The organism is Amycolatopsis sp. NPDC051758 (assembly GCF_044453095.1).
Lineage (GTDB): Bacteria > Actinomycetota > Actinomycetes > Mycobacteriales > Pseudonocardiaceae > Amycolatopsis.
The window spans coordinates 1-55445 of record NZ_JBITCJ010000013.1; the positions used below are offsets into that span (position 1 = coordinate 1).

At 72.2% G+C, this 55445-nt stretch carries 54 protein-coding genes (1 of these 54 running past the window's edge); 21 read left to right on the plus strand and 33 right to left on the minus strand.

All coding sequences use genetic code 11. From position 1 onward, the window contains the following. Positions 1 to 457: 457 nt before the first annotated feature. The 10 genes from ACIA5G_RS43545 to ACIA5G_RS43590 are packed head-to-tail and all read right to left on the minus strand — an operon-like array spanning position 458 to position 11796. Positions 458 to 1273 (minus strand): HpcH/HpaI aldolase/citrate lyase family protein, encoded by an 816-nt coding sequence (locus tag ACIA5G_RS43545; RefSeq protein WP_395934454.1) that lies wholly within the window; start codon positions 1271 to 1273, stop codon positions 458 to 460. Beyond that, the gene (locus ACIA5G_RS43550; RefSeq protein ID WP_395934456.1) at positions 1270 to 2478 is read right to left on the minus strand and encodes a CaiB/BaiF CoA transferase family protein; all 1209 of its coding nucleotides are present in this window, start codon (positions 2476 to 2478) and stop codon (positions 1270 to 1272) included. The genes ACIA5G_RS43545 and ACIA5G_RS43550 overlap by 4 nt, the downstream gene beginning before the upstream one ends. Then, complete coding sequence (locus ACIA5G_RS43555) at positions 2475 to 4349, minus strand: formylglycine-generating enzyme family protein (RefSeq protein WP_395934458.1); 1875 nt, start codon at positions 4347 to 4349, stop codon at positions 2475 to 2477. The genes ACIA5G_RS43550 and ACIA5G_RS43555 overlap by 4 nt, the downstream gene beginning before the upstream one ends. Next, entirely contained in the window at positions 4346 to 5233 is an 888-nt protein-coding gene (locus tag ACIA5G_RS43560) for a ribokinase (RefSeq protein WP_395934460.1), read from the minus strand. Before ACIA5G_RS43560 ends, ACIA5G_RS43555 begins: the two co-directional genes overlap by 4 nt. Continuing rightward, positions 5230 to 6543, minus strand: a complete 1314-nt coding sequence (locus ACIA5G_RS43565) for an ADP-ribosylglycohydrolase family protein (RefSeq protein ID WP_395934462.1) — start codon at positions 6541 to 6543, stop codon at positions 5230 to 5232. Before ACIA5G_RS43565 ends, ACIA5G_RS43560 begins: the two co-directional genes overlap by 4 nt. Then, entirely contained in the window at positions 6540 to 7694 is a 1155-nt protein-coding gene (locus ACIA5G_RS43570) for an ADP-ribosylglycohydrolase family protein (protein ID WP_395934464.1), read from the minus strand. The genes ACIA5G_RS43565 and ACIA5G_RS43570 overlap by 4 nt, the downstream gene beginning before the upstream one ends. 13 nt (positions 7695 to 7707) lie before the next feature. After that, positions 7708 to 8985, minus strand: a complete 1278-nt coding sequence (locus ACIA5G_RS43575; RefSeq protein WP_395934466.1) for an ABC transporter substrate-binding protein — start codon at positions 8983 to 8985, stop codon at positions 7708 to 7710. A 41-nt stretch (positions 8986 to 9026) separates the two neighbouring features. Next, a complete protein-coding gene (locus ACIA5G_RS43580) occupies positions 9027 to 9854 on the minus strand; it encodes a carbohydrate ABC transporter permease (protein ID WP_360668284.1) in 828 nt (275 codons plus the stop codon). Continuing rightward, positions 9854 to 10795: a carbohydrate ABC transporter permease gene (locus ACIA5G_RS43585; RefSeq protein WP_395934469.1), complete on the minus strand. Its 942-nt coding sequence runs from the start codon at positions 10793 to 10795 to the stop codon at positions 9854 to 9856. Before ACIA5G_RS43585 ends, ACIA5G_RS43580 begins: the two co-directional genes overlap by 1 nt. Further along, on the minus strand, positions 10792 to 11796 hold the full coding sequence (locus tag ACIA5G_RS43590; RefSeq protein ID WP_395934471.1) for a LacI family DNA-binding transcriptional regulator: 1005 nt from the start codon (positions 11794 to 11796) through the stop codon (positions 10792 to 10794). The genes ACIA5G_RS43585 and ACIA5G_RS43590 overlap by 4 nt, the downstream gene beginning before the upstream one ends. Before the next feature lie 138 nt (positions 11797 to 11934). Between ACIA5G_RS43590 and ACIA5G_RS43595 the strand changes: the two genes are divergently transcribed. Together ACIA5G_RS43595 and ACIA5G_RS43600 are read left to right on the plus strand one after the other, a co-directional pair. Further along, positions 11935 to 12885, plus strand: a complete 951-nt coding sequence (locus tag ACIA5G_RS43595; protein WP_395934473.1) for an alpha/beta hydrolase fold domain-containing protein — start codon at positions 11935 to 11937, stop codon at positions 12883 to 12885. 100 nt (positions 12886 to 12985) lie between these two features. Then, positions 12986 to 13366, plus strand: a complete 381-nt coding sequence (locus tag ACIA5G_RS43600; RefSeq protein WP_395934475.1) for a hypothetical protein — start codon at positions 12986 to 12988, stop codon at positions 13364 to 13366. Between the two features lie 4 nt (positions 13367 to 13370). Here the strand turns inward: ACIA5G_RS43600 and ACIA5G_RS43605 are convergent, their stop codons facing one another. The 6 genes from ACIA5G_RS43605 to ACIA5G_RS43630 are packed head-to-tail and all read right to left on the minus strand — an operon-like array spanning position 13371 to position 18730. Then, positions 13371 to 14198 carry a TIGR03621 family F420-dependent LLM class oxidoreductase gene (locus ACIA5G_RS43605; protein ID WP_395934477.1) on the minus strand — a complete coding sequence of 276 codons (828 nt, stop codon included), beginning with the start codon at positions 14196 to 14198 and terminating at the stop codon, positions 13371 to 13373. A 22-nt stretch (positions 14199 to 14220) separates the two neighbouring features. Further along, positions 14221 to 16479 (minus strand): FtsX-like permease family protein, encoded by a 2259-nt coding sequence (locus ACIA5G_RS43610; RefSeq protein WP_395934479.1) that lies wholly within the window; start codon positions 16477 to 16479, stop codon positions 14221 to 14223. Next, positions 16476 to 16628, minus strand: a complete 153-nt coding sequence (locus ACIA5G_RS43615) for a hypothetical protein (protein ID WP_395934481.1) — start codon at positions 16626 to 16628, stop codon at positions 16476 to 16478. Before ACIA5G_RS43615 ends, ACIA5G_RS43610 begins: the two co-directional genes overlap by 4 nt. After that, positions 16625 to 17311, minus strand: coding sequence for an ABC transporter ATP-binding protein (locus tag ACIA5G_RS43620; RefSeq protein WP_395934483.1), 687 nt, complete (start codon positions 17309 to 17311; stop codon positions 16625 to 16627). Before ACIA5G_RS43620 ends, ACIA5G_RS43615 begins: the two co-directional genes overlap by 4 nt. Beyond that, positions 17308 to 17829 carry a PadR family transcriptional regulator gene (locus ACIA5G_RS43625; protein ID WP_395934485.1) on the minus strand — a complete coding sequence of 174 codons (522 nt, stop codon included), beginning with the start codon at positions 17827 to 17829 and terminating at the stop codon, positions 17308 to 17310. Before ACIA5G_RS43625 ends, ACIA5G_RS43620 begins: the two co-directional genes overlap by 4 nt. Positions 17830 to 17872: 43 nt before the next feature. Continuing rightward, a complete protein-coding gene (locus ACIA5G_RS43630; protein WP_395934487.1) occupies positions 17873 to 18730 on the minus strand; it encodes an NAD(P)H-binding protein in 858 nt (285 codons plus the stop codon). 80 nt (positions 18731 to 18810) lie between these two features. On the opposite strand from ACIA5G_RS43630, the gene ACIA5G_RS43635 reads away from it, so the two are divergent. Both ACIA5G_RS43635 and ACIA5G_RS43640 read left to right on the plus strand, forming a co-directional pair. Next, complete coding sequence (locus tag ACIA5G_RS43635; protein WP_395934489.1) at positions 18811 to 19443, plus strand: TetR/AcrR family transcriptional regulator; 633 nt, start codon at positions 18811 to 18813, stop codon at positions 19441 to 19443. Positions 19444 to 19574: 131 nt separating this feature from the next. After that, positions 19575 to 21863 (plus strand): PQQ-dependent sugar dehydrogenase, encoded by a 2289-nt coding sequence (locus ACIA5G_RS43640; protein WP_395934491.1) that lies wholly within the window; start codon positions 19575 to 19577, stop codon positions 21861 to 21863. Positions 21864 to 21891: 28 nt separating this feature from the next. Here the strand turns inward: ACIA5G_RS43640 and ACIA5G_RS43645 are convergent, their stop codons facing one another. Next, a complete protein-coding gene (locus ACIA5G_RS43645; protein ID WP_395934493.1) occupies positions 21892 to 23151 on the minus strand; it encodes a sigma-70 family RNA polymerase sigma factor in 1260 nt (419 codons plus the stop codon). A 209-nt stretch (positions 23152 to 23360) separates the two neighbouring features. On the opposite strand from ACIA5G_RS43645, the gene ACIA5G_RS43650 reads away from it, so the two are divergent. Continuing rightward, positions 23361 to 24728, plus strand: a complete 1368-nt coding sequence (locus tag ACIA5G_RS43650) for an alpha/beta hydrolase domain-containing protein (RefSeq protein ID WP_395934495.1) — start codon at positions 23361 to 23363, stop codon at positions 24726 to 24728. Between the two features lie 381 nt (positions 24729 to 25109). Here ACIA5G_RS43650 and ACIA5G_RS43655 read toward each other — a convergent pair whose 3' ends face one another. After that, positions 25110 to 25988 (minus strand): DUF4394 domain-containing protein, encoded by an 879-nt coding sequence (locus ACIA5G_RS43655; RefSeq protein ID WP_395934497.1) that lies wholly within the window; start codon positions 25986 to 25988, stop codon positions 25110 to 25112. A gap of 152 nt (positions 25989 to 26140) precedes the next feature. Here ACIA5G_RS43655 and ACIA5G_RS43660 point away from each other — a divergent pair, with 152 nt between their 5' ends. Continuing rightward, on the plus strand, positions 26141 to 26557 hold the full coding sequence (locus ACIA5G_RS43660) for a hypothetical protein (protein WP_395934499.1): 417 nt from the start codon (positions 26141 to 26143) through the stop codon (positions 26555 to 26557). Between the two features lie 13 nt (positions 26558 to 26570). Here ACIA5G_RS43660 and ACIA5G_RS43665 read toward each other — a convergent pair whose 3' ends face one another. Then, positions 26571 to 29690, minus strand: coding sequence for a BTAD domain-containing putative transcriptional regulator (locus tag ACIA5G_RS43665; RefSeq protein WP_395934501.1), 3120 nt, complete (start codon positions 29688 to 29690; stop codon positions 26571 to 26573). A gap of 226 nt (positions 29691 to 29916) precedes the next feature. Here ACIA5G_RS43665 and fadD8 point away from each other — a divergent pair, with 226 nt between their 5' ends. Next, positions 29917 to 31512, plus strand: coding sequence for a fatty-acid--CoA ligase FadD8 (gene fadD8, locus ACIA5G_RS43670; protein WP_395934503.1), 1596 nt, complete (start codon positions 29917 to 29919; stop codon positions 31510 to 31512). Between the two features lie 4 nt (positions 31513 to 31516). On the opposite strand, the gene ACIA5G_RS43675 is transcribed toward fadD8, so the two are convergent. Both ACIA5G_RS43675 and ACIA5G_RS43680 read right to left on the minus strand, forming a co-directional pair. Beyond that, positions 31517 to 32383 (minus strand): RNA polymerase sigma-70 factor, encoded by an 867-nt coding sequence (locus ACIA5G_RS43675; RefSeq protein ID WP_395934505.1) that lies wholly within the window; start codon positions 32381 to 32383, stop codon positions 31517 to 31519. Between the two features lie 86 nt (positions 32384 to 32469). After that, the gene (locus ACIA5G_RS43680) at positions 32470 to 32910 is read right to left on the minus strand and encodes a cupin domain-containing protein (protein ID WP_395934507.1); all 441 of its coding nucleotides are present in this window, start codon (positions 32908 to 32910) and stop codon (positions 32470 to 32472) included. Positions 32911 to 33033: 123 nt separating this feature from the next. On the opposite strand from ACIA5G_RS43680, the gene ACIA5G_RS43685 reads away from it, so the two are divergent. Genes ACIA5G_RS43685 through ACIA5G_RS43695 form a run of 3 tightly spaced genes read left to right on the plus strand, consistent with a single transcriptional unit; the run spans position 33034 to position 34871 of the window. Then, positions 33034 to 33678 carry a hypothetical protein gene (locus ACIA5G_RS43685; protein WP_395934509.1) on the plus strand — a complete coding sequence of 215 codons (645 nt, stop codon included), beginning with the start codon at positions 33034 to 33036 and terminating at the stop codon, positions 33676 to 33678. 55 nt (positions 33679 to 33733) lie between these two features. After that, positions 33734 to 34486: an SDR family oxidoreductase gene (locus ACIA5G_RS43690; protein WP_395934511.1), complete on the plus strand. Its 753-nt coding sequence runs from the start codon at positions 33734 to 33736 to the stop codon at positions 34484 to 34486. Between the two features lie 22 nt (positions 34487 to 34508). Beyond that, positions 34509 to 34871, plus strand: coding sequence for an OsmC family protein (locus tag ACIA5G_RS43695; RefSeq protein WP_395934513.1), 363 nt, complete (start codon positions 34509 to 34511; stop codon positions 34869 to 34871). On the opposite strand, the gene ACIA5G_RS43700 is transcribed toward ACIA5G_RS43695, so the two are convergent. Next, the gene (locus ACIA5G_RS43700) at positions 34868 to 35710 is read right to left on the minus strand and encodes a protocatechuate dioxygenase (protein WP_395934515.1); all 843 of its coding nucleotides are present in this window, start codon (positions 35708 to 35710) and stop codon (positions 34868 to 34870) included. The two genes, ACIA5G_RS43695 and ACIA5G_RS43700, sit on opposite strands and share 4 nt — an antisense overlap. A 172-nt stretch (positions 35711 to 35882) precedes the next feature. Here ACIA5G_RS43700 and ACIA5G_RS43705 point away from each other — a divergent pair, with 172 nt between their 5' ends. Both ACIA5G_RS43705 and ACIA5G_RS43710 read left to right on the plus strand, forming a co-directional pair. Further along, complete coding sequence (locus ACIA5G_RS43705; RefSeq protein WP_395934517.1) at positions 35883 to 36272, plus strand: nuclear transport factor 2 family protein; 390 nt, start codon at positions 35883 to 35885, stop codon at positions 36270 to 36272. 6 nt (positions 36273 to 36278) lie between these two features. Continuing rightward, positions 36279 to 36836: a PadR family transcriptional regulator gene (locus ACIA5G_RS43710; protein WP_395934519.1), complete on the plus strand. Its 558-nt coding sequence runs from the start codon at positions 36279 to 36281 to the stop codon at positions 36834 to 36836. Between the two features lie 21 nt (positions 36837 to 36857). Here the strand turns inward: ACIA5G_RS43710 and ACIA5G_RS43715 are convergent, their stop codons facing one another. The 5 genes from ACIA5G_RS43715 to ACIA5G_RS43735 are packed head-to-tail and all read right to left on the minus strand — an operon-like array spanning position 36858 to position 40482. Continuing rightward, on the minus strand, positions 36858 to 37502 hold the full coding sequence (locus ACIA5G_RS43715) for a response regulator (protein WP_395934521.1): 645 nt from the start codon (positions 37500 to 37502) through the stop codon (positions 36858 to 36860). Then, a complete protein-coding gene (locus ACIA5G_RS43720) occupies positions 37499 to 38626 on the minus strand; it encodes a sensor histidine kinase (protein ID WP_395934523.1) in 1128 nt (375 codons plus the stop codon). Before ACIA5G_RS43720 ends, ACIA5G_RS43715 begins: the two co-directional genes overlap by 4 nt. Before the next feature lie 25 nt (positions 38627 to 38651). Then, positions 38652 to 39335 carry a hypothetical protein gene (locus tag ACIA5G_RS43725; RefSeq protein WP_395934525.1) on the minus strand — a complete coding sequence of 228 codons (684 nt, stop codon included), beginning with the start codon at positions 39333 to 39335 and terminating at the stop codon, positions 38652 to 38654. Then, complete coding sequence (locus ACIA5G_RS43730) at positions 39332 to 40237, minus strand: ABC transporter ATP-binding protein (RefSeq protein ID WP_395934527.1); 906 nt, start codon at positions 40235 to 40237, stop codon at positions 39332 to 39334. The genes ACIA5G_RS43725 and ACIA5G_RS43730 overlap by 4 nt, the downstream gene beginning before the upstream one ends. Further along, complete coding sequence (locus tag ACIA5G_RS43735) at positions 40234 to 40482, minus strand: PLD nuclease N-terminal domain-containing protein (protein WP_395934529.1); 249 nt, start codon at positions 40480 to 40482, stop codon at positions 40234 to 40236. Before ACIA5G_RS43735 ends, ACIA5G_RS43730 begins: the two co-directional genes overlap by 4 nt. Positions 40483 to 40671: 189 nt before the next feature. On the opposite strand from ACIA5G_RS43735, the gene ACIA5G_RS43740 reads away from it, so the two are divergent. Continuing rightward, entirely contained in the window at positions 40672 to 41622 is a 951-nt protein-coding gene (locus ACIA5G_RS43740; RefSeq protein WP_395934531.1) for a hypothetical protein, read from the plus strand. On the opposite strand, the gene ACIA5G_RS43745 is transcribed toward ACIA5G_RS43740, so the two are convergent. Next, positions 41601 to 41783 (minus strand): hypothetical protein, encoded by a 183-nt coding sequence (locus ACIA5G_RS43745; RefSeq protein ID WP_395934533.1) that lies wholly within the window; start codon positions 41781 to 41783, stop codon positions 41601 to 41603. The two genes, ACIA5G_RS43740 and ACIA5G_RS43745, sit on opposite strands and share 22 nt — an antisense overlap. Positions 41784 to 41979: 196 nt before the next feature. Here ACIA5G_RS43745 and ACIA5G_RS43750 point away from each other — a divergent pair, with 196 nt between their 5' ends. The 3 genes from ACIA5G_RS43750 to ACIA5G_RS43760 all read left to right on the plus strand — a co-directional run bounded on the left by ACIA5G_RS43750 (position 41980) and on the right by ACIA5G_RS43760 (position 43770). After that, positions 41980 to 43161: a hypothetical protein gene (locus ACIA5G_RS43750; RefSeq protein ID WP_395934535.1), complete on the plus strand. Its 1182-nt coding sequence runs from the start codon at positions 41980 to 41982 to the stop codon at positions 43159 to 43161. Positions 43162 to 43239: 78 nt separating this feature from the next. Beyond that, the gene (locus tag ACIA5G_RS43755) at positions 43240 to 43542 is read left to right on the plus strand and encodes a hypothetical protein (RefSeq protein WP_395934537.1); all 303 of its coding nucleotides are present in this window, start codon (positions 43240 to 43242) and stop codon (positions 43540 to 43542) included. Between the two features lie 60 nt (positions 43543 to 43602). Next, entirely contained in the window at positions 43603 to 43770 is a 168-nt protein-coding gene (locus ACIA5G_RS43760) for a hypothetical protein (RefSeq protein ID WP_395934539.1), read from the plus strand. Position 43771: 1 nt separating this feature from the next. Here the strand turns inward: ACIA5G_RS43760 and ACIA5G_RS43765 are convergent, their stop codons facing one another. From ACIA5G_RS43765 to ACIA5G_RS43775, 3 genes are read right to left on the minus strand one after another with little or no spacing between them, the layout of a single operon-like run. Continuing rightward, entirely contained in the window at positions 43772 to 45601 is a 1830-nt protein-coding gene (locus ACIA5G_RS43765) for a beta-galactosidase family protein (RefSeq protein WP_395934953.1), read from the minus strand. Further along, positions 45601 to 47466, minus strand: coding sequence for a beta-N-acetylglucosaminidase domain-containing protein (locus ACIA5G_RS43770; RefSeq protein ID WP_395934541.1), 1866 nt, complete (start codon positions 47464 to 47466; stop codon positions 45601 to 45603). The genes ACIA5G_RS43765 and ACIA5G_RS43770 overlap by 1 nt, the downstream gene beginning before the upstream one ends. A gap of 9 nt (positions 47467 to 47475) precedes the next feature. Next, positions 47476 to 49287, minus strand: coding sequence for an alpha-L-fucosidase (locus ACIA5G_RS43775; protein WP_395934543.1), 1812 nt, complete (start codon positions 49285 to 49287; stop codon positions 47476 to 47478). Positions 49288 to 49537: 250 nt separating this feature from the next. On the opposite strand from ACIA5G_RS43775, the gene ACIA5G_RS43780 reads away from it, so the two are divergent. Beyond that, entirely contained in the window at positions 49538 to 50329 is a 792-nt protein-coding gene (locus tag ACIA5G_RS43780) for an IclR family transcriptional regulator (protein WP_395934545.1), read from the plus strand. Here the strand turns inward: ACIA5G_RS43780 and ACIA5G_RS43785 are convergent. Both ACIA5G_RS43785 and ACIA5G_RS43790 read right to left on the minus strand, forming a co-directional pair. Then, positions 50296 to 51303 (minus strand): dihydroorotate dehydrogenase, encoded by a 1008-nt coding sequence (locus tag ACIA5G_RS43785; protein ID WP_395934547.1) that lies wholly within the window; start codon positions 51301 to 51303, stop codon positions 50296 to 50298. The two genes, ACIA5G_RS43780 and ACIA5G_RS43785, sit on opposite strands and share 34 nt — an antisense overlap. Next, positions 51304 to 52665, minus strand: a complete 1362-nt coding sequence (locus ACIA5G_RS43790; protein ID WP_395934549.1) for an MFS transporter — start codon at positions 52663 to 52665, stop codon at positions 51304 to 51306. It abuts the gene before it with no gap. A 149-nt stretch (positions 52666 to 52814) separates the two neighbouring features. Between ACIA5G_RS43790 and ACIA5G_RS43795 the strand changes: the two genes are divergently transcribed. The 4 genes in view from ACIA5G_RS43795 to ACIA5G_RS43810 are tightly spaced (at most 11 nt apart) and all read left to right on the plus strand, a layout consistent with a single transcriptional unit that may run on beyond the window. Continuing rightward, positions 52815 to 53705 (plus strand): DUF6282 family protein, encoded by an 891-nt coding sequence (locus tag ACIA5G_RS43795; protein WP_395934551.1) that lies wholly within the window; start codon positions 52815 to 52817, stop codon positions 53703 to 53705. A gap of 11 nt (positions 53706 to 53716) precedes the next feature. Further along, positions 53717 to 54580: a hypothetical protein gene (locus tag ACIA5G_RS43800; RefSeq protein ID WP_395934553.1), complete on the plus strand. Its 864-nt coding sequence runs from the start codon at positions 53717 to 53719 to the stop codon at positions 54578 to 54580. Continuing rightward, the gene (locus ACIA5G_RS43805; protein WP_395934555.1) at positions 54577 to 55347 is read left to right on the plus strand and encodes an HpcH/HpaI aldolase/citrate lyase family protein; all 771 of its coding nucleotides are present in this window, start codon (positions 54577 to 54579) and stop codon (positions 55345 to 55347) included. Before ACIA5G_RS43800 ends, ACIA5G_RS43805 begins: the two co-directional genes overlap by 4 nt. Then, positions 55344 to 55445 carry the 5' end (the start) of an LLM class flavin-dependent oxidoreductase gene (locus tag ACIA5G_RS43810; RefSeq protein WP_395934557.1) on the plus strand. It continues 741 nt past the right edge of the window, so the window shows 102 of its 843 coding nt (coding positions 1-102); it begins with the start codon at positions 55344 to 55346; the stop codon falls past the right edge of the window. Before ACIA5G_RS43805 ends, ACIA5G_RS43810 begins: the two co-directional genes overlap by 4 nt.

Here is a 55445-nt window from a genome sequence, read left to right on the forward strand (position 1 = left end):
TCTTACCGCCGGTGTTCTTGGACAAGCGCCGAAAACCTCGGCGCAACAACCTTCATCAACCGTTGCCGTTCGCGGCGTGAACAACCGAACACGGGTGTAGGCCCGCAGCCACCGGCTCCGGGCCTACACCTGCGCGCCGAGCCCGTCGCGCTGCCACTTTTCGTCACCTACGCCTCGCCTGAGCAGGTATGGATACGTCCTGGCACAGACCGGTTCGGCGCTGCGATGCAAACCCGGCCTGACCACCGCCCCCTGGACGGCAGGCCTCGGCTCCAAGCCCGCCAGGGCGACGCTGCCGCGCTTCATCACCTCCGGCCCGGCCCGGCAGGTTCGTTGCGGCGCGTCCGGACACACATCGGTTCGGCAGCTGCGGTGCCGAACGCGACAGCACCAGGCGACCGGCTCCGCGCAAACCCGGCCTCGTCGGCGGCAGCGAGCCGAGCCGGTTGAAGCGGCTCTACTCGGCGAGCGAGAGCACCGTCCTCGCCTGCTCAACCATCGCGACATCGAGAAACGTCCCATCAGCCAGGGCGATCGCGCCGACCCCGGCGGCCGTCGCGCCGGCCACTCGCGCGATGACCTCGCGGGCCCGCGAAACCTCCTGCGGCGTCGGCAGGAACGCCGCGCGGATGGTCTCCAGCTGCACCGGGTGGATCGCGGTCCGGCCGCGGAACCCGAGGGCGCGGCCCGCCCGGCACGACACCGCCAGCCCCTCGAGATCGCGGACGTTCACATAGGCCGACATCGCGGGTGGCGAAAGCCGGGCCGCCCGTGCTGCGACGATCACGCGGCTGCGCGCCCACGTCAGCCCCGCGTCGTCCGATACGCCGAGGTCCGAGCGCAGGTCGGCTTCGCCGAGGCCGATCGACGCGATTCGCGGTGACGCTGTTGCGATCTCCAGCGCGCGTTCGATCCCCAGCGCCGACTCGATCAGCGGGTGCAGCGCCCGGCCCGGCACCGCGGCCGCGACGGCACGGACCTCTTCGGGCGACTCGACCTTCGGCAGCCGCACGCCCACCTCGAGGGGCAGGCTCGCGACCGTCGCGAGGTCGGCCTCGTGCCACGGTGTGCTCGGGTGGTTGACCCGCACCTGCACCGGCCTGGACACCGATCCGAGCAGCTCGAGCACGTTCGCCCGGGCTTCGTCCTTGCGCGCCGGGGCCACCGCGTCCTCGAGGTCGGCGAGTACCACGTCGGCCGCGGACTCCAGGGCCTTGCGCACCCGGTCCGGCCGGTCGGCGGGCGCGTAGAGGAACGTCAGCGGCGGGCTCACACCGCACCCCGTTCGCGCAGCTCGGCCACGCGCTCCGGCGAGAAGCCCAGCTCGCCCAGCACGGTGTCGGTGTCCGCGCCGTGCGGGCGCCCGGTGAACCCGATGACACCGTCGTGGCCGGACAGGCGGAACGGCGGGCCCTGCATGAGCATCGGCCCCAGCTCGGCGTCCTCGATCTCGTGGATCGTGCCGAGCGCGCGGAACTGCGGGTCCGCGACGATGTCCTCGGCGTCGTAGATCGGCGCGACCGCCGCCTGCGCTTGTTCGAACGCCGTGACGACCTCGTCGCGGGTGCGCTGCGCGATCCACTTGCCGACGGCTTCGTCGAGTTCGTCGGCGTGCCGGGCCCGGTCGGCGCCGCTCGCGAACCACGGCTCGTCGACGAGGTCCGGCCGGCCGACCATGCGGACGACCCGTTCGGCGATCGACTGGGCCGAAGTGGACACCGCGACCCACTGCCCGTCGGCGGTGCGGTAGGTGTTGCGCGGCGCGTTGTTGGTCGACCGGTTGCCGGTGCGCGGCTGGACCGTGTGCAGCTGGTCCCAGCGCGTGATCTGCGGGCCGAGCATGGCGAGCATCGGCTCGATGATCGCGGTGTCGACCACCTGCCCGCGACCGCTGCGCTCACGCGAAGCGAGCGCGACCATGATCGCGTACGCCGTGGCCAGCGACGCGACACCGTCGGCGAGGCCGAACGGCGGGAGCGTCGGCGGGCCGTCCGGTTCCCCGGTGGTCGCGGCGAACCCGCTCATCGCTTCGGCGAGGGTGCCGAAGCCGGGCCGGGTCCGGTACGGGCCGAGCTGCCCGAACCCGGTGACGCGGGCGAGGACGAGCTTCGGGTTCCAGCTCGCCAGCTCGTCGTAACCGAGGTTCCAGCGTTCGAGGGTGCCGGGCCGGAAGTTCTCGATCACGACGTCGGCCGTGGTGGCCAGCGCGAGGAACACCTCGCGGCCGCCTTCGCTGCCGAGGTCGGCGGTGATCGTGCGCTTGTTGCGCCCGAGCGTCTTCCACCACAGGTTGACGCCGTCCTTCGCGGCGCCGTGGGTGCGCGACGGGTCGGGTTTGCGCGGGTGCTCGACCTTGATCACCTCGGCGCCCATGTCACCCAGGTGCATCGCGGCCATCGGGCCGGCGAACAGCGTGGACGCGTCGACCACGCGCAGCCCGGCGAGGGCGCCGTCCGCGGGGTCACGGGAGACCGTCACGCCGTCACCTCCCAGGCACACCGGAACCCGACCGTCGCGCCACGCGCGAGGCCGAGTCCGGGCAACAGGAGCTTCACGGTGTAATCCGGTTCGTGGCGGCCGCCTTCGACGTACCACTCGGAGCCTTCGGCCCGGTAGTCACTGCCGCCCTTGAGCATCACAAAGCGCGTCCGTCCGTCGGAGTGTTCACTCTCGGTCCAGTTCCAGACGGCGGGCGTGCCGCGACGCAGCCCGCCGGTCTCCCCGGCCAGCTGCCACTCGTCCTCGGTGGGCAGCCGGCCGCCGCGCCACGCGCAGTACGCGCGGGCGTCGTCGAGGTCGACGTAGGTCACCGGTTCGTCCGGAAGTCCTTGGTGCGCCAGGAAACGATGCGGGTACGCGGGATGGTAGCCGGTGGCCGCCACGAACTCGGCGAACTGCGCATTCGTGACCTCGGTGGCCGCGACCGCGACCGCCGTGGCCAGCGAGCCTTCGCGCTGGAGCGTGCGGGCGTCGTGCAGCCGCGGCGCGAGCGGCTTCCATTCGTCCACATAGGGCGCACCCTGGTACATCCCGGTCTCGCGGGCGCGGTACCGGACGGTCAGCACGTATGGCCCGGCCGGGACGACCACGGCGTCCGGTTCGGGCGCGCCAATTGTCCTTTGTGGACTCACCCGCGTCGCGATCCGGTGCGGGAAGCGGGAGTCCGGGTCGTGGGGCAGCTCGGGGAGCTCGGGCAGCCAGCCCTGCACCGCGGCGCCGAGGCCCCGGGCCGGCACCCCGCCGAACAGGTCGGTGCCGGGCAACGGGCCGTGGTAGTCGGTCTCGCCGCGGTTGACGAGCGTCCACAGTGTCCTGCCGGCCAGCTCCCAGCGGGACGCGTAGACCCCGGCCGCCTCCGCCTCGGGCGCCAGCTCGGCCAGGGGTGTCCACTCGCCGTTCAGCAGCAGGTCGGCCGCCGCGCGCTGGACGGTGACCATCCGGCGCACGGTCGCGGCGTCCCGGCGGGACCAGCCGACCCACACACCGAAGACGACTTCCCACACCATGACGCCGACGCCGTTGAGCCAGGCGGACTGCAGTTCTTCGGTGTGGTCACGGTGCCAGCGGCGGACGTGGTGCTGCATGTGGCGCCGCTCGTACCAGTGGGCGCGCAGGACGCCGGGCACCGGAGAGTCGGCGAAGAACTGGGCCCAGGATGCCGCGTGGTCCTCGATCCGCTCGACCGCCAGCTTGGACTCGCCCTCCAGGACGAGACCCGGCCGGGCCGCTTCCAGGCGCTCGACGAAGTCCGGCTCGGCCTTCTTGAGCGTGTCGAGGAAGACGCCGTCGGCTCGGAGATCCGCGACCAGCGCCGCGAGCTCGGTCAGGTCGTCGTCACCCCGGCGGGTGCCGACGTCCCAGGGGTTGTAGTCGACGAAGACGTGCAATCCGTTGGTGTGCAAGGTCTCGACGAGCTCGGTGAGGCCAGGGACGTCGCGGTAGAAGTCCCACTGGTTGCGGTTGTCGAGGCCGATCACCGGGTAGGCGTGCCAGAGCACCACGGCGTCGAGCCCGCCGAAGCGCTCGTGTGCGTCGGCGAGGAAGCGCTCGGGGGTGAAGCGGTGTTCGGCGAAGGAGTACAGCAGCTCGTCCCACAGCCACACCTGGGCGACCGTGCGGCAGGTCGCGGCCCAGGCCCCGCCCGGGCGCTCGTAGGCGGACCCCGTGTAGCCGTGCCGGCGGCGGGCGTCTTCGCGCCACGCGTGCAGCTTCTCCCGCCACGCGGGCCGGTCGGCCGGATCCGCGGGCGCGGCGAAGATCTTCGCTTCGTCCAATTCGGACAGCGGGCCGCGCACTTCGGTCGGCCGGTCGATCGGCCGCGGGACGAGCGGGTCGAACGTGTAGGTCATCGTGCCTTTCCTCCGACCGCCAGCGCGGCGACCTCGACGGCGGTGGGGACGGCCTCCTGGGCGCCGGGCCGGGTGACGGCCAGCGCACCGGCCGCGGAGGCGAGCCGCGCGGCGTTGGGGAGGTCGAGGCCCTGGGCCAGCCCGGCCGCGAGGACACCGCAGAACGTGTCGCCCGCGCCGGTCGTGTCCACGGCGTCGACACGGATCCCGGGGACCCGCAAGGGTTCCTGGTCCCGGCGGAGCACGGCACAGCCCTCACCGCCGAGGGTGACCACCACCGCGGGCACCCGCTTCAGCAGCAGTTCGGGCTCACCGGCGAGGTCGGCCGCTTCGTGTTCGTTGACCACGAGCAGGTCGACGACCTCCCAGAGCGAATCGGGCAGCTCCCGCGACGGCGCCGCGTTGAGGATCAGGACGGCATCCGGGCGTGCAGCCGCGGCGGCGGCCGCCACCACGTCGAGGGGGATCTCCAGCTGGGCCAGCACAACGTCGGCCTCGGCGATCCGCTCGGCCTGCGCGGCGCCGATCCGGACGTGGTCGTTCGCGCCCGGCGCGACCACGATCGCGTTCTCGCCGTCCGGGGACACCGTGACGAACGCGGTGCCCGTGGGCGCGTCGGCCCGCTCGACCAGGTCGGTCCGGACCCCGGCGCCGCCGAGCGACACGAGGATCAGGTCCGCGGCCTCGTCCTCACCGAGGGCGCCGACGAAGGTGGTGTCCGCTCCCCCGGCCCAGGCGGCCGCGACGGCCTGGTTCGCACCCTTGCCGCCCGGGCTGCGCCGCAGCCGGCCGCCGAGGATCGTCTCCCCGGCCTTCGGCGGCCGGGGCACGTCGACGACCAGGTCGACGTTCGCCGACCCGACAACCACCACCCGCCCGGTCATCGCGCGGCCTCCGCCAGCGCCGCCGTCCGGGCCGCCAGGTCCGCGATCCGCCGTTCCCCACCGGGCAGCGACGTCGCGATCCGGCCGTCCAGCGGCTTCGCCCAGTACTCGTCGACTCCGCTCAGCGCACCCGCCACCCCGCCGACCGTCGCGGCCGCGGAGTCGGTGTCCCAGCCCGCCGTGACCGCGATCGAGACGCTCGGCCCGAACTCGCCCCCGCCCTTGGCCAGGGCGTACGCGATCACCGCCGCGTTGTTGAGCACGTGCACCCAGTGCAGGTCACCGTAGGCCGCGTGCAGCCGGTCGAGTCCACTTCGGACGTCGCCCGAAGCCGCCGCCTCGCGGCCCAGGCGGACCACCGCGGCGAGGTCGCTCGAAGGCGGGACCACCGCCGATGCGGCGTCGAGGACCTCGTCCACGGTGGTGCAGACCATCGCCGCCGAGGCGAGCGCTGCCGCCCACATCGCGCCGTAGACGCCGTTGCGGGTGTGGCTGAGCCGGGCGTCGGTCCACGCCAGCCGGGCGGCCGCACGCACGTCGCCCGGGGACACCCAGCCGAACACGTCCGTGCGGATCAGCGCGCCGATCCACTCCCGGAAGGGGTTCCGGTAGGTCGCCGTCTCGGGCACCGGACGGGCGTCCAGCAGGTTGCGGTAGGCCGCGCGCTCCGCGGTGAACACCCGGCCCGCCGGGAGGTTGTCCAGCCACAGCTGCGCGACGTCCTCGGTGGTGAAGTCCCGGCCGCGCTCCTCCAGCAACGACAGAGCGAGCATCGGGTAGTTGAGGTCGTCGTCCTCGGGCATCCCGTTGATGTTCTCTTCGAGCGACGTCGGCGCCGAGCGCCGGTTCCACGGCCACCGCGCGGCCACCTCGGCCGGCAGGCCCACCGCGGTGAACCAGCCGGTCAGGGGCCAGCGGCCGGTCGCGCGGAGGATCTCCTCGATGCCTTCCCGCGGGATCTTCTCGACCGGCTTGCCGAGCAGGCAGCCGGCGGCCCGGCCGGTCCACGCGCCCAGCTCACGGCCCCTTCCCACCCGCGACAGGTCGGGCGCCGGTGGCAAGGACGCGAGAATCGCTTCCCAGTCGTCCAACGCCGGAGCGGCCGGGAGCGCGTCGAGTTCGTCGAGCAGTTCCCGCGCCAATGGCCTCAGCGAAGGCTCCTCGGGTCCCGCACCGCCCACAGCCGGTGTCGGGTCACCCCCGGCGGCGACCCAGCGCGCCCGCACCGCGGCGACGTCCTTGCCCTCCACCGCGGACTGGACCAGCTCGTGCGGGAGCAGGTCCTCGGGCCGGGCCCAGGTCAGCCTCACGCCGGCTCCCCGAGGAAGGCGACCCGCGCGGCGGCCCGCTCCCGGTCGGCCCGGAGGATGTCGGCGGCCGCGGACCCGAGCAGCTGCCCCGTCTCCCGCAGGTCCATCCGGCTGGCCTCGCCGATCTCGTCGACCCACTCCTTCGGCACGACGGCGGTGCCGCCGAGCCCGGCGCAGATCGCCGCGGCCATCACGGCGATCGAGTCGGCGTCGCGGCCGTAGTTGACGGCGGCGAGCACCGCGCCGCGGAAGTCACCCTGGTGCGCGAGGACGAACGCCAGCGCGGCCGGCAGCTCCTCGATGGCCTTCGTCCGCGACGGCCGCCGCGCGTCCATCGACATCTGCCGGTAGTGCGGCCCCACCGAGTCGTACGGCGCGACCGTTTCCCGGACGAGCGCGGCGAGTGCGCGCTCCTCGTCGTCGGTGGCCGGGGGGACGGTCCGGCCACCGAACTCGGCGACGACGGCTCGCAGCGCCGCCGCGGTCCCGTCGTGGGCGACGTCCAAGGCCGCCGCGACGACGTCGTCGAGCGAGGCGCCCGGGGCGACGGCGGCCGCCACCATCGCGGCCAGTACACCCGCCGCCTCGCGGCCGTAGCTCGACTGGTGCGCCCCGGTGAGGTCGATCGCCTCGGCGTAGGCGGCGCGCGGGTCACCCGCGTTCACCACCCCGACCGGGGCGACGTACATCGCCGCGCCGCAGTTGACCACGTTGCCCACCCCCGCTTCGCGCGGGTCGACGTGTCCGTAGTGGAGTCTCGCGACGATCCACTTCTCCGCGAGGAACACCCGCTGCAGCAGCAGCGCGGTCGACTCCAGCTCCGGCACCCAGCGCGGCTCGCCGATCATCAGCGGCACCAGGTCCTCGGCCATCGCGTACGCGTCGAGGTGCTCGCGGCGCTTCGCGTACACCTCGACGAGCGCCCGCGTCATGAGGGTGTCGTCGGTGACGTGCCCGTCACCCTTGTGGTAAGGCGCGATCGGGCGGGCGTCCCGCCAGTCCGGGTACCAGGGGCCGACGATGCCGGTCACCCGCCCGCCGTGCCGCTCTTCGATCTGCTCGGGCGTCCACCCTTCGGTGGCGCCGCCGAGGGCGTCCCCGACGGCCGCACCGGTGATCACCGCGACGGCCCGGTCTTCCAGCCAGGTCAAGAATCCGCTCCTGTCACTTGCTGACGCTCTTCCAGCCGTCTTCCAGCTGCTTGGCCAAGCCGGCCGCGTCGATCTTCTGTCCGAGGAACTGCTGGTACGCCGGGGTCGCGACGGTGTCCTTCCACTGCGCGTACTTGCCGGCGAACAGGTACGGCGCCGAGGTCAGGTGCTCCCCCGACGCGAGGATCGCGTCCCAGCCGTTCTTCCCGGCGAGCTTGGTGGCCAGTGCCTTCCGCGCCGACGTCGTCGGCGGGATCAGTGCGTCGGCTTCGTTGATCGCGGCCAGGTTTTCCGTGCTGGTGAAGAAGTCCACGAACTCCGCGGCCTCCTTGACGTGCGCCGAGTCCTTGTTCACCGACAACGTCTGCGGGTTGGCGGCCTGCGCCGGCCCGGCCGAGCCGGCCAGCGGGGGCAGCACGACCCAGTCGAAGTCCTTCGGGGCGTCCTTGGCGATGTTGGCCGCCTGGTAGGAGCCCTGGACGGTCATCGCGACCTGGCCCGCGTAGAACGGCGCGAGCGCCTTGGTGCCCGACTGCGTCAGCGTGACCGGGAGGATCGAGTGGTCCTGGTGCGCCATGGCGTCGACGAGCTGCGGCAGCGCCTGCTCACCCTGGCCGACGGTCAGGTTCGCCCTGTCACCGGTGCCTTCGAAGTACTTGCCGCCGAAGCCGGGGGCCAGCGCGACGAACGCCGCCGTCGGGCTCGACAGGCCCCAGCCGAGGCCGAACTTGCCGTCCTTCGTCGTCGCCTTGGCGATGTCGCGCAGCTGGTCCCAGGTCATCGTGGCGCCGGCCGGGATCGTGACGCCCGCCTGCTGCAGCTGGGTCTTGTTCGCGAAGACCACATAGGACTGCAGCTCGGTCGGGGCGGCGATCACCTTGCCGTCGACCGTCACCGAGTCGAGCACCCCCTTCGGGATGTCCGAACGCTTCTGCTCCGGCAGGTACTGCGTGAGGTCGGCGAGGTAACCGTCGGCGGCGAACGGCGCGATGCCGGCCGCCTCGTAGTGCACGATGTCCGGCGCGGTGCCCGCGTTGAACTGGGTGATCAGCTTGTCGTAAACGCCGTCCCAGCCGGCCTGCACGATCTTCACCTGCACGTCCGGGTGGGCCTTGTTCCAGTCACCGACGATCTTCTGCGTCGCCGCGATCGCGGCGGGCTGGTCGGACAAGGACTGGAAGGTGAGGGAAACCGGGCCGTCCCCGCTGTCCCCGCTGCCGCTGCCGCACGCGGCGAGCAGCAACCCGGCGACCGTCAGGGAGGCGGCGGCGAGCAAACGTCGTGTCTTCATCGACCGACCTTTCGAACTGTCTCTTTGAGGGGTAGGGAAAGTCATCCCTTCACCGCCCCGGCCATCAGGCCGCTGGTGAGCTTCCTCCGCAGGATGCTGAAGAAGACGATGCTGGGGATGGCCGCGAGCACGGCGCCCGCGGCGAGCGGGCCGAGGGCGACCTTGCCCTCGCCGCCGACGAACATGTTGAGCGTGATGGGCAGGGTGTAGTTCTCCGGCGACTGCAGCAGCACCAGCGCGAAGAAGAACTCGTTCCACGACGAGACGAAGCTGAACATCGCGGTCGCGACGACCCCGGGCGCCAGCAGCGGGAAGACGATCGTGCGCAGCACGGTGAGCCGGCTCGCGCCGTCCATCGCGCCCGCTTCCTCCAGCTCCACCGGGATCGCGGCGACGTACCCCTGCAGCATCCAGAGCGCGAACGGCAGCATGTACGTCGTGTGCACGAGCGTCAGGCCGGCCAGGTTGTCGGCCAGGCCGAGCGTCCGCAGGATGAGGTACAGCGGCAGGATGATCAGCACCACCGGGAACACCTGGCTGACCAGGATCCAGCCGACGCCGGCCGCGCGCACCTTGCCCTTGAGCCGGGCGAGCACGTACGACGCGGGCACAGCGATGACCACCGACAGCGCGGTCGAGGCCAGCGCCACGATCAGGCTGTTCGCGGCGGACCGGACCAGGCCCTGCTTTTCCAGCGCCTGGGTGTAGTTGTCCCAGTGCCACTCGCTCGGCAGCAGGCTGACCGTCAGCGAGTTGAGCTCACCCGACGACTTCACCGACGCGGAGATGAGCCACAGCAACGGGAAACCGAGGAACAGGATGTACAGCGCGAGGGCGACGTATTGCGCCGGGCGTACCAGAGTCCTCATCAGCGCCCCTTCACGGCACGGTCGTCGCGGAACTGCGACCGCAGGTAGACGGCGAGGATGAGCACGACCACAACGACGAGCACCAGGCCCATCGCGGCGGCGTAGCCGATCTCGCGGTTCTTGAAGGCTTCGAGGTAGATGAACAGCACCGGGACCATCGTCTTGCCGCCCGGCCCACCCGCGGTGAGCACGTAGACCAGCGAGAACGAGTTGAAGTTCCAGATGAAGTTCAGCGAGGTGATCGAAGTGACGATCGGGCGCAGGCTCGGCCAGGTCACCGCGGTGAACCGGCGCCACGCGCCCGCGCCGTCCATCGCGGCGGCTTCCTGCAGCTCGGCGGGGATCTGCTGCAGGCCGGCCAGCAGCGTCACCGTCGTCTGCGGCATGCCGACCCACACGCCGACGACGATCACCGCGGGCAGCGCGACCGAGAAGTCGCCGAGCCAGTTGATGTCGCTGGGCAGGCCGACACTGCCGAGGAAGGCGTTGAGCGGGCCGCCGTTGGCCGAGTAGATCATCTGCCACATGATCGCGACGACGACCGGCGGCATCGCCCACGGCACGAGCGCGAGCACCCGCGTCAGCCCCTGCAGCCGCAGGCCCGAGTTGAGCAGCAGCGCCAGTCCCATCGCGGCGGCCAGCTGGAGGACCGTGACGCCGACGGTCCAGATCATGCCGATCCGCAGCGAGTCCCAGAAGAGCGTGTTGTCGGCCAGCTTCGCGAAGTTGTCGACCCCGGCGAAGCCGTAGTCCGGGTGGCGCACCAGGCGCGCGTCGGTGAACGCCAGGAAGATCCCGACCACGAGCGGCGCGACGCTGAGCACGAGGATCGGGATCAGCGACGGCAGCACCAGCGCGATCGCCTCGCGCCGGCGGGTGCGGGCCAGGGCCGGCTTCCGCCGCGGCGTCACCGGCGACGGGCGGGTCAGGGTCGCGGTCATCGCGCACCTCCGGTCGACTCGCGCACCATCAGCTCCGGGCCGACGGTGATCTGCTGGGCTTCGTGGTCCGGGTCGTCGGCGAGCTGGAGCATGATCCGCGCCGCCGCGCGCCCGCGTTCGGTCGAGCCGAGGGACACGCTGGTCAGGCTCGGCTGGAAGACCCGGCCGAGCTCGGTGTCGTCCATCCCGGTGATCGCGACGTCCTCCGGCACCGACAGCCCGAGCTCGCGCACGGCGCGGATGGCCCCGATGGCGAGCAGGTCGTTCGCCGCCACGAGCGCGTCCAGCCGGCCGCGGGCGAGCAGCCGCCGGGCCGCTTCGAGGCCCGCGGTGACGGTGAAGTCGGCGGCGGTCTCCTTGTCGACGCGGTCGGCGGTGATCTCACCCGCCACGGCGTCGAAGCCGCGTTGCCGGGACGCACCCGGCGTCGTGTCGACCGGGCCGTTGAGGAAGCCGATCCGGCGGCGGCCGATCGCATGCAGGTGGCGGACGGCCGCGCCGATGCCGCCGGCCGAGTCGGTCGACACCGAGCTGATGCCCCGGTCGTCCATCGCCCGCCCGATCACCACGACCGGCACCGGCGCCTGCTGGATCTCGCGGATCAGCCGGTCGTCGGTGCGCAGCGGGCTGACGATCATGCCGTCGACGAACCCGCTGTTGAGGCTGCGCACCAGCTCGGTCGTCGACGTCGCGGTGTCGCCGGTGGTCATCACGACAACCCGGTAGCCGTGCGGCTCCAGCACCGCGTGGATGGCCCGCATCATCTCGACGTAGACCGGGTTGCCGATGTCCGCGACCGCGAAGGCGACCTGGAAGGTCCGCTTCAGCCGCAGCGACCGGCCGATCGCGTCCGCGCTGTACCCCAGCTCGGCGGCCGCGGCGCGGACCCGCTCGACCATCGCCTTGCTCGCGCCGGTCCCGTGCAGCGCGCGGGAGGTCGAGGCCAGGGAGACCCCGGCACGCTCGGCCACCTGCAGCAGCGTGGCGCGTGTTGACGTCATCGTCGCCTCTACCTCGGGAGTGGACTTTGGAAACGTTTCCAACTTCGAAAGCCGGACTTGGAAACGTTTCCAATCGGATTAATCCCGATACTGACACTCGTCGCGCGGCCGTGTCAACACAGCACGGAGAGCACCGGGGTGGTCACCTCCGGGAGCCGCGGACGAACTGCCCAACGGCGGCATATCTCCCGCATCCTGATACGGCTGGCCGCGCCCGTCACCGGTGCCGATAGTGGTCCCGTGCTTACTTCCCGTGCACCGCTCACCCTCCCACCGGCCGAACGAACCGCGGCACGAGTGTCCTATCGCGACGCGCTGGTGGCGCCCCTCGCCGGCTACCGGCCGCTGCTGCTCGACCTCGTCGTCCCGGCCGGACCGGCGCCCGACGGCGGCCACCCCGTCGTCGTGTTCCTCTACGGCGGCGCGCCGGCGGCCGGCTCCCACAAGCACAGCCGGCTGGGTGACCAGGTGACGGATCGGTTGGTGGCGGCCGGGTTCGCCGTCGCGCGGGCGCAGTACCGGCACGGGCGCGAAGCCCCCTTCCCCGCGCAGATCCACGACGTGAAGGCCGCCGTCCGGTGGGTGCGGCACCACGCGGGCGACCTGGAGCTCGACGCCGGGCGCGTCGCCGCCTGGGGTCATTCGGCGGGCGGGTACCTGGCCGCGATGCTGGCGGTGACGGCGGACGACCCCGGCTTCGACGGGGACCTCGGCATCACCGGCCCGTCCAGCCGGGTCGCCGCGGCGATCGCCTGGAGCCCGCCGACCGACTTCACGCACATCCCGCCGCCCCCGGCGGGGTTCGCGTTGCACAGCACCGGGCACGACCCGCACGACTGGCGCCCCGACGCGACGGCGAGCCCGCTCTTCCACGTGTCGGCGGGCGCGGCCCCGCTGCTGCTGGTGCACGGCACCGACGACATCGGGATCCCCATCGCGCACAGCGAAGCCCTGGTCGCCGCGTACTGGCGAGCCGGTGCCGACGCCGACCTCGTCCGGCTGGACGGCACCGGCCACTTCTACGGCGAGCGCAAGCTGCAGCAAGTCACCGGCGACGGGATCGCGTTCCTCCGCGCCCACCTCGGCTGAGCTGAGCCGTTCAGGTGACGCCGGTCCGGGCGCACCAACCGGTCGGGTGACTCCGGAGTGGTCCGCACGCACTTCGCGTCCAGGACCACCAGGAGGAAGCGTGCCGAACCGCAAACTGCTCACCGTCGCCGCCGCGGCGTTCCTCGCCCTCGCCGGAACCGTCACCTTCGCGCCCGCGGCGTCGGCGCACGACACCAGCCGGGACGTCTACGGCTGCCTGTATCAAGGGCAGTTCCGCTGCGGCTACGGCGGCGTGACCAACAGCCACACCCGCGTCTACTCGTGCGACACCGCGGGCGACGGTTACGGCTTCCGCACCGAGTACCGGCTCCGCAGCGGAAGCAGCTTCGTGGACGACGCCAACGGCAGCAGCTCCGGCTGCAGCTCGGTCACCCCGGGATCGTCGGCCAACCCGGTGACCCAGTTCCGCGCCTGCCAGAAGCAGAACGCGTGGTGGTGCTCGGAGTGGGCAACCGCCTGAGAGCTCAGCGCAGTTGCTCGATCACCTCGGCGAAGACGGCCATGTCCGGCTCGAAGACGCTGAAGTAGCTGATGCCGAACCGTTCGCGGAGGTCCCGGAGCCGATCCGCCATCTCGCTCGGTGAGCCGACCAGCACACAAGGCAGGTGCACGGCTTTCTCGTCGTCCGCCACGCCGGTCGCGCCGCGAATCCTCCCGAAGGCGAGCTCGTCGCGGTTCCGGCCCACCGCGACCAGGAGCAGGTTGAACTCGACGTCGCGGTCGCCGGCGGCCTCGCGCACCAGCCGGACCCGCTCGCCGAGCAATTCCTCCGAACCGGCCGTCTCGGGCGGGAAGCTGACGATGTCGGCTTCCCGCCCGGCCAGCCGCAGCACGCGGTCGCCGCCGCCGCCGATCATGATCGGCGGGACGGGCTTGTCGGGCTCGTCGGCCAGCAGGGCCAGCGTGCCGGCCAAGGTCCGCGCCAGCCGCCGGACGCGCTCGCCGCCGGTGCCGAACGGCACACCCGCGGCCTCGAACTCGGCTTCGATGTACCCGGCGCCCAGGCCCAGCTCGAGGCGGCCGTCGGTGAGGCGGTGAACGTCGGCTACGTCGCGGGCCAGGAACTCCGGGCTGTGGACGCCGGTGTTGAGCACGTAGGTGCCGACCCGGATGCGCGTGGTCGACGCGGCCGCGGCCACCAGGGCGGGGAACGGCGCGGGGCAGCCGAGGTGGTCGACGACGTGGAGCACGTCGAACCCGGCGTCCTCGACCGCCCGCGCGCGGTCCTGCCACTCCTGCCGGGAGCCGACGTTGAACAGGCTGACACCAAAGCGGAACGGGCGGTTGCTCATGCGTCCAGGCTGGCACACCGCGCTATTCCTCCCGCAGGTGCTCCAGGCTCGACGTCCGCCACAGCGCCGGCAACGTCACCGCGGTGACGACCAGGACCGCCGCGGCCGCGGACGCCGTCAGGAGCGCGATCGTCCCGATGTCGACGACCATCGGGCGGCGCACCACCAGGGTGAGCAGCAGCCAGTCGAGGCCGAGGCCGACGAGCACCGCGACGACGACCGCCACCGCAACCGGGATCACCAGCTGCCACAGCAGGGACCGGGCGAGCACCCCGCGCCCGACGCCGTTCGCCCGGAGGGTGGCGAGGCTGCGCCGCCGTTCCCGAAGCTGCTCCCACGCGGCGATCAGCAGGCTGCCCGCCGCGAGCAGCAGGATCAGGACCGAACCCACGGACAGCACCCGGGTGATGAGCGCGTACGTGCCGTCGCGGCCGGTGCCCAGCGAGTAGACGGTTCCGTGCCACCCCACGGTGTTGCGGACCCGTTCGACGAGATCCAGGTCCGTGGTGGGGAGGATCGCGGACGACGTCAGCCCGACACTCGTCGCCGTCGCGAGCGCCGCCGGGGTCACCAGCAGCGCCGCCCCGTTGTCCGGCGGGGCGACCGCGGTGTGGAACCGGTCCGCCGGGATCGTCCACTGTGGAGGAACGGCGGGTTCGGCGCGCCGCGCGTGGCCGAACCAGACCCGGTCCCCCGGCGCCGGCCGGTAGACGTCGGGAGCCGGAGTTCCGACGGCGTAGACGTCCCCTTCGCGGCAGTCACGGAGCCCGGTGTCGGAGTGCAGTTCGGCGCAGGTGCCGACCACAACGGCGGTCCGCTTCCCCGTCGCGTTTTCCACCAGGCCGCTCGTTCGCACCGGCACGGTGCCCTGTCCCGGGAGGGCTCGGAGGGTGGCGGTGAAGTCCCGGACGTCCGCGAGCTGCGTGGCGTAGGAGTTCGCGAGCACACTGACGTTCCCGGGCGGCGGCCGGTCGCTTTCGGCCCGGGCGTAAACACCTTGCAGGGTGATGGATCCGGCCAGCACCACCGCGATCCCGCTGACCAGCCGCGCCGCCGTCGCGCTGTCCAGCTGGAGCCGGCGGACGGCGAGCAGCCAGGCGGGCGAACCGCCGCGCAGCAGGCCCGCGAACCGCTCGACCAGCCACGGCAGCAGCACCGGGACGGCGGCCAGGATCAGCACCACACCGCCGATCACGGCCGGGTCGGTGGCGCCGGGTTCCGTGGTGCCCAGCGTGGTAGCCAGCAGGACACCGCCGGCGAGCACCGGCAGCAGCCGCCACGCCAGCCTCCGCCGGGCCCGCGCCGCGCGCCGCACGACACCCAGCGGCTCGATGACGACTCCTCGCAGCGCGAAGACGGCCGCCGCGCACACCAGCAGCGGCAGCACCAGCAGCGCCGGGACACCGAGCAGCCAGTCGGGCACGACGTCGGCGCCGAAGAGACCACCGCGGAAACCGGACACGGTGATCTTCGGGACCAGCACACGCACGAGCAGGAACAGCGCCCCGCCGAGCACGAGGCCGGCGAGCGACCCGAGCAGTGCTTCGCCGGCCGCGATCCGGCGCACCTGACCGCGGTCGGCGCCGACCAGGCGCAACGCGGCGAGCCGCCGGTCACGGGACGCCGCGGCCAGCCGCGTGCTCGTGACGACGAAGACGAACACCGGCACGAGGCAGGTCGTCGCGCCCACCACGACGAGCAGCAGCTCGATCGGCCCGAGCCCGCGCCGGTCGGCCGTACCACCGAACCCGCTCACGGCCGCGGCTTCCGGCTGCCCGGCCACGGAGTCCGAGCCGAGGTAGAAGTAGAGCTCGTTCGGCCCGGTCAGCCCGGCATCACCGACGGTGCCGATCACCCGCTGCGAAAACCGCGGCCGCAGCAGCTCGCCGTCCGGGGAGTCGAGGAGTGCGACGAGCGCCGGGGACAGCACGGCTTCGCCCGGCCCGGGTAGCCGGTCCACACCCGGCGCGGCGGGCGTCCGCGGACCGGTCGGCTGCACGAGGTAACCCTGCAGTCCGCGGCCGCGGAACTCGTCGTCCCGCCGGACGACGTACGCCGGATCAACACCGCCGACGGCCCCGGCGACCGGCATGCGCGCGGCACCCCGGTCGTCGCGGGCGCCGAGCATGTTCGGCAGCGCCGTCGCGGTGAGCAGGACGGCCACACCGAGCCCGACCCCGACGGCGGTGAGCCCGAGGCGCACCAACGCGGTCCGGGCACCGCCGCCGCGGAGCGCCAGGCGCATCCCGAGGAGGAGGTCGGAGGTCCAGCGGCGGATCACCGGGTCACCTCGAGTTCCTGCGCCCGCACGCGAAGGCCGAACCCGGCGGCGGTCGGGTCGTGCCGCACCAGTGCGGTCCGGGCAGCACCGCCGCCGCCGAGCGCCAGGCGCATCCCCAGCAGGAGGTCCGTCCTCCGGCGCCGGATCATCGGGTCGCCTCGAGTTCTCGCGTCCGGCCGTCGCGCACCACTACTTCGCGGTCGGAGTACGCCGCCACGCGGGCCTCGTGTGTCACCAGGACCACCGCCGTGTTGCGCTCGCGGGCCGCCGCGGTCAGCAGCTGCATCACCTGCTCGCCGCTGAGTGAGTCGAGGGCGCCCGTCGGCTCGTCGGCGAACACCACGCGGGGGCGCGTCACCAGGGCGCGGGCCACCGCCACGCGCTGGCCCTGGCCGCCGGACACCTCGCCGGGCCGCTTTGCCGCCACGTCGGTCAGGTCGAGTTCCGCCAGCATCTCCCGGGCCCGCTCCGCGGCCGGCCGGCTGCGCTCGCCGTTCAGCCGCATCGGCAGCGCCACGTTCTCCAGGCAGGTGAGCTCCGGGACGAGCTGGCCGAACTGGAAGACGAACCCGAAGTCCGTGCGGCGCAACGCCGACCGCCCGCGGTCGGACAGCGCCGCCAGGTCCGCCCCCTGGTACCGGACCGTCCCGGCGTCGGGCCGGACGATGCCGGCCAGGCAGTGCAGGAGCGTGGACTTGCCCGCCCCGGACGGCCCCATCAGCGCCACGATCTCCCCCGCGCGCACCCGCAGGTTCGCGCAGTCCAGCGCCTCGGTGGGCCCGTACGCCTTGCGGACCTCGGCAGCCTCCAGCAGAACCGCTTCGGCGCTCACGAGATCTCCTTCGCCAGCTGGTCGAGCCGGGCCGCGGTCAGCTCCAGCCAGCGGAGGTCGGCCTCCAGGTGGAACAGCGCGTGGTCGCAGATCAGCTGGTCGACGAGGTCGCCCGCGGTCTTGCGGCGGGTCAGCTCGCGCATGGCGTCGAGGTGGGCCGCGCGCTGGACGTCGAGGACCTCGGCGGCGGGCCGCCCGGACAGCAGCGCCAGCACCACCTTCGTGTAGAGCGTGTTGTGCAGGTAGGCGTCGGGCTTCTCCGGGGTCGCCAGCCAGCTGCCGACGTCGGCGACCCCGGCGTCGGTGATCGCGTAGCGCTTCCGCTCGGGGCCGCCGTCCACCTCGACGCCGTCGGCCTCGACGAGGCCCTGCTTCAGCAGCCGGGCCAGGGTCGAATAGACCTGGCCGTAGTGGACCCGGCGGTCGTGCCCGAACCGGTCGTCATAGGCCCGTTTCAGGTCGTAGCCGTGCCGGGGGCCGTTCTCCAGCAGCCCGAGCAACGTGAGTCCGATCGACATGCCGAGGACTGTACACGGTGTGTATAGCCGGAGTTTATAGTGATCATTGGATGGCTTCCTCGAGAACCGAGCGCAACGGCGTCGCCGGCCGCTCCAGCAGGGCTTCGAGGTCCGGACCGGTGGTGGCGAACTCGCCCCGGCGAGCCGCGTGGAACATGCCGAGCAGCATCGCCGCCTGTCCCGCGGGGACACCGTGCGCGGTCAAGCCGGCCACCCACTCGTCGTCACCGGCGACGACCCGCCGCACGCTGCGGCCGGTGAGCTCGGTCAGGATGCCCGCGACGTCCTCGAGGTCGAGGGCGACCGGCGCGGTCAGCGGCGGAGTCGGCCCGTCGAACCGGCCGTCGGCGGCGAGCACGATCGCCGCGGCTTCGGCGAGGTCGGCGTGCGCCGTCCACGACACCGGCCCGTCGGCGGGCGCGACCAGTTCGCCGGTCTCGAGCGCCCGGCCGAGCAATAGCGGGACCGTGCTGGCGTAGAAGCCGTTGCGGAGCGAAGTGAACGGCGTGTCCGACGCCGCGAGGTGACGCTCGGTCGCCGCGTGGTCGGGCATCGGCGCGAACAGCGAATCCTCGGCGGCGGCCTGGTGGCTGGTGTAGAGAACGCGCTTCACGCCCGCCTCGCGCGCGGCCTCGATCGCCGCGATGTGGTGCGAAACCGCGGCCTCGCCACTCTGGTCCGTCGAGACGACGAGGACCTGCGAAGCGCCCTCGAACGCCTCGGCGAGCGAAGCCGGGTTGGTGAAGTCGCCGCGCCGGACACGCACTCCGCGTTCGGCGAGCCCGGCCGCGCGGCCGGGCTCGCGGACGCTGACACCGATCTCGCCCGCCGGAACCCGGTGAAGCAGCTGGTCGACAACCTGGGAGCCGAGCTTGCCGGTTCCCCCGGTGATCACGATCATGGTGCACCCTCTCGATTGGTTACCACTGATACTAACCACGTTAGCACCACTGCTAGCAAGTGTGCGTTATCATCGGAACCATGGTGAAGGACCGGAGCGAAACGCGGGCCAAGATCGTCGAGACCGCGGCGCGGCTCCTGAGCGAGGAGGGCGCGGCCGCGCTCACCATCCGCGCGGCCGCCCAGGCCGCCGGCCTGCAGGCACCGGCGATCTACCGGTTCTTCGAGGACAAGGACGCGCTGCTCGACGCCGTCGCCGAGCACGTCTTCACCACCTACGTCGCCGGGAAGTCCTTCGCCGACACCGGTGACGACCCGGGCGCCGCCCTCCGCGCCGGCTGGGACGCGCACATCGGCTTCGGCCTCGCCAACGCGGCGCTGTTCGGCCTGCTCGTCTCCCCCGGGCGCGTCTCGCCGGCCGCGGAGGCCGGGCTCGCGGTCCTGCGCGCACGGGTGCACCGCGTCGCGGAAGCGGGCCGGCTGCGGGTGCCCGAGCGCCGCGCCGTCGAACTGGTGCACGCGGCCGGCACCGGCGCCGTGCTCACCCTCCTGGAGAGCCCACCGGAGGACCGGGACCTCGGCCTCGCCGACACGATGTACGAAGCCGTGACGCGCCTGATCCTCACCGACACGCCCACTGATTTCCCCGTCACGCCCGCGAAACTCTCGGAAGCCGAACGCACGCTGCTCGCGGAGTGGCTGGGCCGCCGGTGAGTTATTCCCCCTCGAGGGGTTTACGCGTTTCGTGCGCATTTTCGGCTCCGGCGTAACAACTTCCGGACGTCCGACGGCATATCGGACAGCTTCGACGCTTTTGTCCGGTCCCCGGCGTTCAGGAGTTCGTCATGCGTTCCTCGTCCCGAAGATCCCGGCGTGCCCTGGCGGCGGCTGTCGTGCTGCCACTGGCCGGCGCCCTCACCGTCGCCGTCGCGGCACCCGCCGCTGCCGCCGTCCCCACCGGGTTCGTCGACACCGTCGCCATCAGCGGCCTGAGTTCGCCGACCGCGGCGGCCTTCGCCCCCGACGGGCGGGTGTTCATCGCCGAGAAGAGCGGTCTGCTCAAGGTCTTCGACTCCCTCACCGACGCGACGCCGACCGTGTTCGCCGACCTCCGCACGCAGACCCAGGACTTCTGGGACCGCGGCCTGCTCGGGCTGGCGGTTGATCCCGCCTTCCCGGCACGCCCGTACGTCTACGTCTCCTACACGCTCGACGCCTTGCCGGGCGGCGCCGCGCCACAGTGGGGCGACACCTGCCCGACCCCGCCGGGCGCGACCGACCAGGGTTGTGTGGTGACCGGCCGGGTCTCCCAGCTCACGATGGGCGCGGCCGGCACCGCCGTCAGCGAGAAGCCGCTGGTGACCGGCTGGTGCCAGCAGTACCCCAGCCACTCCGTCGGTTCCCTGGCCTTCGGCCCGGACGGCGCCCTGTACGCCGGCGGCGGAGACGGCGCCAGCTTCAACTTCGCCGACTACGGCCAGGTCGAGAACCCGTGCGCCGACCCGCCCTCACCCGCCGGAACCAACTTGACGCCGCCCGCGGCCGAAGGCGGCGCACTCCGCTCGCAGTCGCCGCGACGCGCCGCCGGGCAACCGGTGCTGCTCAACGGGACGCTGCTGCGCCTCGACCCCGACACCGGCGAAGGGCTGCCCGGCAACCCGTTCGCGAGCAGCGCCGACGCCAACGCCCGGCGTGTCATCGCCTACGGCTCGCGCAACCAGTTCCGGTTCGGGTTCCGGCCGGGGACCGGTGAACTGTGGGCCGGTGACGTCGGCTGGAACACCTGGGAAGAGATCAACCGGGTGGCGAACGCCGGCGACGGTGTCGCGGAGAACTTCGGCTGGCCGTGTTTCGAAGGCACCGCACGCCAAGCCGGGTACGACGGCGCGAACCTCGACCGGTGCGAGTCGCTGTACTCCGCCGGCGGGCAGGCCGCGCCGTACTACGCCTACAACCACAACGCCAAGGTCGTGGCGAGCGATCCGTGTCCCACCGGGGGTTCTTCGATCAGCGGGATCACCTTCGAGGCGGGCAGCAACTACCCGGCCGCGTACGCCGGCGCGCTGTTCTTCGCCGACTCCTCGCGCGGCTGCATCTGGGCGATGCAGACGGCGTCCGGCCAGCCGAGCCCGAGCAAGATCGTGCCGTTCGTGACCGGGGTCAACGCACCCGTCCAGGTGCTCACCGGTCCCGGCGGTGACCTCTTCTACGTCGCGCTGGGCAGTGGTGAGCTCCGCCGCGTGAGCTACCCCGGTGGCACCAACCGGCCGCCGGTCGCGGTGGCCACCGCGACACCGTCCAGCGGACCGGCGCCGCTCGCCGTCCAGTTCGACGGCACCGGATCCACCGATCCGGACGCCGGCGACGTGCTGTCCTACGCGTGGGACCTCGACGCCGACGGCGCGTACGACGACTCGGCGGCCCCGAACCCCACCTGGACCTACACCGCCGCGGCGGCCGTCGACGCGGGGCTGCGCGTGACGGACTCCCACGGCGCGACGGCGACCACGACGGTCCGCGTCACCGTCGGGAACCCGGCCGGCCTCGACCCGGTGCCGGTCATCGACTCCCCCGCCGCCACGCTGAACTGGTCGGTCGGCCAGACGGTGCCCTTCGCCGGCCGCGCGATCGACGCCCAGGACGGCACCCTGCCGCCCTCGGCACTGTCCTGGCGGCTCGCGATCCGGCACTGCGCGGCCAACGGCACCTGCCACACCCACAACGTCCAGGACTTCCCCGGCGTGGCTTCGGGCTCGTTCGTCGCGCCCGACCACGAGTACCCGTCGTACCTGCAGCTGACGTTGACGGCGACGGACTCGACGGGCCGCACCGGCTCGAAGACCGTCGACCTGCAACCGAAGACGGTGACGTTGAACTTCACGTCGAGCCCGAACCAGGCGCTGCTCACCGTCGGCGGGACCCAGCAGCGCACGCCGTTCTCCCGGACCGTGATCGCGGGGTCCACCAACTCGATCAGCGCCGACAGCCCGCAGAACCTGCCGCCGCTCAACCTGAAGTACGCCTTCACGAGCTGGGCGCACGGCGGGGCGCGGGCGCAGAACGTCGTCGCGCCGCCGACGTCGGCGACCTACCAGGCGAAGTACCGGCTCTGCTGGCTGCTGCAGCCCTGCTGAGCGGATGACCCGGCCCCGCGGGGCCGGGTCATCCCTCCGGGGTTTTGGTCTTCTCGGGTTTTGCCGTCTTGGACGCCTTTTTTTCGGCCTTCTTCGACTCTTTCGCCGCTTGTTTCGACTCTTTCGCGGCCTGCTTCGACTCCTTCGCCGCCTGCTTGTCGTTCGTGGCCTCACCGGTCTCCTGCGCGGACTCCGGCTCCGCGGCGGCGGCCGTCTCGTCGGGCGAGGTGGGCGGCGCCGAAGTGAGCTGCGCCGACGAGGTGCCGCGCGGGTCCCCGTCGGACGGCACCGCACCCCCGGGACGAGCCGGAACCGGTTGCACCGTCGTGGTGCCGCTCCCGGCCTCCGGGGGCGGCGCCACGGCGGAGGTGCTGGCGCCGATGCTCACCGTGGTCGCCAGTGCCGCACCCGCGGCGGCCACCTTCGCCGCGGTGGCCCACGACAGCGCGGACGCGCCCGTGGCGCCGGAGGACGCGAGGGACCCCGTGGCGGACAACCACTGCGTGACGACCGGGACGCCCAGGATGAGGGGCGCGACGGCGGCGGGCAGCTCCTCGTTGAGCTGCCGCAGGCCGCTGGCCAGCTCCCGGCAGTCCACGCAGCGGGTGAGGTGGGTCGTGATCCGGCTCGCCTTGTGGTCACCGATGTCGTCCCGCACCCAGCGCGCGAGCTGGCCGGACACGATCCGGCAGTTGCGCCGGTGGGCGGCCGGGACGTGCTGGTCGAGGTAAGCCTGGCGCAGCCCTTCCCGGGCGCGGTAGGCCAGCGCGGCGACGCCGTTCGGCGTCATCCCGAAGTCCTCGGCGATCCGGGCCGGTGACTCACCGTCGATCTCGGTCCGCCACAGCACGGTCCGCCACCGCTCGGGCAGGCTCGCGAACGCGTCCGCGGCGACGGTGGCGTGCATCCGGCTGCCCACCCCGTCGTCGCTTCCCGCGCCGGGCAGGACGTCCGGCACCTCGGCGACCAGGGAGACGGCGGAGTCGCGCCGGCGCCAGCTGATCAACGTGTTCCGGATGGTGGTGAGCAGGTACGGCCGGAAATCCTCGTCCGGACCCTCGCCGGCGCGCAGAATCCGTAGTACGCGGGTGAATCCTTCGGCGACGAGGTCGTCCCGTTCCGCCTCACCGTCGGCGATCGTGGCGGCCACTCGCCGCGCGGCGCCGTAGTGGCGGTCGTACAGCTCGGCGTACGCCGTGATGTCCCCGCCCCGCACCGCTTCGATGATGGCCGCGTCGCTCGGGACGTCTCTCGTCCCGGCCACCGCCGGCGGAAGCACTTCGGTCATTCGACCCCCTCGGAACGTGCTAGTGCACGTGCAGATCACCGTGCATGGTGGCGCAACGAGTGACTCGGCGCAAGGTTCCGGCTTTGCCACGGGATGTTTGTCAGTTCCCTGAGCGTTTCCCGGCTGCTTCGCCGGCACCCCGTTGCCCGGTTTCCTACCGGCGAGTAGAAGACGAGGGCGTGACTCCCTTACGCAGAGCCTCAAGTCTTTTGCTGGCCGCGCTCCTGCCGTTGGTCCTGGTGACCGGAGTGGCGAGAGCCGCCGACCCGCCTTCGGTGACGGCCGTGCCCGAGAACGCCGGGAAGGGCTGGCCGGTCAGCGGCGCCGAAGGTGTCGTCGACCTCGCCGCCCGCGGGTACGTCGAGGAAGAGTACCTGCTGTCCGGTCACGCGGACACGTTCGCCCAACAGGGGTTGTGGACCGACGACGGCCGCTGGGCGACCCGCGTCGACACCTCCGGAAACGCTTACACGACAAGGATGGTCGTCGTGCGGCCGAAGGAGCCGGCGCGGTTCAACGGCACGGTGGTGGTCGAATGGCTGAACGTCAGCTTCGGTGTCGACATCCCCGTCGACTTCTCTCAGTCGTACGAGCACTTCACCCGCGAAGGCTACGCCTACGTCGGCGTGACAACGCAGAAAGCGGGTGCCGACAAGCTGAAGAGCCTCGACCCGGCACGCTACGGCGCAGTGGACTTCGCCGGGGATGCGCTCTCCTACGACGTTTTCTCCCAAGCCGCGCGGGCGATCCGGGCGAATCCGCAGGTGCTGGGCGGCCGGGCGCCGGCGGTCGTGCTCGGCAGCGGGCACTCGCAGTCGGCGCTGCGGCTGACCACCTACGCCAACGCGATCCAGCCGGTGAGCCGCGCCTACGACGGCTTCCTGATCCACGGCCGCGCCGCGCTCGCGGCCCCGATCGGCGACGGTGTCCTCGGCCCGCTCTCCGCGAGGATCCGCACCGACCTCGGCGTTCCGGTGGTCGTCCTGCAGTCGGAAACCGACGTCGTGGCGTCGGCTTCGGTCCGGCAGGACACCGCGCGGGTGCGGACGTGGGAGGTCGCCGGGACCGCGCACGCCGACCGGTACGGGCTGGACCTCTACGACGCGGCCAACGCCCGCGACAAGGGGATCAACAACGGCGCCCCGACCACGTGCGACAAGCCGGTCAACAGCATGACGTTCCGGTACGCGGAGAACGCCGCGTTCGCGCACCTGGACCGCTGGGCCCGCGGCGGGGCGGCCCCGCCGACAGCGCCGCCGATCTCGATGCTGCTCGGGCTGATCATCCGGCGCGACGCCGACCAGAACGCCCTCGGCGGGATCCGGCTGCCGGATTTCGACGCTCCCGTGGCGGCGTACGCGCCGAACAACAGCGGCGGCAACGTGGCGGGCGCGTGCCTGCTGCTCGGCACGACAACCCCGTTGCCGCCGGAGCGGATCCGGCAGCTGTACCCGGACCACACGACCTACGTCGCGAAGTTCACCGCGGCGGCGGACCGGGCGGTGCGGTCCGGGTACCTGCTGCCGGCCGACCGTGCCGAGGCCGTGGCCCGGGCCGCGGCCGCTCCCGTGCCGTGACCGGCGCGAGCCGCTGACCGCCGGTCGAGACTCGGACGCACCCAATGTGGCGTTGGGTGCATCCAACGCACCGAACGCCACATTGGGTGCCCTCCCCTGCCGCCGCCGAGGTGCACCGTGAGGCAGACCTGTGTCCACTTCGGACCTACCGGGGCGGGGGGGGCCCCCCCCCCCGGGGGGGGGGGGGCCCGGGGGGGGGGGGGGGGGGGGGGCGGCGGGGGCGGGGGGGGGGGGGGCGCCGGCCCGCCCGCGACCTCCGCGCGGGGGCCTCCCCCGCGCGCCCCCGGCGCCCCCGCCCCCCCCCCCCCCCGCGGGCGCCCCCCCCCCCCCGGGGGCGCCCCCCCCCCCCCCCCGGCCCCCCCCCCCCCGCGGCCGGGGGTTTCAGTAGGAGTCGAGCGCGAGGGCGAGGTCGGTGATGGGCAGCGGCAGCTGGCCGGCATTCGTCGTCGCGCCGGTCAGCAGGTTGACGCTGTAGAGCGTCGCCGAGCCGCCGGCCGGGACCAGCGTCGCGAACGCCGTTGCCGAAACCGTCTTTCCGTTGACGAGGTCGCTGTAGATGTCGAGCCCGGCGTTCGGGCCGGCGTCCAGGCCGAGGGCGCCGGTCGGGGCCAGGGTGCCGTTGTTGGCCGGCGACTGGATGACGACCTGGTCGGTCGTCGTGTTGACGCCGAACAGCGTGGTCGCGGTGTCGGCGTTCAGGTCGTTGTTCGTGTATGCCGACGCCGTGACGCCGCGGGCCGGGCCGGTCAGCGGCGGGGTGGTGAGGGTGGTGTCCTCGACCGTGGTGCCGTCGTTGAGGTTGTGCCGCAGGTTCTGGCCGTTGTCGCTGACCACCCGCAGCCGGTCGGCGGCCGGGTTGAAGTCGACGCCGAAGTTGGTGCCGTAGAGCGGGACGCCGAGCTGGGAGACCTTCTTGACGATCACGTCGGTGTTCGACGGCGGGGTGGTGATGACCGGGGTGGTGATGGTGTAGATGCCGCCCTGGTTGCCGACCCCGTACATCGTGTTGTTCTGGACGCGGAAGTCGATCCCGATCAGGGCGGTGTCGCCGGAGAGCCCGGTGACCAGGCGGACCCAGTCGAGCACCTGGGGGCGGTCGGTGGTGAACGTGGCCATCAGGGTGCCGTCGGCGGTGATGCCGAACGCGCGCAGGCCGGTGGCCTGGGCCACGCTGCTGCCCGCCGTGCCGATCGTGATGGCGGTGGTGGCCGACAGGACCGCCACCGCGGCGGTGATGCATCTCTTCATCCGGGTCTTCATCGTTCGTCCCCTCCTGTGCTTCGGTAGGCGACAGGAAGCTATTCGGGCGAACTGGACATCCATTGGACGTCGGCTGGACTGGGCCCATCGGTGTCTTGCGGCCCTCACGCGCAGCCGAGAGATTGGGAGCACACGATTTCAGGGGGTAGATGATGCGAAGACTCACCGCGCTCGCAGCCGCGACAGCCGGATTCCTGACCGCCCTCCCGTTCGCCACGGGCGCCACCGCCGGCGCCGCCGAGGACCGGTGCTGGAGCACCGAGGTGGTGCAGCTCGGTGTTGAACAGGCGTGGAGCTACACCTACCAGGTTTCGTGGTGCGCACAGGGTTCGGAGATCACCTGGGTCGATCCCACGGTCACCTACGCGGTGCTCGACCCGGTCTGCAGCTGGGTCGGCAGCATCGAGGAGTCGGTGACGAAGGCCCCGGACGGCACCCGCACCGCGTTCAACCTCAGCGAGTTCTCCTGCCCGGCCGACATCGGGACCAAGGGTGTCAACCCGTGGGTGATCATCAACCTGCGTGCGGACGGCACGTACACGATCGACGCCACCGGAATCAAGCCGTAGTCAAGCAGAGTGGTCACAGAAGGCGGTCGAGGAGGGCAGCCGTCTCCGCGGTGCCGTGCCCGGTCTCCTGGTGCACGGCCAGTGCCCGGCGCGCGTGCTCCTCGGCGGCGGCGGACTCGCCGTGGGCGAGCTGGACGACGGCCAGCGCCGTCAACGCCTGGCCCTGCAACGCCCGGTAGCCCGCCCGCTCGGCCAGCGCGAGCGCCTGCCGCGCGGGGCCGGGGTCGGCGGTGGCCGTCGCCAGGCCGATCAGCGCGTCGACCTCCGGGTAGCGGTCACCGGTTTCGCGGATCAGGTCAAGGGCTTCGCCGTAGCGGCGGGCGGCGCCCGGCCGGTCGCCGAGCCGGTGGAGCACGGCCGCGAAGGCGGCGAGCGCTTCCGCCTCGGTGCGCGGGTCCCCCGCTTCGCGCGCCAGCGCCAGTCCGGCGCGGGCGCTGTCGAGGGCTTCGGCGCGGTGGCCGAGGTCGCCGTGCGCCAGCGCGAGCCGGCAGTGGGTTTCGGCTTCACCGCCCCGGTTGCCCGCCTCGCGGTGCAGGTGCAGCGCCCGGCCGAGCAGCTCGGCCGCCTCCGCCGGCCGCCCGCGGGCGCGCTGGGCCTGGCCGAGGTTGGCGAGGTTGATCGCTTCGCCGTAGCGGGAGCCGATCCGGCGGTACCGGCGCAACGCCTGGGCGTAGTGGTCGGCGGCCCGCGCGAGCCGGCCCATCTCCCAGTGGACGAGCCCGAGGTTGCCGAACGCGACGGCCTCCCCGGCGGGCTGCCCGGTCCGCCGGCTCAGGGCGAGACCGCGTTCGAACCGCGACGCGGCGTCGGCGAGCCGCCCGGACTGCCAGTAGACGCACCCGAGGTTCCCGAGCACGGCGGCCTGCGCTTCGACCCAGCCCGCCTGCCGGGCGAACAGCAGCGCGGCCGTGTAGTGCCGGACGGCCGGCCGGTAACGGCCCTGCCGGAAGTGGAGGTCGGCGAGGCTGAGCCGGGTGGCGGCCTGCGCACGCGGGTCCCCGGCCGCTTCGGCGGCGGCCAGCCCGGCTTCCGCGGTCGCCAGCCACTCGACGCGGCGCATGCACACCCAGAAGTACCCCCGCAGCGCGTCGGCGAGCAGCCACGCCATCGGCGCGGGTCCGCTGTGCGCGGCGTGCCGGACGGCCGCGACGAGGTTGCCGCGTTCGGCGTCCAGCCAGGCCGAGGCCTCGGCGAGTTCGGTGATGCCGGCCGGCCCGCGGGTTTCGGGCACCGGCAGCCGCAGCATGTGCGGGTAGAGGAGGCGGGCGGCGCCGTCCACCGCGCCCAGGTACCAGTCGAACAGGCGGTGCAGCGCGCGCTCGCGTTCCTCGACCGGCTCGAGGCGTTCGGCCTGGTCGGCGGCGTACCGGCGGAGCAGGTCGTGGAAGCGGTAGCGGCCCGGCGTGTGGTGTTCGACCAGGTGCGCGCCGGCGAGCCGCTCCAGCAGCGCGCCCGCCCGGGCCGGCTCGGTGCCGGCGAGGGCGGCGACGGCTTCCGCGCCGACGTCCGCGCCGGGGACCAGGCTCAGCAGCCGGAACAGCCGCTGCGCATCGGCGGGCAGCGCGGCGTGTGACAGGTCGAAGGCGGTCCGCACGGCGGTTTGTTCGTCACCCTGCACGGCGAGAGCGGCGAGCAGGTTGCCTTCCCGCAGCTCCGCGACGTAGTCCTCGATCCCGTACCCGGGCCGGTCGGCGAGGTTGGCCGCGGCGATCCGCAGGGCGAGCGGGAGGTGCACGCACAGCTTGGCGAACTCGACGGCCGCCTCCGCTTCGGCCCGGACCCGATCCCGGCCGAGAACACCGGCCAGCAGCTCGACGGCGTCTTCGGGGTTCAGCACGTCGAGCGTGAGCCGGCGCGCGCCGTGCACGGCCACCAGACCCGTCATGCGGTCGCGGCCGGTCACCACGACCAGGCACCCGGGCCCGGCCGGCAGCAGCGGGCGGACCTGCTGCGGGCCGGCCGCGTTGTCCAGCAGCACCAGCACTTTCCGGTCGGTCGTGAGGGTCCGGTACAGGGCCGCGGCGGTTTCCGCGTCGGCGGGCACCCGCTCGGCCGGGATCCCCAGCGCGGACAGGAACTGGGCGAGGATTTCGACCGGTGGCGCCGGCGCGCCCTCGGCGTGGCCACGCAGGTTCGCGTAGAGCTGGCCGTCGGGGAACCGGTCGCGGACGCGGTGGGCCCAGTGCACGGCCAGCGCCGTCTTGCCGACGCCGGCGGTGCCGGAGACCGCGACGATCGTCCCGCCCGCCGCCACCGTGCCGTCCAAAAAGGACAGCTCGGCGGTGCGGCCGGTGAACCCGTCGGACCCGGCGGGCAGCTGCTTCGGGATCCGCTGCGCCGGCCGGGTTTCCGCGGGCCCCGGTGCCGTGACGCCGTCGTCCTGCAGCAGTGCGGCGTGGGCGGAGAGGAGCTCCGGCCCCGGGTCGATGCCGAGCTCTTCGACGAGCCGCGCCCGCGCCTGCCGGTAGAGCCGGAACGCCTCGCCGCGCTGGCCAAGAGCGTGATGCGCGCGGATCAGCAGGGCCTGCGCGGATTCGTCGAGCGGCTGCTCGGCGGCGGCTTCGGCGATCCCGGGCAGGACCTCTGCCGCCGACCCGACGGTGATCATCGCGTCGGCGAAGCGGGTAAACGCTTCCCGGCGCTCCGCGATCAGGGACACGACCTTCGGATGCGCGGCCAGCAACGGGAGATCCGCCAGCGGCCGGCCGCGCCACAGTCGCAGTGCCTCACCGAGTGAAGCGGTGACACGGACGGCATCGGCGTCACGGTGGGCGTTGTTCGCTTCGGCGATGAGCGCCCGGAACTGCCACAGGTCGACGTCGACGGCGTCACGCCGCACGGCGTAACCCCCGCCGATGTGCGGCAGCACTCCGCTGCCGGATCGTGGCGCGCGGCCGGGCTCGAGCAGCCGGCGCAGGTGCTTGACGTGGGTCTGGACGACGTTCACCGCACTCGGCGGCGGCCGGTCGCCCCAGAGCGTGTCGACGAGCTCCCGCCGGGCCACCGCGTCGCCGCCGGCGAGCGCGAGCAACCCGAGCACCGCCCGGCGGCCGGGCGGCCCGAGATCGAGCTCCGTGCCGTCACGCCACGCCCGCACCGAACCCAGCACCTGGATGCGCACCGACCTCGCCACCGTGGTCCCCACAATCGGCTGCTGGCCGCCGAACCTAGTCGGCCCGGTCACCGGCACACAAGGAAGTGGCTCCGCTCAGGCTAGCGGGGCCCGGCGGCCGGGCTAAGGGGTCATTTCCGGCACGGGAACGCGTTCCACCGGCCGTCGGCACGGACAACTCTTGCGCCGTGCGGGTATAGTGCCGAAAACAGTAACGTGTTCTAGTTTACGCCGTGGGAGGACCGGGATGGACGAGCAGCCGATGCGGTACCCGAACCACCTCGGGCACCTGGTCGTCGCCGCGTTGAAGCGCCACCGGGACGCGCCGGTGATGGTGCTGGGCGAGACCACGATGACCGGGGGCCGGACCGCCGAGCAGGTCAGCCAGTACGCCCAGGCCTTCGAGACGCTCGGGGCCGGCACGGGCGCGGCGGTGGCGCTGCTGTCGTCGAACCGCCCCGAAGTCCTGCTGATCATCGCCGCCGGCCAGATGCAGGGCTCGCGGCGAACCGCGCTGCACCCGCTGGGCTCGCTCGACGACCACGCCTACGTCCTGCGCGACGCCGGCATCACCACGCTGATCATCGACCCGCTGCCGGCCTTCGTCGACCGCGCGCTCGGCCTGCTCGAGCAGGTCCCGGGCCTGTCCAAGGTGCTCACCATCGGGCCGGTGCCGGAGCAGCTCGCCCCCGTCGGCGAGGACCTGACCGCGGCCGCCGCGACGTTCGAGCCGCGCCCGCTGGCGCCCGCCGACCTGCCGCCGGACCACGTCGTCTCGATCACCTACACCGGCGGGACGACCGGGAAGCCCAAGGGTGTCATGGGCACCGCGCAGGCGATGGCGACGATGACCCAGATCCAGCTCGCCGAGTGGGAGTGGCCCGAGGCGCCGAAGTTCCTCATCTGCACCCCGCTTTCGCACGCCGGTGCGGCGTTCTTCGCCCCGACTCTGCTCAAGGGCGGTTCCTTGATCGTGGTGCCCAAGTTCGACCCCGCCGAGGTGCTGCGCATCATCGAAGAGCAGCGGATCACCGCGACCATGCTCGTGCCGACGATGCTCTACGCCCTGATGGACCACCCGGACTCGCGCACCCGCGACCTCTCGTCGCTGCAGACGGTCTACTACGGCGCCGCGTCGATCAACCCGGTGCGGCTGCGGGAGGCGATCGACCGGTTCGGGCCGATCTTCGCGCAGTACTACGGCCAGTCCGAGGCGCCGATGGCGATCAGCTACCTCGCCAAGGGTGACCACGACGACGCACGCCTGGCCTCCTGCGGGCGGCCGTCGGCGTTCCTGCGCACGGCGTTGCTCGACCACGACGGGAACCCGGTCGCCCCCGGTGAACCCGGCGAGATCTGCGTGGCCGGGCCGCTGCTCGCCGCCGGCTACTGGAACCTGCCCGAAATCACCGCGGAGACGTTCCGCGACGGCTGGCTGCACACCGGCGACGTCGCCCGCGAGGACGAGGACGGGTTCTGGTTCATCGTCGACCGGGTCAAGGACATGATCGTCACCGGCGGGTTCAACGTGTTCCCCCGCGAGGTCGAGGACGTTGTCGCCGAGCACCCCGCGGTCGCGCAGGTCGGCGTGATCGGCACGCCCGACGACAAGTGGGGCGAGGCGGTGACGGCGGTGGTCGTGCTGCGCTCGGACGCCGGCTCCGACGACGCGGCGATCGAGCGGCTCACCGGCGAAATCCAGGCGGCGGTGCGCGAACGCAAGGGCCCGGTGCACGTGCCCAAGCAGGTGATCGTGGCCGCGTCCCTGCCGATGACCGGGCTCGGCAAGCCGGACAAGAAGGCCCTGCGCGCCCAGTACGAGCCGCGGAGCGCGGCCGTGTAGGGCGTTATACGGCGGCCGAGAGCTTGCCGGGGTTCATCATCCACAGCACCTGGTCGATGCGGCCGTCGGCCGACGCGGTGACGGTGACCACGGCGAACACCTCGTCGTCGCGGGAAAGCCGCATCGCGTGCGCGCCGTTCACGATCGTGGGTGTCACCACGACGCCGGCCCAGAACCGGTCGGCGAACGCACGGACGTACTTCGCGACGGTTGTCGCGCCGCGCACCGGGATGCGCGAAGCCCGCGCCACGCCGCCGCCGTCGGAGTAGCTGATCACGTCGGCGGCGAACAGCTTCTCGAGCGTCGACAAGTCGCCCGCCTGGGCGGCGGCGACAAACGCGGTCAGGAGCCGTCGCTGCTCGGGCAGTTCGGCCGGCGTGCGCCGTTCCGCGGCGAGGTGCTTGCGTGCCCGGCTGACCAGCTGGCGCGCCGTGACCTCGGTCGTCTGCACGATCTCGGCGATCTGGCGGTACGGGTAGTCGAAGGCCTCACGAAGCACGTAGGCCGCGCGCTCGGTCGGGGTGAGCTTTTCCAGCAGGAGCAGCACGGCGAGCTCCAGCGCGGCACCCCGTTCGGCGCCGAGCTGGGGGTCGGCCGAGGTGTCGACGGGCTCCGGCAGCCACGGGCCGATGTAGGTCTCGTGGCGCGCGTAGGCCGTGCGGGTCGCGTTGATCGCCAGCCGCGTGGTCGTCGTCGCGAGGTAGGCGCCCGGGTTGGCCACGACGGACCGGTCGCAGGTCTGCCAGCGCAGCCACACCTCCTGGAGGAGGTCCTCCGCGTCGACGGCGCTGCCCAGCATGCGGTAGGCGATCCCGAAGAGCCGGGGCCGCACCTCGGCGAAGACGGCGGCCGCGTCGTCGAGGTCCTCCATGCGTGCGGATCCCTTCGGGGCGGCGGGCCGGCCGGACGGCAGCGTACCCGCCGCCGTCCGGTTCCCGGGACCGGCGATGCCGGTGATCATCCGTTGGGGCGAACGGGCCGCGGTGCCCGCCGGTCGCGGCGCTGCTCCAGCTCTTCCGCGCTCACCGGCACCAGCATCGGCTGCCCCGGCACGCAGAACATCGTCACCACGAAGGCGGATTCCGTGTCGGCCAGGTGGTTTCCGTCCTGGTAGTGGATGACGTCGCCACCCGGCTCCCAGAACGCTTCGCCGGCTTTGACAACGCGTTCGGGCTCGCCTTCCAGCTCGAAGACGATCTCGCCCCGGACGACGTACCCGTAGGCCGGGCCCGAGTGCCGGTGCGGCGGCGCGCCCGGGCTGCCCGGCGGCAGCGTGACGAGGATCGTCATGGCCTCGGCGTTCTCATGGATCTGCGGCGCGCCCGGCACGGTCGCGACCACTTCCAGCTTCGGCGGCGGTCCGGCGGCGTGCGGGTGGGTGACGTCGTGGGTGGTCATCGGTTCCTCCCTGAAAGTCGGCTCGCTCAGTCAGGACAAGGCGTGTGCCGCAGTTGTGACACGACGTGCGTCACATCCCGGCGGGCTGCCTTGTCGGTACGGACGACCGAGAGGAGCGCGGCCATGGCCGATCCCGCGCTGGCGGAGGTGCTCGCCGAGCGCCGGCACCTGCTCGACGTGGCGGAGTGGCTGGCCGGGCCGGGCGCCGAGCTGGTGACCGACGAGGCGTACCGCGCCTGGTACGCGCTCACCGCGCCCGAACGCGCCGCCATCGGATCACCGCTCGCCTGGCTGACGCGGGCGGCCGGACGTCACTGCGTCCGGAGTCTCGCCGCTCCCCCGCCACGGCCGTCCGCACCCCGGCCGCCCGTGCCGTACCGAGCTGCCGCCTGCCCGCCTGACGAGTTGGCCGGCCGGTTCCGCGCTGCTTGCGAACAAGAATCCGCCACGGCGCTGGGTGCACTGCTGGCGCCCGGCGTCACCGCGTGGTTCGACGGCGGCGGGAAGGTGCGCACGGCGGACCGGCCGGTGCGCGGCCGCGCCGCGGTGACCACGGCGGTGCTGGCGTTGCTGGCACCGCGGCCCGACACGAAGCTGCATCGGTGCGCGGTCAACGGCGGCACGGGTCTCGTGGTGCAGGTGGACGGCCACGTCGGCGCGATCGTCGTCTGGCGGGCCCCCGATCGGGTGATCAGTGACCTGTGGGTGGTGCTCAACCCGGTGAAGGTGCGGGGCTTTGTCACGAACCCGCCCGCTGTCTTGTCGTAGTGGGTGCGCAGTCGTCCCGGGTCCGCCGGGACCGCGCCGAGCGGAAGGAACGGACATGAAGGTCGTCGTCATCGGCGGAACCGGTCTGATCGGCACGAACCTGGTCGCACGGCTGGCCGAGCACGGCCACGAGGCGGTGCCCGCCGCCCCCAGCACCGGGGTGAACACCTTGACCGGCGAAGGGCTGAAGGAGGTGCTGCAGGGTGCGGACGTCGTGGTCGACGTGTCGAACTCGCCGTCGTTCGCCGACGACGACGTCATGGCCTTCTTCCGCACCTCGACCGGGAACCTGACCGAAGCCGCGAAGGAAGCGGGTGTCGGGCACTACGTCGCGCTGTCGGTGGTGGGCACGGACCGGCAGCCGGACGTCGGGTACTTCCGCGCGAAGGTCGCGCAGGAACAGCTGATCACGGAGTCGGGCTTGCCGTTCTCGATCGTGCGCGCGACCCAGTTCTTCGAGTTCGCCGGCGGGATCGCGGACACCTCGACCACCGACGGCGTGGTGCACCTGCCGGGTGCCGGCGTGCAGCCGATGGCGGCCGCCGACGTGTCCGCCGCCGTCGGCCGGACCGCGGCCGGGAGCCCGCTCGGCGGCATCACCGAGGTCGCCGGCCCCGACGTGCTCGGCCTCGACGAGTGGGTGCGCACCGTGCTGACCGCGCGCTCCGACCCCCGCCAGGTCGTCACCGACCCGCAGGCGCCGTACTTCGGCGCGGTCCCGGGACCGGAAGACCTCCTGCCCGGGCCGGGCGCGCACCTGGCCGAGACCACCCTGGCCGCCTGGCTGGCCCACGATTCCCGGCCGTGACCCCGCCTTCTACACCACCACCGTGACGGTGACCGGCGGCCCGCTCGCGCACGGCCGGGTGTCCGGCCGGGCGCGGTCCACCGACGCCGGGCTGCACGTCGACGTCCGGCTTCCCACCGGGCTCGGCGGCAGCGGTGCCGGCCCCAACCCGGAGCAGTTGTTCGCGGCCGGGTACGCCGCCTCGCTGCACGGCACGTTGAGCGTGCTCGCGCGCGAAGCCGGCGTCGACCCGGCCGCGCTGACCGTCGCGGTGACGGTGGCCGTCGGCCGTGATCCGGCCGGCGGCCACCGGGTGCGCGCCGGCGTGGTGGTCACCGGCGTGGCGTCAGACCTGGTCGAACGCGCAAAAACCCGTTGTCCCTACACAAAACTGCTGACGGGTTAGGCGCCGTCGTGGTCGGGGTCGGCGTTGAGCACGATGCAGCCGACGTAGCCGTCACGCGCCTTCGTGACCTTCAGCAGCATGCTCGGCTGGTAGATCGAGTCACCGTCGTTGAAGGTGTCCCGGCCGGTGCGCTGCGCGTACGGCTCGGTGGCCATCACCTGAGTGTTGAGCGTTTCGTCGAACATCAGCTGCGTGGTCAGCGTCTTCTCGTTGCCGACGTGGACCATCACGTGCACGTGGATCGTGCGGCCGCGGTACCAGCCCGGCCAGATCGTGGTGAACTCGACGATCCCCCGCTGGTTGGTGACCTGGGCGCCGCGCAGGTACCGCTTGTCGTCGGTGGGCTCGAGGTCCTGGTCACCGCCGGGCGGCGGCGTCCCGGTGGGCGGGGTGCCGGTGGGCGGCGGGCCGGTCGGCGGAGTGCCGCCACCACCACCCGACGCCGCTTCCGCGCCGGAGTAGAGGCCGCCCGCGTCGCAGTGCCAGATCTCGACAACCGCGTGCGGGATGGGCTTGCACGTCTCGCTGTCCTGGACCTGCAGCGCCAGCCGCAGTTTTGCGCCCTGCTTGTCCTCGCGGACGTCGCTGCGGATCTTGTCGGCGTCGAAGTAGTACGGGCCCTGCGTGGTGGTGGGGGTCAGGGTGCAGGTCCGCGCGCCGGTGAAGAGCGCGGTCAGGTCGGCGTCGGTGACCGCGGCCAGCGTCACGGTTTCCCCGGTCGACGTCGTGACCGGGCTCTTCCCCGCGCACGCCGTCACGAGCGCGCCCAAGCCGACCGAGCTCACCCCGGCGAGCATCCGGCGCCTGCTGACCCGCTGCCCTTCGTGATCGTGTCCCATGTTCGTCCTTCCACAGTTCGGTAATGGCCGGTTGACTTCCGCCTGACCCGGCCTTGGGGAGCGTGGCGACCACAGCTGTGCCAGGCCTGTGGCAGAGCTGTGCGTCGCCGAGCGGTCACGGACGGCAAGGCGCTACGCTGATACTCAACTAATTGACTAGGTGAGGTGCGACATGAGCAGCTTCCGCAAGGCCGTCGAAGCCCGTGATCCCGACGCCATGGCCGCGACACTGGCGGACGACGTGGTGTTCCGGAGCCCGGTGGCGTTCCGCCCGTACCCGGGGAAGGCGATCACGGCCGCGATCCTGCGTGGAGTGCTGCGGGTCTTCGAAGACTTCCGTTACGTGCGCGAGCTGACCGGCGATGAAGGCCGTGACCACGCCCTCGTCTTCGAAGCCAGGATCGGCGACGTGCGGGTCGAGGGCTGCGACTTCCTGCACCTGGACGAAAACGGCCTGATCGACGAGTTCACGGTGATGGTCCGCCCGCTCTCGGCCGCCCAGGCGCTGTCGGAGGCGATGGCCGCGCAGTTCGAGCAGATCCAGCGCGAAGCACTCAACTAGGTGAGTATGGCACTGCGCCACGCCCTGATGGCGGCGCTGCTCGAAGGCGAGGCATCGGGCTACGACCTGGCCAAGGGGTTCGACGCTTCGGTGGCCAACTTCTGGGCGGCGACCCCTCAGCAGCTCTACCGCGAGCTCGACCGCATGGCGGCGGACGGCCTGGTCCACGCCCGCCTCGTCCACCAGGAGCGGCGGCCGGACAAACGCCTGTTCTCGCTGACCGAGGCCGGGCAGCGGTCCCTGCACGAGTTCACGGCGCGCCCGCCGCGGCCCAGCGTGATCCGCGACGAGCTGCTGGTCCAGGTCCAGGCGGTCGACGCGGGCGACGAGCCGGCGGTCCGGCGCGCCCTCGAGGAGCGGATGACCCGCGCGAAGGACAAGATCGCCCGCTACGAGCGGCTGCGGGCCCGGCTCCTGGACGGCCGGTTCGAGGACGACTACCTCGCGGAGACCGAGCGGGTCGGGCCGTACTTGACGCTGATGCGGGGGTTGTCGTTCGAGCGGGAGAACCTCCGGTGGTGCGAGCAGTCGGTGAAGATCCTGGACCGGCGGGCGGCTCGGTAAGCCCGGGCAGCACCACCGGCGTCAGCTCAAGCCCGCGTCGTGGACCAGGATCGCCACCTGGGTCCGGTTCCCCGCCGCCAGCTTGGCCATGATGTGTCCGATGTGGACCTTCACCGTCGACTCGCTCACCACCAGCGACCGGGCGATCTCCGCGTTGCTCAGCCCGCGTCCGATGTGGACCGCGACGTCGTGCTCGCGCGGGGTCAGGGCCGCCAGCTTCGCGCGGGCGCGGGAAGTCCCGCCTCCGGCGGCGAAGTCCGTCAACAGCCGCTTCGTGATCTTCGGTGACAGCATTGCCTCGCCTCGGGCCGCCACCCTGACCGCGTTGACGAGTTCGCGGGGCGGGGTGTCCTTGAGCAGGAACCCGGCCGCTCCGTGGCGCAACGCAGCGTAGACGTACTCGTCCACGTCGAACGTCGTCAGCACCACCACCGCCGGGGCCGCCGGGTGGCCGGCCAGCCGGCGGACCACCTCGATGCCGTCGACCTTCGGCATCTGGACGTCGGTGAGCACGACGTCCGGCCGGTGGCGGTCGGTGAGCTCCACCGCCCGCGAGCCGTCGGTGTCCTCGGCCACCACCTCGATGTCGTCGGCCGACTCGAGGATCATCCGGATGCCGCTGCGGACCAGCTCTTCGTCCTCCAGCAGCACAACCTTGACCGTCACGAAGCCTCCCCCACCGGGAACCCAGCCAAGACCCGGAACCGGCCGTCGCCGGTGGGGCCGGTCCGCAGGTCACCGCCCGCCAGCTCCACCCGTTCCCGCATCCCCACCAGCCCGTAACCGGACCCCGGGACGGCGCTGCCGTGCGGGGTCAGCCGGTTGACGACCTCTACCGCGAGCCGGTCGCCGGTGACCGCCAGCCGGACGTCGACGGCGGCGTGCGGCGCGTGTTTTCCGGCATTGGTCAGGGATTCCTGCACCACCCGGTACACCGCCCGGCCGACCTGGTCCGGCACCGCGGGCAGCGGGTCCGGCAGCTCCAGCTCGACCCGGGCGCCGGTCGTCACGACTTCCTCCACCAGGTCCTCCAACGATGCCAGCACGCCCGGGTTCGCCTCGCCGGAACCGGAAGGGGCGTCGTCGCGCAGCACCCGCAGGATGCCCCGCAGCTCGTCCAGCGCGGTGGCGCTGGTGGCCCGGATCGTCTCCGCGGCCTGCTCGGTCTTCTCGTCCGGCGCCCGCAGCGACAGCGCGCCCGCCTGCAGCGCGACCGCGGTCACCCGGTGGGCGACCACGTCGTGCATCTCGCGCGCGATCCGCCGCCGCTCGGCGAAGACGGCCTGGTCGGCCAGCAGTGTCCGGGTGCGCTCGGCCTCGTCGGCCCGTTCACGCAGGACGCCCAGCAGCGCGGCGCGCTGGTGCATCCACAGGCCGGCCAGCACCGGGCCGGCCACGAACAGGCCCAGCAGGATCACCACCGCCATGACGTTCACCGGCCCCTTCAGCAGGCCCAGCGCATTGCCGGTCAGGCCGGCCACGATCGCCGCGGCGCCGGTGCGGAGGCCGACGCCGTGCCGGGCCGCGACGGAGTACGTCGCCACCGTGATCGGCAGCAGCGTCACCCCGGCCGGCAGGCAGGCCGCCGCGACCAGCAGCACCACGAAGGGCCAGCGGCGGCGCGCGAGCAGCACGACGCCCGAGACGAACACCGCGGGGACGTACAGCGCCGGGTGCGGGTCACGCGGGTCGCCGCCGGTCAGGGTCACCACGATCACGGCCGCGGCCACGGCGACGTCGAGCGTGAGCAGGACGACCCGGCCGTCCCACCAGCTCAGCCATCGCTTCATCGCGATCAGGGTAGAGCGCGCCCGCTCAGCCGGCACGGCGTGCCAGGGTGAACGCCGTCGCGCCGAGCCCGGCGACCGCCAGGACCGCGAACACCACGCTCCCGGTGACCGCGAACAGGGCCGTGCCGCTGAACGGCAGCGCGGTCATCGGCACGTCGGCGAGCGTGGCGAGGGTCGTCTCCGCGACGAACGTCCAGACCGCGAACACCCCGACGGCGAGCCCGGTGTGCCGCAGCAGCCCGCCGAGCGCCACCCCGGCGAGTCCGGAAAGGACGGTCAGCAGGAGCACCGCGCCCACCGCCCGGCCTGCCGCCCCCGCGTCGGCAGGCAGGACTCCCCCGCCGGTCAGCACCCCGGCGGCGGTGAGCACCACCATCAGCACCCCGGTGAGCAGCCCGAGCCCGGCGGTGACCAGCGCCCGCGCGGTGACGATCCGCGCCGGGGAGCGCAGCACCAGCCGGGTGGTCGCGAGGGTGCCGTGCTGGTGGTCGAGCCCGAACGCGGTGATGCCGACGGCCGCGACCAGCACCGCGCCCAGCCGGTCGACCAGGCCGAACGCCGAGACGAACGCGTCGAGGTCCCCGAGGTCGCGCTTGAGACCCCAGTACAGCCCGGACGCGAACTGCAGCACCCCGGCGCCCACCAGCAGCAGCCACGTCGACCGCAGCGAGCGGACCCGGACCCATTCGTAGGCGAGCGCGTTCTTCACGACGATTCCCCTCGATGCCGGACCGCGGCCGAGGTGGCAGCGAGGAAGGCGTCTTCCAGGCCGCTCTGCCGCACGAACAGCTCACGCACGCCGATGCCGGCCTGCGCCGCGACGGCCGCCACCCGTTCGGTGTCGGCGGTGCCGACGACCAGCTCGCCCGCCGCTTCCTGGCGCACGGGCAGGCCGTCCCGGGCCAGCGCGACCATCAGCACACTGGGCTGCTCGACGCGGACCACGACGTCGGCGCGCGCGTGCCGCCGGACGAACTCGCCGAGGGGCCCGGCCGAGACGAGCCGGCCGGCGCCGATGACGATGAGGTCCTCGGCGAGCAGGGACATCTCCGCCAGCAGGTGTGACGACGCCAGGATCGTGCGCCCCTCGCCGGCCAGCCGGCGCAGCAGGTCGCGGATCCAGCGCACCCCCTCGGGGTCGAGCCCGGTCGCCGGTTCGTCGAGGATCAGGTACTCCGGGTCGCCGAGCAGCGCCGTGGCCAGGCCCAGCCGCTGCTTCATGCCGAGGCTGAACCGGCCCGCGGGCCGGCCGGCGACGGACTCCAGGCCGACGGTGGTGAGGACCTCGCGCACGCGCCGTGCCGGCAGGCCACCACCCGCGGCGACCATCCGCAGGTGCGCCGCGGCCGTCCGCGCCGGGTGCACCGCCGCGGCGTCGGTGAGCACGCCGACCGTCCGCAGTGGACCCGGCACGCGCGCGTATTCCCGGCCGCCGAAGGTGGTGTGCCCGCCGCCGCGGGTGAGGCCGAGCATCAGCCGGATGGTGGTCGACTTGCCGGCGCCGTTGGGGCCGAGGAAGCCGGTCACCACACCGGGCCGGACGGTGAAGGACAGGTTTTCGACACCGGCGCCGCCGCGGTAGGCCTTGGTGAGTCCGTCCGCGACGATCATCGGCGCACCGGCAGGTAAGCGTCACGACGGCCGAAGGCGAACCACAGCAGGCTGCCCAGGAACGGCGCGCAGAAGGCGAAGATCACCCAGACGAGCTTCATGCCGCCGGTCAGCCGGGAGCCGAGGATGCTGACCAGGGCGGAGAAGAACAGAACGACGAAGGCCAGCACGACAGCGCCGGTCAGGCCGAGCGCGAGCCACGACCAGGTCTCCTCGTGGCCTTGGATCAGGGCGGCCTGCTGCATGGTCTCCTCCTGGACGTCGGACCCGCCGGGTGCGGGCTCCTCCGTCCACGATCGCCGGTCACGCGGGCGCGCACATCCGATCTTCGGCGACTCCGGGATAGGCGGAAAGTACTAGCCGGCCCGGCCGCTTGTACGCGTCTTGTACGGCCACCTCCCACGATCGCCCCACGGAATCGACCTGGAGGACTCGTGAGAACCACAATCAAGGCGGTGGTGGCCGGCATCGGGCTGGCCGTCACCATGACCGGGCTGGCCGCCCCCGCGGCGCAGGCCGCGTCGACCTATCCGGTGACGACCACAGTGGACGGTCGCACGGTCAAGGACCCGGACGTCGCGGTGGGCGCGCAGCGGATCGCGAACATGTACACCGCCGGCACGTCGGTCACCCTGGCCTGCCAGGACACCGGCCCGGCCTACGGCGGCAGCAGCATCTGGGACCTGACCTCCGACGGGCTGTGGATCCCCGACGCCTACGTCAAGACCGGCTCGACGTCGATGGTCGCGCCGCAGTGCACCACCCCGCACGCGTACCCGGCGAAGGCGGACATCAACGGCCGCGCGAAGAAGGGTGACGCGGCGGACGCCGCGGGCAGCGTGGCGAACAAGTACCTGACCGGCGCTTCGGTGCCGGTGGTCTGCCAGGCCACCGCGAAGGACGAGATCTGGGACTTCACCACCGACAACCTGTGGGTGCCGGACGCCCTCATCAAGACCGGGACCGACGGGTTCGTCAGCGGCGTCCCGCACTGCGACACCGATGGCCTCAAGCCGGGTGGTTCGACCAGTCCGGCGGACCCGCGGGCCGACAGCGCGATCGCGTTCGCCAAGGCCCGGCTGGGCCACACCGACTGGAACAACCAGTGCGAGCTGTTCGTCGAACGCGCCTTCGGCACCAGCGGCCGGTTCGCCTCGGCCACCACGCACTACCAGTGGCAGAAAGCCAACGGCCGCATCCACACCGGCTCGGTCGCCCCGGCCGGCACCGCGGTGTTCTTCACCAGCACCACCAGCAACGGGCACATCATGCTCGCGCTCGGCGGCGGCGTCGCGATCAGCACCGGTCCGTCGGTGTACCAGACCAGCACGTACGCACAGCGTTCCGACTACCTCGGCTGGGCCTACGTCCCGTCCAGCTGGTGACCGCGGTCATCGCGGCGGCCGCCACCGGCCGCCGCGGTGAGCTCCTCCCGGCCGCCGGCGTCGACCTGCCACCCGGCCAGCGCCGGGGTGCGGCGGGCGCGCTCGAGGCACACCCGGTGCTCGTCTTCCGGCGGTCCGGGGTCGGTGGGTTCGGCGGTCAAAGCGGTCTCCTTCCGGCTCGGGCGACGTCACGATCACAGCACGCCGCCCGGCCCCACGCTGGTCTCAATGTGAGACGCCACCCGAAAAGATCTTCCCTTTTTCACCAAGAAGCTGTTGCCCATTCACCCCGCCCGGTTCTAGCGTGTCCCGGGCATTGATCGGACTACTGGGGGTCTCATGTCATTGCGTCACCGATTGACCCAAGCGGCTCTCGCCGCCGGAGTGCTCGCCGGCCTGGTCGTCGATCCGGCGGCGGCCGTCGCCGCGGCCGGGCCGACGGCCTTGCCCGCCGGGCAGTACACCCTGACCGCCGACTACCACAAGTACGACACCGTGAACGCCGCGCTCGTCTCGACGCTGGGCACCGCGGCCGTCCACACGGTGATGGAGAACGCGAACCACGACCGCACGGCACTGCCGTCGTCGTTCTCCGTCCCCGGCCTGTCCACCGGCTTCCGGTTCGACAGCGGGGACAACTCCGACTGCACGAACTACCCGCAGGGCATCACGACCAGCCGCGACGCGGTCGGCACCGCGAACAGCGGCAACTACGACGGGCACCAGCTCGTGCTGGTCAGCTGGTACACCAAGGACGGCTGCGGTGGTGATCAGGCGCGAAGCCGGATCACCCTGGTCGATTGGGACGCGACCTACCCCAACCAGTACCGGAAGGTCCTGCTCGTCGAGCCGACCGGCACCGCGGCGGCGCCGGACTTCAAGGACATCCCGATCCACGCGGGCGGGGTGTCCTGGTACGGCGACTACCTCTACGTCGCCGACACCGGGCGCGGCATGCGGGTCTTCGACATGCGCAAGATCCTCAAGACGAACACCGGTGGCACCGCCGACCAGATCGGGCACCAGACCGGGAGCACGTACTACGCGCACAACTACGGCTACGTCCTGCCGCAGGTCGGCACGGTCACCTCGGCCACGACGTCGGGCACGAACCTCGCGTGGTCGTCGATCTCGCTCGACCGGGTCAGCAAGTCGATCGTCATGACGGAGTACACCTGCCAGTCCGGCTGCACGGACTACCCGAACCGGGCGCCGCGGGCGATCCGCTACCCGTTCGCTTCGGGGGCCACGACGTTCGCCGCGACGACCACCGCGAGCCAGGCGCTGCAGCTGCCCTGGTACAACCTCAACGGCGTCGCGTCGCACAACGGCCGCTGGTGGTTCAACTCCTCCGGCCAGAAGAAGCTCTACTACTGGACGCCGACCGCGGGTCCGTCGACGTTCTCCTGGGTGGGCAGCGGCGAAAGCCTCTCCTACTGGGAAGACGACACCGAGGCCGACCTGCTGTGGTCCCTGCAGGAGGGTGCGGGCAGCCGCAACGTCTTCGCGGTGACCCAGGCCACCTACGGCGGCGGCTGATCGTCCCACGGGTAACCTGACCACATCGGACGATACGGACAGCAGCGGGAGCCGAGGCGGGCCAGTGCCCGCCTCGGCTTGCTGCTCGCCGTCCTCCTGCTCTTCGGCGGCGTGGCACCCGCCGGTCACGGGTGGGCCCCCGCCCCGGACGGCCGGACCGCGGCCGCCACCCAGCCCGCGCACGACCTCATCTCGGGCCGCGGCGCGGCTTTGCGTGTGCCCGCGGTGTCCGCGCCGGTCCCGTGGGCCGTCGTCCCCGTTGGTTCCGGTTTCGCCGCGGCTTCCCGGCTTCGGCGCGTCGACCCGGCAGGTGTCCACGTCCCGGCCGTCGCGACGCCGACGTCGCGGTCGACCCGCGCACCGCCGTCCTCAGTGAGCTGATCCCTTTCCCGGCGCCGCTTTCCGCGGCGTCGCGCTCACTGCTGCCCGAAGGACGGGACCATGCCTGCTGTTGTACTGACTTTGCTGACCGCCACCGTCGTGGTGGCGGCCGGTCTGTTCGTGAAGATGCTCCGGGACGACGAACCACTGCTGGGCGGGCTCGGACTCTGCCTGCTGGTCGGACCCGGCGCTCTGCTGGCGTTCGCGCACGTGGGCCTGACCGGCTGAGCTACCCGAGATCGGCCTCCGGGCGGACCTCGATCGCCGTGCCCGGCTGGTGCAGTTCGAGGACCACGATCTCGTTCACCCCCGGTCGCCACAACGGCTTCGGGGCGTACAACGTCTGCTGCGGCCCGATCTTCCAGTACCGGCCGAGGTTGAAGCCGTTCAACCAGACGATGCCCTTCTCCCAGCCGGGCAGGGCGACGAAGCCGTCGGCGGGGCTCGCGACCACCACCTTCGCGTGGTGGAACGCGGGGCCCGTCGCGGCGGCGCCGGAGAACCGCAGGCGGGACAGGTCGTCGAGCGGGAGCGGGCGGGTCTCCCACCCGAAGAGCTTCTGCTGGGTGTTCATCGCGACCCAGCCGTTGATGCCCTTGCGGTCGGCCAGGTACGGGCCGTAGTTCACCCGGCCCATCGCGTCGACCAGGATGTCCAGCTGGGTGCGGTCCTTCGACAGCTTCAGCTCGAGCGTGCCGGCCGGCTGGTTGCGGTCCAGCACGCCGAGCTGCTTGCCGTCGGCGAAGACCAGGGCCCGGTCGGCGAGCCCGTGGATGCCGAGGGTGCCTTCGTGCGGACCCTGCACGGTGGTGCGGTAGTGGATGAGCCCGGTGGCCTGCCCGACTCGTTCCATCGGCAGCGGCTGCGCCGACCGGACGACCCGGGACAGCACCGGCAGCGAGTCCAGCAGCGACACCACGCCGTCCGGGGTCACCGTCTGCGCCGGCAGCCGCGGGGACCGGCCGGGCACCGGGCCCACCGGCGCCTTGGTGTACTTCGTGAGCACCGCCCGCATGGCGGTGAACTTCTCGCCCAGGTCACCGGCCTCGCCGACCGGCGAGTCGTAGTCGTAGCTGGTGACCGTCGGCTGGTACGTCGTGCCGGAGGTGTTGGCGCCGGCGGTGAAGCCGAAGTTCGTGCCGCCGCAGGCCATGTAGAGGTTCACCGACGCACCGGTGGCGAGCAGCGTGTCCACATAGGACGCCATCTGCGCGGCGTCGCGGGTGTGGTGCTCCTCGCCCCAGTGGTCGAACCAGCCGTCCCAGTATTCGGCCATCAGCACCGGCTTGCCCGGCTGGAACTCCTTGACCGCCTTGATGCCCGGCAGCGGGTCACCGTCACCGGTGCCGACCTCGAGGGTGCCCGGCAGCGAGCCGAAGCGCATGAAGAACTCGGACGCGCCGTCGGCGGCGAACAGCAGGCTGGTCAGGCCGCGGCTGCGCAGGCCGTCACGCAGGTGCGCCAGGTAGCTCGTGTCGTTGCCGTAACTGCCGTACTCGTTCTCGATCTGGACGGCGACCACCGGCCCGCCGTGCTGGGCCTCCAGCGGCACCAGGCGCGGGATCAGCTGGTCGTACCAGGCGTCGACCGCCTTCAGGTACGCCGGATCCGCGCAGCGCAGCTCCATGTCCCGGTCGGCCAGGAGCCACGCCGGGAGCCCGCCGAACTCCCATTCGGCGCAGATGTACGGGCTGGGCCGCACGATCACCTGCAGCCCGAGCTCACCCGCGATCCGGATGAACGCGGGCAGGTCGCGCCACCCGTCGAAGTCGGCGCGGCCCGGCTTCGGCTGGTGGAAGTTCCACGCCACGTACGTCTCGACCGTGTTGAGCCCCAGCGCCTTCAGCCGTTCCAGGCGGTCGCGCCACTGGTCCGGGTGGATGCGGAAGTAGTGGACCGCGCCGGAGACGATCTGGAACGGCTTCCCGTCGAGGAGGAACTGCTCCCCCGACACGCTCAGCCCGCGCCGCCCGGCCGCACCGGCCGGGCCGGCGAGCACCGCGCCCGCCGTGATCGCCGCGGCCCCGCCGAGGAAGCTCCGCCTGCTCACCGAGTTCATCACTGCCCTTCCGTAGCGGCCCGGAGCCGGACCAGCAGCGTGTCGAGGACGCCGTCACCGACCAACGCTTGCCGGACACCCCAGCGGTTGGTGTTGCCGGTTTTCACCGCTTGTGCCCGTGTCACCAAAGCGTCCGCGGCCGCCGTCAGCCGATCGGCTCGGGCGTGATCACCGCGGGAGGCAGCCGACAACGCGTCGAGCCGGGTCACCATCGCCTCACCCCACAACGCGGTCGCGTCCAGCCACGGACCGGCGTCGGTGACGAACGCGCTCTGCACCCGGCCGCCGCGGATCACCCCCGCCGCGTCGCGGATCCGGACCGCGTACACGCGCAGCTCGCGCAACGCACGGTGGTCCCCCGCGGTCCAGCGCGCCCAGAACTCGGCGGTCTTCGCGGCGAGGACCGGCGCCTGCGGCTGCCACGGTGCCGGGCCGAACGTCGGCGCCAGGTGCTCGAGATCGGCGAACACCGTGAGCGCCGCCGTCGCGCGCGGGTCACCGCCCGCGAGCCGGGCGAGGGCCTGCGGCCAGGACCGCTCCGGCGCGTAACCCGCGTCGTTCCAGGCGAAGTCGGCGGCGCCGAACTCGGCGACCTCGCTGGCCGCTTCCTGGTTCATCGGGTTGGCGACGATCCCGTTGAGGTACTGCGAAAGCCCGGCCTCCCGCTGTGCGTAGGGCGCGAGCAGCAGCCGCCCGGCCGACTGCTCGTAGTCGTTGACCGGGTAGTTGTCCCAGAGGAACACCTTCCGGCCGTACACAGTGGACACCTGCGCGGCCTCGTCGGTGGTCACGCTCGGCGGGACGACGTCGGTCCCGGTCCACTGCACCACCACCGACGGGTCGAGGTGTTCCCGCAGCTCGGTCTTGTACGGCGAGTCCTTCAGGTCGCTGTACTCGGTCGGCACCGTCTGCAGGGGACGGACGCCGGTGTGGGTCTTGACGAACTTCTCGGTGATCGTGTTGAGCAGCGAGACCTGCGCCTTGCCGGCGGCGCCCTGTCCTGGCGCGCCAAAGGCCGACTGGTCGCCGTCGCAGTTCCACTTGGTGTAGGAGATGTCGTCGAACGGCAAGGAGAACGACCGCACACCGAGGTCGTACACCGACTGGAACTTCGCCTCGACCGCGGCGACGTCGGCCGGTGACGAGAAGCAGATCGACACCCCGGGTGAGAGGGCGTAGGTGAAGTCGACGTGGTGCGCGGTCGCCGAGCGCACCAGCTCGCCGAGCGTGCCCAGCTCGTCGGCCGGGTACGGGTCACGCCACCGCGCGCGCAGGTAGGTGTCGTCCTTGGCGCTGTAGATGTAGGTGTTCGCCTTCACCTCGCCGAGGAAGGCGATCTGCCGCAGCCGGTCGGCGGTGGTCCACGGTGGACCGTAGAAGCCTTCGATGGACCCGCGCAGCGCCATGTTCGGCCAGTCGCGCACGGCCGCGCCGCCCACCGCCCAGCCGTGTCCCGACCGGACGAACAGCTGCCGCAGCGTCTGCACGCCGTAGTACTGCCCGGCGCCGTCGCGGCCGCCGATCGTGATCCCCGAGCGTGCCACGCTCAGCGCGTACCCCTCGGCCTGCTCCGGGATGTCGCGACCCGTGCTGCCGAGGCGGATGACCAGGCCGTGGCCGCCGGCGGTGATGCCGTGGTCGCGCAACAACGAGGTCAGCAGGTCCTTCGCCGCCGGGTCGGTGCCGGGGTCGGTGGCGAGTGTCACCGACGACGGCAGCGGCACGTCCGCGGAGGTCCGACTGATCCGTTGCGGGGTCGGGGAAACCACCGGAAGCGGACCACCGGCGGCAGCGGGTCCGGCAGCGGTGAGGGTGGCGGCCACCGTGACGACGGCGGCGAACAGGGCTCTGCGGCGGGCGGTCATGGCTCCCTCTCAGGCGGCGGGCACGGTGCGGTACAACGCAAAAGTGGCCAGGTACGGCGTGGCGCGGGACTGCGTGACGACGACGCGAAGCCGATCGGCGGTCACCGGCGCGGGCAGCGTGACCAGGCGGGTGTAGCCGATCGTGGTCACCGTGGCGAGAGTCCGCCAAGTGCCGTCGATCTCGGCCTGCACAAGCGCGCCTTCCACGTGCTGGCCGCGCGTGATGTCCTCGCCGAGCCGGATCTGGTCGAACGTGACCGGCCGGGGCAACCGGACGTCCAGCGGGCGGTCCAGTGGTTCCGCGGTGGTGAGCGAGGAATCCGTGACGGCGCCGGGAGCCCCCTGGGCGAGGTTGCGGGCCTGCGTCCGGGCAACCGCCTGGCCGAAGCCCGCGAGCGCGGCGGTGTCGGCGGGCGCGATCCGGCCGTCCGGCCCTGGTGGCACGTTGAGCAGCAGCGACGAGTTCCGTCCGACGGTCCGCCGGTAGATGTCCACGAGCTGCGCGGCGGATCTCGGCTGTTCGTCCGGGTGGTAGAACCAGCCCGGCCGGATCGAGACGTCGGATTCGGCGGGCGCCCACTGCAGGTAGCGCACCGCCGGGTCGGCCAGGACCTGCCGGGACCCGAGGTCCTGCGCGGTCGCGCCGCCGACGAACAGCTCTTCGTTGTGCGCGGTGTTCGGATCACCGGTGGTGGGCAGCGCGCTCCACTCCGTCTCCCGCGCCTGCCCGGCCTCGTTGCCGACCCAGCGCACCCCCGCGGGTCCGGCGAAGGTGACGGTGCCCGGGGAGAGCGCGTGGATCATCCGGAACCAGGTGGTGAAGTCGTAGGTCTCGCTGATCCCGTGGTCGCGCCAGGGGTTCGCGCCGTCCAGCCACAGCTCGTCGATCGGGCCGTACTGGGTGAACAGCTCGTAGATCTGGTTGAGGTAGTAGGCGTTGTAGTCGTCCTCGGTGACGGTGAACCGCGGCAGCTTCCCGGCCGCGAGGGCACCGGCGCGATCGTCGTGCGGCACGAGCGTCGGGATGGTCCGGCGGGTCACCGCGCTGCCGGTGCCGTAACGGCCCTGGCCCTGCGGCGCGCTCGCCCGGTCTTCGTAGGTGGCCTGCTCTTCGATGCTCAGCGGCTGTCCCGCGGCGACCTTGGCTTCGATCCGTTCGACCTCGTCGGCGAAGAACGCCTTGGGCAGTTCGGCGCCGTCGGCCGGCGAGAGGTAGACGCCGACCTTGAGCCCGGCCGCGCGGGCCGATTCGACGTAGTCGCGCAGGATGTCCCCACGCGGGTTCGCACACGCCGAATTCCGCGTCTGCCAGTACGCGGACGGGTCCCGTTCGCGGTTCGCCTGCGCCGTGTCCCGCGCCGGGTCGGTGCACCCCGGCATGAGCCACCACGGGCCGGCCACGACGGAATGGTTCGTGTAGCGCGTCGGGTAGAGGACAAATCCGTCGTGGTGCTTGGCGGTGAGCATCACCTGCGTCACCCCGGCCGCCTTGAGCGACCGCATCCACTGGGCGGTGTCGACGACCGGCGGCGCGAAGACGGACTCCTTTTCCGCGCCGGAGCCCCATTCCCGGTCGGTGAAGGTGTTCATCCCGAAGTGGGTGAACGCGGTGACCGGCCGCTGCTGCCAGGCCAGCTGCCCCGGGCGCGGCACCACGGCCGCGGCCTTGGCGACGATCCGGTCCGGGCTGTCGCAGGACGCCACGGTGATGATGCTGGCCGGCCGGATCGGCCCACCGCACCCCTCAGCCCCGGCAGCCGGGACCGACACCAGCGTGCTGGAAACGACGGCGGCGACGAGGACCAGACCGCGAAACGTCATAGCTCTCCTCGTGACGGACCGCGGCCACGCACCCGGCGGCGGCGAGACGGGGTGGACGATCGTCAGACTAGGTCGGGCATCCATCGGATGTCTAGACCTGACCAGTTGACAACGAATGACGTGAACCAGTCACACTCCCGACTTTCGGAGGGGATTGATCCGACGGATCAAGGGGAAGCGTCCGGTCCGGTAGCCTGATGTCCGTGTTCACGAAGTGAACAGCGGTTCCAGACTTCCGGCGGAGGCCCCCGTGACCAAACCGACGCGGTCCCCCGACACCCGGGGTGACCAGGCGGACATCCAGGCGGTGAGCCGGGTCAGCCAGATCCTGTCGCTGTTCGACCCGGCGACCCCCGAGGTCACCGCGACCCAGGTCGCCGAGCGGCTCGGTCTGAACCGCACCACCGCCTACCGGTACTGCACGTCCCTCGTCGCGGCCGGGCTCCTGGAGCGCAGCGCCGACGGCGGTTACGTGCCCGGCGGCCTGCTGCTGCAGCTCGGCGCGTTCGCCATCGGCCACCGCCGGGTCGTCAACCTCGCCCCGCGGCACATGCAGGCGCTTTCGCGGGCCACCCAGACCAGTGTGGTGCTCAGCCTCTGGGGCCTCACCGGGCCGGTGGTGTCGCGGGTGGAGGAGAACGTCTCGACCATCGTCGTCGTGTCCGTGCGGGTCGGCAGCCACCTGCCGCTGGACACCGCGCAGAGCAAGGTGTTCCTCGCCTACCACCCCGACCAGCTCTCGATGGAACGGCTGATCGGCAACCTGTCCGGCACGGCGCGCGACGAGCTGCGCGCGGACGTCGACCGGGTGCGCGCGGTCGGCCACTGCTCGGCGATGAGCACCCCCGGCATCGTGGCGGTGGCCGCGCCGGTGTTCGACGAGTACGGCATCTGCGCCACCCTGGCCATCGTCGGCCCGGACAACACGCTGTCGATGGCCGACGAGACACCCGAACTGCGCGTGGTCGTCGCCACCGCGCGCGAGCTCACCGAAGAGCTCGGCGGCCACTACCGGCCGGACGACGTCCAGCGCGCGGTGTAGGGCAACCACGCCGGGGACAGCGCCGGCGGGACGTCCGCGTACGCGCGTGCCCCGGCCACCGCACTGCCGATGAAGTCCGCGCGGACTCCGGCGACACCCTCGACCAGTTCTCGGAGCATCGCCGGACCGCCGATCCACAACGCCGTCACGACTTCGACGGCCTGGGCGCCCGAAGCGAGGAACCGCAGCACGTCGGCCGCGGTGCGCGCGCCGTTCGTGCCCACCAGGGGCACGTCGAGCGCCGCGTACGCCTTGCTGACCCAGTACAGGCTCATCGGCAGGCAGCCCGGTGAGCTCCACGCGCCCCAGGACCCGAGCACCGCGCCGCCGTCGAGGTCGGGCAGGAACCCCGGGTACCGGCCGACCAGCCCGACCGCGTCCGCGCCGGCCGAGCGGGCCGCCCGGGCCAGCGCAACGACGTCGGACGCCTGACCCGGCAGCTTCACGAACAGCGGCACGTCGACCGCGGCCCGCACGGTCCGCACCGCTTCAGCGACGGCGTCCACTTCGGTCAGTTGACGCACCGCGCGGGCCTCACGCCCGTGCGGTGCCCCGATGTTGAGCTCGACGGCCGGCACCGCGGCCGCCAGCACCCGCCCGATGCGCGCGGCCGCGGCCGGGTCGCCGAGGGTGATGCTGCCGAGCACCGGGCAGCCGCGCGGCGCTCCGTGCGCCACCGCCGAGGCCAGGGTCTCGAGCCAATCGTCGAGGTCCACCTGCGCGAGCCCGGAGCGGTTCAGCAGGCCGTCACCGAGGTACGCCGAGCCCGGCGGCCGCACCTGCCGGTCACCGGAGACGAACGCGTAGTCCGCGATGTCCAGCTGGCGGCGGGCCGCGGCGCTCTCGTTCACCGACTTCGCCACGACGGCACCGGCGCCCGCGTCCACGCAGGCGGCGATGCCGTCGAGGGTCATGGTGAGCTCGGACGAGCCGACCCAGACCGGGTTGGCGGCGGCCAGTCCCCCGACGTCCATTCAGGACAGCGCGGGAATCGTGCTGTCGTCGGACATGTCGACGTCCTTGGTCTCCGGCCCGAGGAAGCCGCCGAGGCTGATCAGCGCGCCGGCCAGCACGATCAGGACGGCCGGGGCGAGGTGCGCCGGCATGACGCCGTCGAACTGCTGCAGGTAGAACTGGTAGAACGCGGGCGCGATGAGCGCGAGGCTGTACCCGACGCCGTAACCGGTCGACCGGATGCTCGCCGGGAACCGCTCGGTCAGGTACGCAGCGATCGGGCCGAACGTGCCGACGGTGAACACGCCGATCAGGACGCCGAAGCCGAGCGCAGCGCCGAAACCGCCGTTCGAAGCCATCAGCAAGGTGTACGAACCCGCGCCGACGACCAGGACCGCGATGCCGTAACCGATGTAGAACCGCCTTCGCCCGATCCGCTGGGACAGCAGGCCGAAGAGCGGGTAGGACAACGCGGCGGACGCGTTGATCACGAGCATCGTCAGCGTGACCTCCTTGCTCGAAAGCATGAGGTGCGACTTCAGCTGCGCGGGTGTCACGGCCGCTTCCATGTTGGTCGCCAGCCAGGTGCCGGTCATCAGCACGAACACCTGCGCCAGCGCCCGCGGGTACTTCACCAGCAGCCGGACGAACGGCATCTTGTGCTTCTCGCCGGTCAGCTCCGCCGGCGCCTCGTGCACGTTCTTGAGGTAGTAGCGGAACAGCACGGCCGCCAGCGCCGCGCCGACGAAGAACGGGACCCGCCAGCCCCACTGCACGTACGCGCTGTGCAGCCCGGCGGACGGCAGCAGCTGCAGCATCAGCAGCGTGATCGCGGCGATCACCGCGTAGGCGGCGGGTGAGGTCGAGGTGATGATCGACGCGTAGAGGCCACGCTTGTGCTTCGGGCTCCACTCCATCGCCAGCGGCACCGCCGTCGTGTACTCACCGCCGAGGAAGATCCCGTCGACGAACCGCAGCGCGATGAGCAGGCCGACCGACCACATCCCGATCGTCTCGTGCCCGGGCAGGCACGCGGTGAGCAGCGTGATCGTGCCGAAGCCGCCGACCGCGACGAGTGTCGTGCGCTTGCGCCCGACGGTGTCGGCGAAGTGGCCGAAGATCACCGCGCCGAGCGGGCGGCCGATCAGCGTCGAGGCGAACACCAGCGACGCCAGCAGCGCCGTCGTGCTCGCGCTGAGGTTCGCCGCCTGGAAGTACGCCGTCGCCGGCGCCAGCACGACGATCGGCAGGTAGATGTCGAACTGGTCGACGAAGTAGGCGAGCGTCCCGCCGCGGACCGCGGCCCGCACCTTGGCGGGGTCCGGGCCGTGCGGGGTGCCGGGACGAGCGGCCGCCTCGGCGGCGCTGGGCGGTGTGGACATCGGCGTCCTCCGTTGCTCCGAACTTAATGTTCACCAAGTGAACGTCAGATACTCTAAATACGCGTCCTGCGTTGCACAAGAGCGGTCACAGGGTTGACAGCCGGTCTTATAGTGAACTTTGACTTCATAATGCGAACGAAAGGCGTCTCATGAGCTCGCGCCCCGCCATCGCCTCCGTCCTGGACGGCCTGGTCGACATGCACGTCCACTCCGGCCCCAGCCCGTTCCCCCGCCGCTTCGACCACGTCGAGGCCGCGCAGGACGGCGCCCGGATCGGGATGCGCGCCATGGTCGCCAAGTCCCACCACCACAACACCCAGATGGACGTCCTCGCGATGAAGGGCCGCCTCGCCGACGTCAAGGCCCAGGCCTTCGGCGGCATCGCGCTCAACAGCACCGTCGGCGGGCTCAACGTGCACGCCGTGCGCATGACCCTGCGCATGGGCGGCAAGGTCGTCTGGTTCCCGACCATCTCCTCCGGCCGGCACATCGACTGCCACCCCGAGGACGGCGCGTTCCCGACCACCACCGTGCCGCTGACGCTGGAGCGCATCGACATCGTCGACGGCGAAGGCGCCCTCAAGCCCGAGGCGCTCGAGATCCTCGACGAGATCAAGGAGCAGCAGGCCGTCCTCAACGGCGGGCACATGTACCCGGAGTACATCCGGACGCTGTTCCAGGAGGCGCACGAGCGCGGCCTGAAGCGGATGGTCGTCAGCCACCCGGACTTCGTGATCGGCGCCGACCCGGCCGTGTGCCGCGAGCTGATCGAGCTCGGCGCGTTCATCGAGCACGAGGTCGGCATGTACGACCCCGAAGGCACCCAGAAGTGGGACCCGAGGAACCTGCTGACCTGGATCGAGGCGCTCGGCCCGGAGCACACGGTGCTGGCTTCGGACTTCGGCCAGAAGGCCAACCCGAAGCCGGTCGACGCGTGGCTGCGCGTCGGCGAGGCGCTGCTCGACCTCGGCCTGCCGGAGAAGGACCTGCGGCGGATGGTCCGCGACAACCCGACGTACCTGCTCAACCTCGACGCCTGAAAGGACTCGCCGTGTACGAAAAGGACGATCCCCGCTCGGCGCTGGCCACCGCGGCCCGGCCCGACAGCGGCGCCACGATCACCGCCGCGCAGTACCTCGACCTGCGCGCCACCCCGGTGGTGCGCGCGCAGAACGTCATCCTCATCCACACCGACGCCCGCGACGGTGACGACCTCGACAACGGCACCCTGGACGGCGAGCTGGCGATCGTCGTCACCGGCGCCTCCCCCGCGTTCACCGTGCTGACCGGCGACGGTGCCATCCGCATCACCGAACCCGGGCTCGTCGTCGTCCCGCCCGGCGCGTCACGGATCAGCGTGCACGGCGACGGCCCGCTCGTGCGGCTGGTGGAGGCGACCGAACCGGCTTGGCAGGGCCGGGTCGCCAACGCGGACGCCTACGCCGAGAACCACCCGCGCGTCACGCTGCTGGAACGCTGGCCGGAACCCGCCGAACCGCGTGTCCGCTTCTACCCGCTTTCCGAAGTGCCGGACGACCCGAAGCGGTTCGGGCGGATCTTCCGCACCCGGTCGTTCATGGTGAACTTCCTGCCGCTGCAGGACGGGCCGCGGGACGCGCGGAAGCTGTCGCCGCACCACCACGACGACTTCGAGCAGCTTTCCCTGGCCGTGCAAGGGGAATACGTGCACCACATCCGCACGCCGTGGCTGCCCGACAGCACCACCTGGCGGGAGGACGAGCACGTCCGGATCGGCAGCCCGTCCGTCACGATCATCCCGCCGCCGACGGTGCACACCTCCGAAGCGAGCGACCCGGGCGTGAACCAGCTGATCGACATCTTCAGCCCGCCGCGGGTGGACTTCTCGGAGAAACCGGGCTGGGTCCTGAACGCCGACGACTACCCGATGCCGTGAGCACGCGCACCGGTGGCGGGCTGTTCACCCGCGAGGCCACTCCCGTGGGCACCTGGCTGAAGATCGCGTCGGGCGAGCCGGCCGAGATCATGGCGTTCGCCGGGTTCGACTTCGTGGTGGTCGACCTGGAGCACGCGCCGCTCGACCTGCAGACGGCGTACCGGCTCATCAACACGGCCGCGGCTTTGGGCATGACGCCGCTGGTGCGGGTGCCGGACAAGACGCCGTCGACGATCCAGAAGATCCTCGACGCGGGCGCGATGGGCATTCTCGTCCCGCACGTGGACACGGTCGAGGAGGCGGCCGCCGTCGGGCGCGCGTGCCGGTTCCCGCCGGACGGCGTCCGCGGCGCCGGCGGCACCAGCCGGGCGGGGGCGTGGGGCCTGAAGCCGAACGCCGAGTACCTGGCGACCGGCAACCACGACGTGCTGTGCATCCCGCAACTGGAAAGCGTCGAGGCGATCAAGGCCGCGCCGGAGATGCTCGCCCTGGACACGGTGGACGCCGTGTTCGTCGGCGCGGCGGACCTGTCGATGTCCATGGGTTCAACACCCGCGTCGCCGGACGTGCTCGACCTGATCGCCTCGGCGATCGCGGCCGCGCACGACGCCGGGAAGCGCTGCGGGCTGGCGTTCGGCGGGGTGCCGGCGAAGGCCGCGCAGGCGGTGCGGGACGGCTGCGACTTCGTCCTGCTCAGCAACGACACGACGATGCTGGCCGAAGCCGCCCGCGGGCTCGTGACGGCGTTCCGGGAGGCCGCCGGATGACGCTTCCGCTGCCGCGCACGGCGTTGTCGATCGCCGAGCTGGACGACCTGGACCACGACGGCGTCGTGCGCTTCGTGCAGGCGCTCGAGGAGTACGGG

What these genes read in the sequence shown, in the direction of transcription:
- ACIA5G_RS43555 (WP_395934458.1), bottom strand. Translation starts at nt 4,349, where the DNA reads ATGACCTACACGTTCGACCCGCTCGTCCCGCGGCCGATCGACCGGCCG.
- ACIA5G_RS43560 (WP_395934460.1), bottom strand. Translation starts at nt 5,233, where the DNA reads ATGACCGGGCGGGTGGTGGTTGTCGGGTCGGCGAACGTCGACCTGGTC.
- ACIA5G_RS43575 (WP_395934466.1), bottom strand. Translation starts at nt 8,985, where the DNA reads ATGAAGACACGACGTTTGCTCGCCGCCGCCTCCCTGACGGTCGCCGGG.
- ACIA5G_RS43580 (WP_360668284.1), bottom strand. Translation starts at nt 9,854, where the DNA reads ATGAGGACTCTGGTACGCCCGGCGCAATACGTCGCCCTCGCGCTGTAC.
- ACIA5G_RS43585 (WP_395934469.1), bottom strand. Translation starts at nt 10,795, where the DNA reads ATGACCGCGACCCTGACCCGCCCGTCGCCGGTGACGCCGCGGCGGAAG.
- ACIA5G_RS43590 (WP_395934471.1), bottom strand. Translation starts at nt 11,796, where the DNA reads ATGACGTCAACACGCGCCACGCTGCTGCAGGTGGCCGAGCGTGCCGGG.
- ACIA5G_RS43605 (WP_395934477.1), bottom strand. Translation starts at nt 14,198, where the DNA reads ATGAGCAACCGCCCGTTCCGCTTTGGTGTCAGCCTGTTCAACGTCGGC.
- ACIA5G_RS43615 (WP_395934481.1), bottom strand. Translation starts at nt 16,628, where the DNA reads ATGATCCGGCGCCGGAGGACGGACCTCCTGCTGGGGATGCGCCTGGCG.
- ACIA5G_RS43625 (WP_395934485.1), bottom strand. Translation starts at nt 17,829, where the DNA reads ATGTCGATCGGACTCACGTTGCTCGGGCTGCTGGAGAACGGCCCCCGG.
- ACIA5G_RS43630 (WP_395934487.1), bottom strand. Translation starts at nt 18,730, where the DNA reads ATGATCGTGATCACCGGGGGAACCGGCAAGCTCGGCTCCCAGGTTGTC.
- ACIA5G_RS43635 (WP_395934489.1), top strand. Translation starts at nt 18,811, where the DNA reads ATGGTGAAGGACCGGAGCGAAACGCGGGCCAAGATCGTCGAGACCGCG.
- ACIA5G_RS43640 (WP_395934491.1), top strand. Translation starts at nt 19,575, where the DNA reads ATGCGTTCCTCGTCCCGAAGATCCCGGCGTGCCCTGGCGGCGGCTGTC.
- ACIA5G_RS43645 (WP_395934493.1), bottom strand. Translation starts at nt 23,151, where the DNA reads ATGACCGAAGTGCTTCCGCCGGCGGTGGCCGGGACGAGAGACGTCCCG.
- ACIA5G_RS43655 (WP_395934497.1), bottom strand. Translation starts at nt 25,988, where the DNA reads ATGAAGACCCGGATGAAGAGATGCATCACCGCCGCGGTGGCGGTCCTG.
- ACIA5G_RS43660 (WP_395934499.1), top strand. Translation starts at nt 26,141, where the DNA reads ATGCGAAGACTCACCGCGCTCGCAGCCGCGACAGCCGGATTCCTGACC.
- fadD8 (WP_395934503.1), top strand. Translation starts at nt 29,917, where the DNA reads ATGGACGAGCAGCCGATGCGGTACCCGAACCACCTCGGGCACCTGGTC.
- ACIA5G_RS43675 (WP_395934505.1), bottom strand. Translation starts at nt 32,383, where the DNA reads ATGGAGGACCTCGACGACGCGGCCGCCGTCTTCGCCGAGGTGCGGCCC.
- ACIA5G_RS43680 (WP_395934507.1), bottom strand. Translation starts at nt 32,910, where the DNA reads ATGACCACCCACGACGTCACCCACCCGCACGCCGCCGGACCGCCGCCG.
- ACIA5G_RS43685 (WP_395934509.1), top strand. Translation starts at nt 33,034, where the DNA reads ATGGCCGATCCCGCGCTGGCGGAGGTGCTCGCCGAGCGCCGGCACCTG.
- ACIA5G_RS43690 (WP_395934511.1), top strand. Translation starts at nt 33,734, where the DNA reads ATGAAGGTCGTCGTCATCGGCGGAACCGGTCTGATCGGCACGAACCTG.
- ACIA5G_RS43700 (WP_395934515.1), bottom strand. Translation starts at nt 35,710, where the DNA reads ATGGGACACGATCACGAAGGGCAGCGGGTCAGCAGGCGCCGGATGCTC.
- ACIA5G_RS43705 (WP_395934517.1), top strand. Translation starts at nt 35,883, where the DNA reads ATGAGCAGCTTCCGCAAGGCCGTCGAAGCCCGTGATCCCGACGCCATG.
- ACIA5G_RS43710 (WP_395934519.1), top strand. Translation starts at nt 36,279, where the DNA reads ATGGCACTGCGCCACGCCCTGATGGCGGCGCTGCTCGAAGGCGAGGCA.
- ACIA5G_RS43720 (WP_395934523.1), bottom strand. Translation starts at nt 38,626, where the DNA reads ATGAAGCGATGGCTGAGCTGGTGGGACGGCCGGGTCGTCCTGCTCACG.
- ACIA5G_RS43730 (WP_395934527.1), bottom strand. Translation starts at nt 40,237, where the DNA reads ATGATCGTCGCGGACGGACTCACCAAGGCCTACCGCGGCGGCGCCGGT.
- ACIA5G_RS43735 (WP_395934529.1), bottom strand. Translation starts at nt 40,482, where the DNA reads ATGCAGCAGGCCGCCCTGATCCAAGGCCACGAGGAGACCTGGTCGTGG.
- ACIA5G_RS43760 (WP_395934539.1), top strand. Translation starts at nt 43,603, where the DNA reads ATGCCTGCTGTTGTACTGACTTTGCTGACCGCCACCGTCGTGGTGGCG.
- ACIA5G_RS43765 (WP_395934953.1), bottom strand. Translation starts at nt 45,601, where the DNA reads ATGAACTCGGTGAGCAGGCGGAGCTTCCTCGGCGGGGCCGCGGCGATC.
- ACIA5G_RS43770 (WP_395934541.1), bottom strand. Translation starts at nt 47,466, where the DNA reads ATGACCGCCCGCCGCAGAGCCCTGTTCGCCGCCGTCGTCACGGTGGCC.
- ACIA5G_RS43775 (WP_395934543.1), bottom strand. Translation starts at nt 49,287, where the DNA reads ATGACGTTTCGCGGTCTGGTCCTCGTCGCCGCCGTCGTTTCCAGCACG.
- ACIA5G_RS43785 (WP_395934547.1), bottom strand. Translation starts at nt 51,303, where the DNA reads ATGGACGTCGGGGGACTGGCCGCCGCCAACCCGGTCTGGGTCGGCTCG.
- ACIA5G_RS43790 (WP_395934549.1), bottom strand. Translation starts at nt 52,665, where the DNA reads ATGTCCACACCGCCCAGCGCCGCCGAGGCGGCCGCTCGTCCCGGCACC.
- ACIA5G_RS43795 (WP_395934551.1), top strand. Translation starts at nt 52,815, where the DNA reads ATGAGCTCGCGCCCCGCCATCGCCTCCGTCCTGGACGGCCTGGTCGAC.